A 42,656-nucleotide genomic window follows, 5' to 3' on the forward strand; every position below is an offset into this window, starting at 1 on the left:
TCAATCACAATGACCGAGCCATTGCTCAAGGTCACGGTCATCGCGGTGCCGGCTGGATTGGTCAGGGTCGCGGTGTAAGTGATCTGGCCGCCTTCGGTAATGCCGCTGGTAGCGGTCAACGTCAGACCGGTCGAATCAGGTGAATCAGTGATGGTAGTAACGGCTGGCGTGGTGCCAGGCACCAGATTTTCAAAGTTACCGCCGATGGCACCAGTAATGGTGGTACTGACAGTACTGCCATTGTTGTAAACATCATTAGCCGGCGTATCTACAACGACGGTGCCAGTGGTTTTACCCGGCTCGATGGTAATGACCGAGCCATTGCTCAAGGTCACGGTCACCGGTGTCTGCGCCGGATTAGTCAGCGTGGCGGTGTAGGTAATCTGACCGCCCTCGGTGATCGTCGGCTGCGCGGTCAGGGTGACGGTGGTGGTGTCGATGGTGTCCGTGATCTGGGTGACAGCGGGTGCCGGGTCGACGGTTACTACCTGGTTACCGCCGCCTGTGGTGCCGGTGACGGTGACAGTGATTTGCGATGGGTCGACGTAGACGCTGTCATTGGGCGCCAGCGGCACGTTGACGCTGCCGGTGACCTGGCCGGCCGGGATGACGATGGTCGCGCCGTTGGACAGGGTGATGGTCAGATCGGTCAGTGGCGCGCGGGTGACGTTGGCGGTGTAGACCAATATGCCGCCGGCTTCGGTGATGGTCGGCGTGGCGCTCAGCGTGAGGACCGAGCCTGGTGCGGCGGTGTTGTCATTGCCGTTGTTGTTGACCTGTGGGCCGTTGGTTTCTTCAACGGCGGTGAAGGCCGAGTTGATGCCTGCGGTCGGAAAGCCAATGGTGGGATCAACCCGTCCGGCAGTGGCTTCAAGCATCACAAAACTGTGGCCGCCACCGGCATCGCCGCCGCTGCCTGACGCGGACTGGCCCGCTGCCGTGGCTTCCAGCTCGGTGGTCGGGTCGGCGCCGGCGACGATCGCTTGTTGCAGTTCCTCAACCGACGGCGCGGATTGCGCAGTGGCTTGTGCCAGGTCAGTGCTGGAGTCCGGGGCGCTGGCGCTCCATTGCGTGTCACGGCCCAAATCGAGCAGACGACCGTCCGCCAATTCCAGAGTGACGGCTCCCGCCAGGCCAGTGTCCAACTGGTCGCCTACGAACAGTCGATCGCCTTCAATCAAAACGCGTCGAGTGCCCTCTGGGGACACCGCGAAAACTTGACCAACAATGCTTTTGACGATGGCAACAACACTGCTCATTGAAGACTCTCCGATGTTCCGTTCAGTAGGCTTCCATTGATCTGAAGGGCCTCTTGCCCATTCAGCCTGGATGTACTTGGAAAATAATAGACGTACAAATGACGCTCTTTTTCGTCAATAATTTGGCTATAACTTTTCGCAATTAACTCAATGCCAAACTATTGACCTTATTGGAGGCATCCTAAACAATCGCCCAAGTAATGTCACATTGATATTTACGCGGCGACCTGACCTACAGCATGTATTTCAGTTAATAGTTTTGAGCGTTACGACATACGGTTATTCCGGTTGCCATTTTCCGCCGCAGCCCGCCTTTTTTGCTGTGATTCGAGACATGAAGTCCTGGGAAATTCTTTTATGCTTTCGCACTTGTTCAAAGCTCTACCTTTCGCACTCGCCGCCAGTTTCGTACAAGCTCAAACCCTCCCCCAAGCCATGCAACAGGCACTGGATGTCCATCCGGAAATCCAGGCAGGCGTGAACAGTCGTTTGGCCGCGGATTATCAATTAAGAGCGGCTGAAGGGGGATACCTGCCGAAGGTCGATCTGCTCGGCGGTTATGGCCGTGAAGGTACTGACAGTCCTTCTACCCGGTCGGGAACGGGGCGTAATGATTGGGAAACTCTGAACCGGGGTGAGTCAAGTTTACGTCTGCAGCAGATGGTTTTTGACGGTTTTGCGACGTCCAGCGAAGTTGGGCGTCAACAAGCCACCGTTAATTCCCGTGCCTATTCGTTGTTGGGCACCTCCGAGCGCACCGCGCTGACCGTTGCCCAGGTTTATCTCGACGTGCTGAGCCGCCGGGAGTTCGTGCAACTGGCTGAAGACAATCTGCGCAACCACGAGCGGATCTTTGACCAGATCCGCCTGCGCACCGAGCGCGGCGTCGGTCGTACCGCCGACCGCGACCAGGCGGAAGCCCGTCTGGCCCAGGCCCGCAACAACCTGATCACCGAACAGACCAACCTCGCGGATGCCCAGACCAACTTCCTCAGCGCCGTCGGCCAGATGCCCGACCAGTTGGAGCGTCCTGCGCCGTTCCTGGCGATGCTGCCGGCCGACCTGAATGAAGCGCGCCAGCAGATGCTGGATAACAGCCCGATCCTGCGCTCCGCGGAGTCGGACATCGTCGCGGCGGAAAAGCAGTACGACACCGCCAAGTCGACTTTTTACCCGCGCTTTGACGCCGAGTTGGGACGTTCCGCCGATAACGACATCGATGGCTCGGACGGTCACAGCAATGAGTGGCAGGCCATGTTGCGCATGCGATTCAACCTGTATGCCGGCGGCAGCAACAAGGCCGACCTGGAATCCAAGGCCTATCTGTCCAACCAGGCATTGGATGTGCGCAACAACGCCTTGCGCGTATTGAATGAAGAGTTAGGTCTGGCCTGGAACGCCTTGAACAACGCCAACGCCCAGGTGCCAATCGCGCAGAAATACGTCGACTACAGCACCAGCGTGCGCAGCGCCTACCAGCAGCAGTTCAGCCTTGGCGAACGAACCCTGCTTGACTTGCTCGACAGTGAAAACGAGTTGTTCAACGCTTCCCGCCGCCTGGTGGAAATCAAGAACATTCAGTTATTTACTCAATATCGAATCAAGGCGACCATGGGCGAGTTGCTCAAGAGCCAGGGAGTGGTCGCACCGATGGCCTCCGTCGTACAGAACGACGTGAAGCCAAAAGTTCAGCTACCTGGCATGAATTGAGCTTTATTTAATCTTCAATTGATAGCCAAGAGTATCGAGCGTGGAATCAGAAGCCAGTCGAGTTCATCTCAGTCATGATCCACGCGCCTCGCACGATGATCCGTTACTCGACGGATTGTTGGCGCTGTGCATGCTGCACCAGAAACCTGCCAGCGCGGCGATGCTGACCACCGGTCTGCCATTGCCCAAGCAGCGCCTGAGCGTCGAGCTGCTGCCACGCGCCGCCGCGCGTGCCGGCCTGCAAGGGCGGGTGCTGCAACGCAAGCTGGATAAGATTCCATCGATCGCCATGCCGGCACTGCTGTTGCTCAAGGATGACCGTAGTGCGGTCCTGTTGGGTTGGCACGGCGACGATCAGGCGCGATTGCTGCTCAGCGAAAGCGACGGCGGCGAAGTCCTGGTCAGCCGCGAGCTGCTGGCCGACGATTACACCGGCCAGGCGTTCTTCGCCCAGCCACAGCATAAATTTGACGTTAACCACGGCACCCTGATCCCGCGTGCGCGCTCGTGGTTCCGCGACACCCTCAAGCGCTCGCGCTGGCTTTACGCCGATGCGATTGCCGCGAGTTTCCTGATCAACATCATCGCCATGGCCGCGCCCCTGTTCGTGATGAACGTCTATGACCGTGTAGTGCCCAACCAGGCCGAGGCGACCCTGTGGGTGCTGGTGGTCGGGATAACCGGCGCCTATATGTTCGACCTGATCCTCAAGAGCTTGCGCAGTTTGTGCCTGGACCTGGCCGGCAAGAAAACCGATCTGATCATTTCAGCCACGCTGTTTGAGCGGATTGTCGGCATGTCGATGAAATACCGTCCCGCCCGGGTCGGCAGCTTTGCGCAGAACATCCATGAGTTTCAGAGCCTGCGCGACTTCCTCGCGTCGCTGACACTCACCAGCCTGATCGACCTGCCGTTTACCCTGCTGATCTTCCTGGTGATCGCCCTGTTGGGTGGGCACCTGGTATGGATCCCGGTGCTGGCATTTCCGATCGCCCTGCTCATTGGCTATATGTTGCAGAAGCCGTTGCAGGCGACCATGGAGCGCACCATGGCGCTCGGCGCCGAGCGCCAGTCGAGCCTGATCGAGACCCTCTCCGGCCTCGACGCGGTCAAGGTCAACAACGCCGAGAGCGAGCGCCAGTACCAGTGGGAGCAGACCATCGGCACCCTCAGCCGTCTGGAGCTGCGGGTCAAAATGCTCTCCGGGCTGTCGATCAACATCACTCTGCTGATCCAGCAATTGGCCGGGGTGATCATGATCGCCTTCGGGGTCTACCAGATCATCGCCGGCAACCTCAGCATGGGTGGCCTGATCGCCTGCTACATGCTCAGTGGCCGCGCCCTCAGCCCCCTGGCTTCGCTGTCCGGCTTGCTGACCCGCTATCAACAGGCCAAGGTCACCATGAGCTCGGTCGACCATATGATGGAGTTGCCGCAAGAGCGCAACTTTGACGAGCGCCCACTGAGCCGCCAGGTGGTGCAGGGCGCCATCGAGTGCCGACAATTGAACTTCACCTACCCGGGCCAGCAAACCCCGGCGTTGAAAAACATCAACCTGGTGATCAAGCCCGGCGAGAAAATCGGCATCATCGGCCGCAGTGGTTCGGGCAAGAGCTCCCTGGCCAAACTGCTGGTCGGCCTTTACCAGCCGGACGAAGGTGCCTTGCTGGTGGACGGCGTGGACATTCGGCAGATCGACGTCAGCGAATTGCGCCACAACATCGGCTACGTTCCGCAAGATATCCAGCTGCTGGCCGGCACCCTGCGTGACAACCTGGTGTCCGGTGCGCGCTACATGGAAGACGAACTAGTGCTGCAGGCCGCTGAGTTGGCAGGTGTGCACGAATTTGCCCGCCTGCACCCGCAAGGCTATGAGCTGCAAGTCGGTGAGCGTGGGCAAAATCTCTCCGGCGGTCAGCGCCAGAACGTGGCCATGGCCCGGGCGTTGCTGCTCAACCCGCCGATCCTGCTGCTCGACGAGCCGACCAGCGCGATGGACAACACCGGTGAAGAGCGCTTGAAACAACGCCTGCAGTCGGTGATCGAGAGCAAAACCGTGCTACTGGTCACACACCGGGCCTCACTGCTGTCGCTGGTTGACCGGTTGCTGGTGATCGACCGCGGGCAGATTCTCGCCGATGGCCCAAAAGCCGTGGTTATGGAAGCTTTGAAGAAGGGGCAGATCAGTGTTGCTTAAGTCCGGCGTGCGCGACTCGATCCGCAGTTACTTCAAAGGCTCCGACTCACTCGATGGCCAGCCTTTGCCCGAGGTAAAGAAAGCCCTGATCGAAGACGCCCCACGGGTGGTCCGCTTGACCATCTGGGGCATCATCGCCTTCTTCCTGTTCATGTTGTTGTGGGCCAACTTCGCTGTGATCGACGAAGTCACCCGTGGCGATGGCAAGGCCATTCCATCCTCCAAGCTGCAGAAAATCCAGAACCTGGAAGGCGGTATCGTCTCCGAGCTGTTCGTCCGCGAAGGGCAAATCGTCGAGGCCGGTGCGCCGCTGATTCGCCTGGATGACACGCGGTTTGTCTCCAACGCCGGCGAAACCGAGGCTGATCGTCTGTCCATGTTGCTGCGTGTGGAGCGTTTGAGCGCGGAGGTCGATGATCGCCCGCTGGCGTTTGCCGCCGATGTAATGAAGGCGGTGCCGGTGCAGGCCGCCAGCGAAGAGTCGTTGTACATCAGCCGCCGCCAGCAACTGCACGATGAAATCGGCGGCTTGCAAGAGCAGTTGATCCAGCGTCAGCAAGAGCTGCGCGAGTTCATTTCCAAACAAGCGCAATACCGTCAGGCCCTGAGTCTGCAGCGCCAGGAAATCAACATGTCCGAGCCGCTGGTGGCGCAAGGTGCGGTATCGCCTGTGGAAGTGCTGCGCCTCAAGCGCGCCGAAGTCGAGACCCGCGGCCAACTGGACGCGACCACCCTGGCGATTCCCCGCGCCGAGTCGGCGATCAAGGAAGTACAACGCAAGATCGACGAAACCCGTGGCAAGTTCCGCAGTGAGGCGCTGACCCAACTGAACGAGGCGCGCACCGAACTGAACAAGGCGCAAGCCACTGGCAAGGCCCTGGAAGACCGGGTCAGCCGGACGCTGGTGACCTCGCCGGTACGGGGCATCGTCAAGCAGTTGCTGGTCAATACCATTGGCGGGGTGATCCAGCCCGGCAGCGATATGGTGGAAATCGTGCCGCTGGACGACACCCTGTTGGTGGAGGCGAAGATCCGTCCGCAGGACATCGCGTTCCTGCACCCGGGCCAGGAAGCCGTGGTCAAGTTCACCGCCTATGACTACACCATCTATGGCGGCCTCAAGGCCAAGCTGGAAAAGATCGGCGCCGACACCATCACCGACGAAGACAAGAAAACCACCTACTACATGATCACCCTGCGCACCGAACGCAGCCATCTGGGCACCGATGAGAAACCGCTGCTGATCATCCCCGGCATGGTTGCCTCGGTGGACATCATCACCGGCAAGAAAACCATCCTCAGTTATTTGCTCAAGCCGATCATCAAGGCAAGGGCGGAGGCGTTGCATGAGCGCTAAGCGCTAAGCCTCAAGCTTGGAGCTTGGCAGATGAGAATGGTTGTCCTTTGGTGTTGAGGTGCGCGACAATCGCCGCCTTTGTTTCGGCGCCTCAAAAAGGATTTCCATGCGTCTTCTCCTCCTCGGTGCAGCGCTGCTGTGCTCGCTGAATGCATCTGCTGCATTCCCGCCCTCCGCCGACACCGCCTACCTGCCCAAGCCGGCTTATCCGGCGGCGATGGGCACGGTGTCGGGTAATGTGCGGGTCAGCCTGAATATCCATAACGACGGCTCGGTCACGGACGTAAAAGTCCTCAGTGCGACTCATGAGGCGTTCGGCCTGGCAGCGAAAGCGGCGGTCGAGCAGTGGCGATTCCAGCCCTGGAAGGTCGGCAAGGATGCCCCGGCGGTCGTCGATGCGCAGAACACGCTGATTTTTGAACCGGGGCTCAGCACTCAGTCGCCGGACAATCCGTACACCGCCATTCACAGCATGCTGTTCCAGACCTGCGAGATGCTCAATGACGAGCTGGCAACCTACCGCAGTCGCTATCCTGGCCAGCCTCTGAGCACTGCCCCGACATTCTCCCGGACCACCGCCGCGTTGTTGTACCCGGTGTTTGCCAATGCGCGCAAAGCCGAGGAGGGCACGACCCTGAACCTGGAATTGCTCGGCGCCTTGCCCCAGGTGGTGCAGCGTTGTCATGACCATCCGAAGGCGCTGTACGGCACCTTGTTGCCAAAAAATGTGCAAAAGGCCTTCGACATTTCCGGCTAGCCAACACGGCCAGGAGTGCGCTTGAATCAGTCTCCACCCGCCATGAGTGCTTACCATGCAACTCCCGGACATGAACCTGTTGGTCGCCCTCGATGCGCTGCTTGATGAAGGCAGCGTCGTCGGTGCCGCGCGGCGGATGAACCTGAGCCCGGCGGCCATGAGCCGGACCCTGACCCGGGTGCGCGAAGCCCTCGGCGACCCGATCCTGGTGCGCGCCGGGCGGGGCTTGGTGCCGACGCCCAAGGCCCTGGAATTGCGCGCCCAGGTGCGCGACCTGGTAGAGCAGGCGGCGCTGCTGTTTCGTTCCGCTGATGACGTCGACCTGAGCACCTTGCGTCGGCGCTTCAGTGTGCGTGCCAACGACTTTTTCGTCGGCGTCTACGGCGGTCACCTCATCGATACCCTGGACCGTCAGGCGCCTCATTGCGAACTGCGCTTTGTCCCGGAAGGCGATGGCGACGACGAAGCGCTGCGCGAAGGGCGCATCGACCTGATGATCAGCAACACGCGCCCGCGTACTCCGGAAGTGAAGGTGCAGAACCTGTTCACGACGCACTTCGTCGGCCTGGTGCGCGAAGGGCATCCCCTGCTGGACGGCGAAATCACCGCCGAGCGCTACGCCAGTTTTTCCCATATCAGCATGTCCCGCCGCGGCATCGCTCGCGGGCCGATCGACACCGCGCTGCAAGCCTTGGGCCTGGAGCGGCGGGTGGCGTTGATTGCCCCAAGCTTCCACGCGGCGATGTTTGTCCTGCCCGATTCCGACCTGATTCTACCGGTGCCCAAGGAGGCCCTGCGCAGCGTCGCGCGCCTGGGGCTGCGCCTGCGCTCGTTCACCCTGCCGATCCCCTTGCCGACGATGATGCTGACCCAGGCCTGGCATCCGCGTTACGACAAGGACCCGGCCCATCGCTGGTTGCGCGAAACGATCAAAAGCAGCTGCGATGCGACCTGGCTGGCGACGCAACCGGACTGACCAGCAATGCGTGCGTCTGACGCACTTATAAGCTGTCAATAAGTCAGTTTTCGTCAGCTGTCGCACTTCTTAAACTGCTCCGGTATTTCTGTAATCCGGAGCGGTTCTTCCCATGACTTCCCTCGCTGTTCCCGCCACGCTCGAAGCGGCCAGCGCACCCAAGGCGGTTGCCCCGCCGAGCTTCGGCCCACGGATCATCCTCGGTCTGGTGGGCGTGCTGCTGGCGGTACTGGTGTCGGGCCTGAACGAAATGGTGACCAAGGTCGCCCTGGCCGACATTCGTGGTGCCATGGCCATCGGCTACGACGAGGGCACCTGGCTGGTCGCCAGCTACGCCGCGACTTCGGTGGCGGCCATGGCGTTCGCACCCTGGTGTGCGGTGACCTTCTCCCTGCGTCGTTTCACCCTGTGTGCGATTGGCCTGTTCACTCTGCTGGGCCTGTTGATCCCGTTCGCCCCGACTTACGAAAGTCTGCTGCTGTTGCGCACGGTGCAGGGCCTGGCCGGTGGCGCCTTGCCGCCGATGCTGATGACCGTCGCCCTGCGCTTTCTGCCGGCCAACGTCAAACTCTACGGCCTGGCCGGCTACGCCTTGACCGCCACCTTCGGCCCGGGCCTGGGCACGCCTTTGGCCGGGCTGTGGACCGAGTACGTCAGCTGGCACTGGACCTTCTGGCAGATCATCGTGCCGAGTCTGCTGGCGATGGCCGCAGTGGCCTACGGCTTGCCCCAGGATCCGCTGCGCCTGGAGCGCCTCAAGCATTTCAACTGGCGCGGGCTGCTGCTGGGCTTTCCGGCGATCTGCATGCTGGTGATCGGCATCCTGCAAGGCAATCGCCTGGACTGGTTCGAGTCGAGCCTGATTTGCTGGCTGCTGGGCGGCGGCCTGCTGTTACTGGTGCTGTTCCTGTGCAACGAATGGTCGCAGCCGGTGCCGTTCTTCAAGCTGCAGATGCTCGGTATCCGCAACCTCAGCTTCGCCTTGATGACCCTGGCCGGGGTGCTGGTGGTGTTACTGGCGGTGATCATTATTCCTTCCAGCTATCTGGCGCAGGTGCAGGGTTATCGGCCGATCCAGACCGCACCGATCATGCTGCTGATGGCGGCGCCGCAGCTCATTGCGCTGCCATTGGTCGCGGCCCTGTGCAACCTGCGTTGGGTCGATTGCCGCTGGGTGCTGGGGATCGGCCTGAGCATGTTGGCACTGTCGTGCATCGGCGGCTCGCACCTGACCTCGGTGTGGATTCGCGACGACTTCTATGTGCTGCAACTGCTGCAGATCTTCGGCCAGCCGATGTCGGTGCTGCCATTGCTGATGCTCTCCACCGGCAGCATCAGTCCGCTGGAAGGGCCGTTCGCCTCGGCCTGGTTCAACACGGTCAAGGGCCTGGCGGCGGTGATTGCCACCGGCGTGCTGGAGGCGCTGACCACGGCGCGCCTGCATTTCCACTCGACGATGCTGGTCGACAGTCTGGGCAATTCGCCGCTGGTCGATGGCGACAGCGCCACGCTTGCCCGGCGTCTGCACCAGCAAGCCGTGGTCCTGACTTCTTCCGACTTGTACCTGTGCATGGCCGGGGTCGCGCTGGCGCTGATCCTGCTGATTTTCTGGCTGCCGACGCGGATCTATCCACCGCGCGCGCCGACCTGACTAAAACAGAAGGTTTGTTTATGACGATTTCATCCAGGCAAAAACTCACCGGTGCTACGGCCGCAGTGCTTGCCGTAGGCGCCTTGGTTTACCTGCTGGCGCCCGGCGTCTTTGGCCGCACACCCCAGCAAAGTACCAATGATGCGTTTGTCAGCGCCGACTTCACCCTGGTCGCGCCGCGCGTGGCCGGGTTCATTAAAGAGGTGCTGGTGGAGGATAACCAGCAGGTCAAGGCCGGGCAGTTGCTCGCGCTGATCGACGACCGCGACCTGCGCGCCGCCGCCGAGGCTGCCGACGCCGACACGCTGGTGGCCGCAGCCCAATTGCAGAACGCCCGGGCAACTCTCGAACGTCAGGCATCAGTCATTGCCCAGGCGCAGGCCACGGTGGTTGCCGCCAAGGCGGAAATGGCCTTCGCCGATCACGAATTGAACCGCTACAACCATCTGGCAGGCGTCGGTGCCGGCACGGTGCAGAATGCCCAGCAAGCCCGCACTCGCATCGACCAGGCCGCCGCGCGTCTGGCCAACGCCACAGCAGTGCTGGCGGCGGAGCGCAAGCAGGTGGAAATCCTCAGCGCCCAGCGCGACGCGGCCGAAGGCGGGCTCAAGCGCGCCCACGCCGCCCTGGAAATAGCCAGCTATGAGCTGTCCTATACGCGCATCGTCGCGCCGGTGGATGGCATGGTCGGTGAGCGCGCCGTGCGGGTTGGCGCCTATGTCACGCCGGGCAGCAAGATCCTCGCCGTGGTGCCGTTGGCGCAGGCCTATGTGATCGGTAACTTTCAGGAAACCCAACTGACTGACGTGCAGCCGGGACAGGGGGTAGTCGTGCGTGTCGACAGCCTGGGCGGTGAGGCGCTGACCGGGCGGGTCGAGAGCATCGCGCCGGCCACTGGGGTGACCTTTGCCGCCGTTAAACCGGACAACGCCACGGGTAACTTCACCAAGGTCGTGCAGCGTATTCCGGTGAAAATCATGCTCGACCCGGGTCAGCCGATGGCCCAGCGCCTGCGGGTGGGGATGTCGGTGGAGGCGAGCATTGATACGGTGGCTGTCAAGGCGAATGAGGTTGTTCAGCGATGAAGATATCCGTTGATTGTGCCGACGCCTTCGCGAGCAGGCTCGCTCCCGCAGTTGATCTCGGCAGTTCGCACATTCTTTGTTCAGACGCAGATCCAGTGTGGGAGCGAGCCTGCTCGCGATGGGGCCTGAAGCCGCGCCTCACACTGTGTGCCTTGCTCATGTTGAGTGTGTCAGCCTGCACCGTCGGCCCGGACTTCCAGAAACCCGAGACGCAGCCACAAACCGAATGGTCCAAACCATCACCAGCCGCCGCCAGTCAGGTAACGGCTGAGGCAATGGACGAGCGCTGGTGGGAGGTATTCCAGGATGCGCAACTCTCAGCCCTCAGCCGTCGCGCGTTGACCGACAACCTCGACCTGCAGTTGGCCAGCGCCCGCTTGCAACAGAGCCGCGCCGTGCGCCAGGTGATCACCGCCGAGCAATACCCCAACAGCAGCGTCAGCGGCAACTACGGGCGCAAACGCAACAGCGGCGAGGGCTTGAGCGATCCGTCCGGGCACAACGGCGATTCTGCCTTCAACCTGTGGGAGGCGGGTTTCTCGGCCTCCTGGGAACTGGATTTCTGGGGCCGGGTGCGGCGCCAGACCGAAGCCGCCGACGCCAGCCTCGAAGTGGCGGAGAACGATCGCCGCGGGGTGCTGCTATCAGTGCTGGCGGAAACTGCCCAGGACTACATTCAGCTGCGCGGTGTGCAGAGCACCCGCGCCGTCACCGAGCAGAACCTCGAGGTCGCCCGGCATAGCCTGAAGTTGTCGCAACTGCGCCTGGCGGATGGCGTGGCGACCGATCTGGACGTCGCCGAAGCGGCAGCCCAGGTAGCGGCCATTGAAGCGCGGTTGCCGGCGCTGCAACAGCGTCAGGCGCAACTGATCAATGCCTTGAGCCTGTTAATGGGCGAGCGCCCGCAGGCGTTGCAGGCCCAGTTGGCGCAAGACGGTCCGGTGCCGCAGACGCCGCGTCAGGTCGCCATCGGCTTGCCGTCGCAACTGGCCGAGCGACGTCCGGACATCCGCCAGGCCGAAGCCCGCCTGCATGCCGCCACCGCCAACATTGGCGTAGCCAAGGGCGATTTTTACCCGCGCATCACCTTGTCCGGCAGCCTCGGCTCCCAGGCGATGCAACTGAGTGATTTCGGCTCCTGGGGCTCGCGCCAGTTCGCCATCGGCCCACAGCTCAGCCTACCGCTGTTTGACGGCGGACGCCTGCGCGGCATGCTGCAACTGCGTGAGGCACAACAGCAGGAAGCGGCGCTCGCCTATCAACAAACCGTGCTGCGGGCCTGGCATGAAATCGACGACCAGTTGACCCGCTACAACGCCAGCCAACTGCGCCGCGACAGCCTGGCCGAAGCCGTGCGGCAGAACCAGATCGCGCTGCGCACTGCACAGCAGCAATACGTCGAAGGCGTGGTGGATTTCGTCAACGTCCTGACCGTGCAGGGTGAGTTGCTGGCGACTCAGGAGCAATGGGTGGAAAGCGCGACCGGTGTGTCGCTGGCGATGGTCGATCTGTACAAAGCGCTGGGCGGCGGTTGGCAGTCGGTCTACCCAACCGGCATGGGTAGGAGCGAGCCTGCTCGCGAAAAAGGTTAACGATAACGCGTACATCACGGTTGTACGCGGCGTCTTTTCTCCTCATTCCCGACCCGACAAATCCGCCATGCCCTTGAGCAACTCGATCGGCAGCGGAAAGACAATGGTCGAGCTTTTGTCGCCGGCAATCGAACTCAAGGTCTGCATGTAGCGCAGTTGCATCGCACCCGGCTGGCGCCCGAGCATTTCGGCGGCCTGCATGAGTTTTTCCGAGGCCTGCAGTTCGCCCTCGGCATGGATCACCTTGGCCCGCCGCTCGCGCTCGGCCTCGGCCTGTTTGGCGATGGCGCGGATCATCGATTCGTTGAGATCGACGTGCTTGATCTCGACATTGGCGACCTTGATCCCCCAGGCATCGGTTTGGGTGTCGAGGGCTTGCTGGATATCGACATTCAAGCGCTCGCGCTCGGCCAGTAACTCGTCCAGCTCGTGCTTGCCGAGCACCGCACGCAAGGTGGTCTGGGCCAGTTGGCTGGTAGCGGCGAGAAAGTCCTCGACCTGGATGATTGCTTTCTGCGGATCGAGCACGCGAAAGTACAGCACCGCGTTGACCTTCACCGAGACGTTATCGCGGGTGATTACATCCTGTGGCGGCACATCCAGCACGATGGTGCGCAAATCGACCCGGACCATTTGCTGGACCACCGGAATCAACAGGATCAACCCCGGTCCCTTGACCTGCCAGAAACGCCCGAGCTGGAACACCACGGCCCGTTCGTACTCGCGCAGGATGCGGAAGGTCGAGCCCGCCAGTGCAATCAGCAGCACCAGCAGCGCGGCAAAACCCAATTGTAGGCCCATGATCATTCTCCCAGCGCCGGCGCGTCAGTGGCGGCCACTTCGAGCACCAGCCCCTTACGTGCGATCACCTGTACCCGTTGGCCCGGTAGCAGCGGTGTGGTACTGCGCACTTGCCAGCGTTCGCCCTGCAGGTGCACCCAGCCGTGATAGGCACTGCCCGGCTGCAGGGCGAGCACCGGGGTGACGCTGCCGAACAGCTCGGTATCGCCGCTCACCGCGTGGCGCGGCCGGGTTCTAAAGGCATGGATCAGCAAGGCGATCAGCAACAGCGCGCTGACCACCGCCAGGCCGGTGATCAGCGGCGTGGGAATCTCGGCATTGCTCAGCATCACCGCACCGATCACGAACATCACAATCCCGGCCAGGCCGACCACGCCGTAATTAGGCAACAGGGCCTCGGCCACCAGAAATGCCACGCCGAACAGCATCAACCAGACGGCGAACGGATTGCCCGCCATCAGCGTCACTGCATCAGTAGCGAGCGCCGAGGTGCTCAAGCCCGATAACAGCGCAACCACACACCAGCCACGAATATTCACTTCGACCCTCCGGGAGAGTCATCCGTCAACGAGCCGGAAGAAGGCCCTCTTTACAGTCTAGTAGAGCCTTGGGTTGAACGAATTTTGATCAGCCGGGGTCGAGTCTTCCAGTGGGCGGATTTTCCGTCGTCGACGGCCATCCGACCTAGACTTCGAAAGGCGAGCCAAGGCCTCTCCCGTCAATCCCCAACGAAAGGAGCTCCCTCATGGAAAAACCAACTCACAGCCTGCCCAGCCTGTTCAAGCAACTCGGCCTGGCGGATGACGCCGAGAGCATCGACAAATTCATAGCCAGCCATTCCCCGCTCAAGCCGGAACTGCATCTGGCGGATGCGTTTTTCTGGTCCGAAGGTCAGAAACAGTTCCTGCGAGACGAAATTCGCGAAGATGCTGATTGGGCTGAGGTGGTGGACCAGTTGAATCTGTTGTTGCGTAAGGGGCGGGGGCAGTAGGGCGAAGAGCGCTATGCTCAAGCGGCTTTTATGACGATCGTCCTGAAACGGTCAGCAAGCCAGAATAGCGACTCGAACTGAGGAGTTGATTGTGCAAAGTGTTCTGGCTGATGTGGCGATAGGCTTCGACGAGCTAACAAATTTCCCGGTAATTTGTTTCAAAACTTGACTGAAATTCCCCGCCAATGTCATATTGATAGTTAGCAAACTAACAGTGTGCGAAGCCCCCCGTGCCTCAGACCCTCGACACCCTTCACATGAATATCAGCAGCGCCATGGTGGTCGCCTCGCGGCATTGGCGCAAAGTCTGCCAGACCACCCTGGTCAATTTCGGCATTTCCGAAGCCTGTGCCGTGCCGTTGTTGATGATCGGCCGGCTCGGTGAAGGAGTGCGACAGGTGACGGTGGCGCAGGCGGCCGGGATGGAGAGTCCGTCGCTGGTGCGCCTGCTCGATCAATTGTGCCAGGCCGGTTATGTCTGCCGCACTGAAGACCCCCATGATCGCCGCGCCAAGTGTCTGAGCCTGACCGACAGCGGGCGGGTGCTGGTGCAGGCGGTCGAGGTGGAACTGGTGCGCCTGCGCCGCGAGGTGCTGCAGGGCATCGATACCGCCGATCTGGAAGCGGCGTTGCGGGTGATTCGCGCATTTGAAAGCGCCGAACAGCCAGCGGTGACCCAGCCTTGAACGGATTTTTCAGCGGTCTACCACCTGCCCGTGACTGGTTCTACGGCGTGCGCACGTTCGCCGCGTCGATGATTGCCCTGTACATCGCCATGCTCATGCAAATGCCCCGCCCCTATTGGGCGATGGCCACGGTGTACATCGTTTCCAGCCCATTCGTCGGCCCCACCAGCTCGAAGGCGCTGTACCGGGCCATCGGTACGTTTACCGGTGCGGCGGCGGCTTTGCTGTTCGTCCCGATGTTTGTGCAGAGCCCCTATGTGTTGGTGGTGGTCATTGCGCTGTGGACCGGCATCCTGTTGTTCCTGTCCATGCATCTGCGCACCGCCAACAGTTACGCGCTGATGCTCGCCGGGTACACCTTGCCGCTGATCGCCCTGCCAGTGGTGGATAACCCGCTGGCGGTGTGGGACGTGGCCGAGGCGCGCACTGAAGAGATTTTCCTCGGCATCATCTGCGCGGCGGTGGTCGGCAGCCTGTTCTGGCCTCGGCGTCTGGCGCCAGTGCTCGATGATGCGGTCATCAAGTGGTTTGACGCGGCAGTGACCTACAGCCAACGCTTCCTCAGCCGTGACGTCCAGCCCGAGGAAGTCAGCGCGCTGCGCGCCTCGATGGTGGCGACCTTCAACACCCTGGAACTGATGATCGGCCAGTTGCCTCACGAAGGCGCACGCCCGCAAACCGTGCGCAACACCAAGGAACTGCGCGGGCGGATGATCCACCTGCTGCCCGTCGTCGACGCCTTGGACGATGCGCTCTACGCCTTGCAACGCCGCACGCCGGACCTGGTGGAAAAGATCCAGCCGATGCTCGCCGCCGCCGAGGAATGGCTTGAGCACCGCGACGCTTCGGTCGAGCGCTGGCAGGCGTTGCGCGACCAGTTGGCCGCCCTGCAGCCAAGCCCCGAGGCGCTGGATGAGCGCAAGCAATTGGTGTTTTCCAACGCACTCTATCGGCTCGGCGAATGGATCGACCTGTGGCAGGACTTGCGCAGCTTGCAGCAGGCGATTCACAACGACAGCCAGGACAACTGGCGCGCGGTCTATCGGCATTGGCGGCTGGGCCGGCTGACGCCGTTTCTTGATCGCGGGCTGATGCTCTATTCGGCCGCGTCGACGGTGCTGGCGATCATCGTTGCCTCGGTGTTGTGGATCCTGCTGGGCTGGACTGACGGCGGCAGCGCGGTGATTCTCGCGGCGGTGGCCTGCAGCTTTTTCGCCGCGATGGACGACCCGGCGCCGCAGATCTACCGGTTTTTCTTTTGGACCGCATTGTCGGTGGTGTTCGCCAGCCTTTATCTGTTTCTGATTCTGCCAAACCTGCACGACTTCCCGATGCTGGTCCTGGCGTTTGCCGTGCCCTACATCTGCGTCGGCACCCTGACGGTGCAGCCGGCGTTTTACCTCGGAATGCTGCTGACCATCGTCAACACGTCGTCCTTCATCAGTCTGCAGGGCGTCTACGATGCCGACTTCCTGAGCTTCATCAATTCCAACCTGGCCGGGCCTATCGGCTTGCTGTTTGCCTTTATCTGGACCCTGGTGGCTCGGCCCTTCGGTTCTGAACTGGCGGCCAAGCGCCTGACCCGCTTCAGCTGGCGCGACATCGTTGGCCTGAGCGAACCGGCCAATCTCAATGAGCATCGCTACCTCGGTGTGCAAATGCTCGACCGCCTGATGCAGCACCTGCCGCGCCTGGCGATGATCGGTCAGGACACCGGCGTGGCCCTGCGCGAAGTGCGTGTGGCGCTGAACCTGCTGGACTTGCTCGCCTACGCGCCACGAGTGAGCGGTCCGGCGAATGCCCTGGTACGCCAGGTGGTGGCCGAGGTCGGCGATTACTTCAAGGCTTGCCTGAAAGCCGGTGAACGCTTGCCGGCCCCGGCACCCCTGCAGATGACCATGGACCGCGCACGCCGCGCGCTCAACAGCCAGGCGCTGGCCGGTGACGACGACACCCGCCTGAATCTGCTGCACGCCCTCAGTGGCCTGCGTCTGGCGCTGTTGCCGGGCGTGGCTTTCATCGGCGCCGGCGAGACCGAGGAACTGCTTCCCCATGGAATCGACGGAGCGCCTTTATGATCGGTGACTTGGATGTCAGCGGGGTATTCCTGCCTACGCTACTGGTGCTGATGGGCATCACCTACCTGCTGTATTTGCTGGTGCACGGCCTGCTGACGCGCCTGCACTTTTATCGTCTGGTCTGGCACCGGGCTTTGTTCAACGTCGGTCTTTACGCCTTGCTGCTCGGCGCTGTGGACTCACTCAGTCGATACCTGATGACATGAAAAAACCTGTTTTGACCCTGGGTCGCGTGATAGTGACCCTGCTGGTGGTGACCCTGGCCAGCGTCGTGGTGTGGCGCATGATCATGTACTACATGTTCGCGCCCTGGACGCGGGACGGGCACATCCGTGCCGATATCGTGCAGATCGCCCCGGACGTGTCCGGTCTGATCCAGCAAGTGGACGTGCGCGACAACCAGTTGATCAAGCGCGGCCAAGTGCTGTTCACCATTGATCAGGACCGCTTCAAGCTGGCGCTGCGTCAGGCCAAGGCCGCCGTTGCCGACCGCCAGGAAACCCTGGCCCAGGCCCAGCGTGAAGCCAAGCGCAACCGTGGCCTGGGCAACCTGGTGCCGGGCGAGCAACTGGAAGAAAGCCAGTCACGCGTGGCCCGTGCCGAGGTGGCATTGATGGAAGCCCAGGTGGCGGTGGACAGCGCTCAGCTCAACCTCGATCGCTCAGTGATCCGCAGTCCGGTGGACGGCTACGTCAACGATCGCGCGCCGCGTCCCCAGGAATTTGTCAGCGCCGGGCGTCCGGTGTTGTCGGTGGTGGACAGCAACTCGTTCCATATCGACGGCTATTTCGAAGAGACCAAGCTCGATGGCATTCATGTCGGGCAGAGCGTCGACATTCGTGTGGTCGGTGACCGTGCGCGGTTGCGCGGACACGTCGAAAGTATCGTTGCCGGCATCGAGGACCGCGACCGCACCAGCGGTTCCAACCTGTTACCCAACGTCAACCCGGCGTTCAGCTGGGTGCGTCTGGCGCAACGGATTCCGGTGCGCATTGCGTTTGACGATGTACCGGCGGATTTCCGCATGATCGCCGGGCGCACCGCCACGGTGTCGATCATCGGCGATAAGCCGCTGCAGGAGCCGGCGCAATGAAAGCGCTCAGCGCCTTGGCGACACTCGGGCTGGGCTTGATGCTATCTGCCTGTCAGGTGGTCGGCCCGGATTACCAGGTGCCGGCCGATGCGGCGGTTCAGCGTAAAGATGCCCAGGGCGAGTTGGGTGCCGGTAACCGGGATGTGGTCTCGGCGCCGGTGCCGAGCGACTGGTGGCGTCTGTACCAGGACCCGCGCCTGGATGAGTTGGTGCGCCAGGCCATGTTCGCCAACACTGATCTGCGGGTGGCGGCGGCCAATCTGTCCCGTGCTCGGGCTCAGGTTGAGCAGGCCGAAGCGGCGGGTGGCTGGAGCGGTGGAGTGAAACTTGGTGCGCAGCGCCTGCAGGAGTCGGGCGAGGCGTTCCTGCTGCCGGAAAAAGTCCCCGTGGCCAACATCGGTGATGTGGCGATCAGCACTTCCTACCAATTCGACCTGTTCGGCACCTTGCAACGCGGGATCGAAGCGGCCAAAGCCAATGCCGATGCGACCCAGGCGGCAGCGGACACCGCGCGCATCACCCTGGTGGCCGATGTCGTGCGCGCTTACACCCAGGTCTGCGCGGCCAATGAAGAACGGGAAATCGCCGAGCATTCCTTGGCGCTACAAGACCAAAGCACCACCCTGATCCAGCGTCTGCGCGATGCCGGGCGCGGTGATGAAACCCAGGTCACCCGCTCGCAGACCCAACTCAAATCACTGCGCGCCGACTTGCCCCGTTACGAGGCCGCACGCCAGGCCGGGCTGTTCCGCCTGTCGATGTTGCTGGCCAAGCCCGTCGACCAGTTGCCAGCGGGCACCAACGCCTGCCACGAGTTGCCGAAAATCGCCCAGCTATTGCCGGTCGGCGACGGAGCCGCGCTGCTCAAGCGTCGTCCGGATGTACGTCAGGCCGAACGGCGGCTGGCGGCAGCGACCGCGGAAATTGGCGTGGCCACCGGTGAGCTGTACCCGGACATCAGCATCGGCGCGACCGTCGGTACTGTGGGCATTCTCGACCACTTGGGGCAGGCTCAAACCAATCGCTGGGGGTTTGGCCCCTTGCTGACCTGGACCGTGCCGACCAACGGTTCGCGCGCCCGGGTCAGGGAAGCCGAAGCCGCCACCCAGGGCGCGCTGGCGCATTTCGACGGGGTGGTGCTCAACGCCATACGCGAGACCCAGACCGGCCTGGCGCAGTATTCCGCTTTGCTGCAGCGCCGCGATGCCCTGGTCGACGCCGAACAGTCGGCGCAAGTGGCGGCGGACCAGACTCACCGCTTCTTCCAGGCCGGGCGCGCGTCTTTCCTTGCCGACCTGCAGGCGACCCGCACCTACACCGATGTACGGGCACAAGTGGCCACGGCCAACACTCAGGTTGCGATGAGCCAGATCGATCTGTTTCTGGCCCTGGGCGGTGGCTGGGAAAGCGGACGAACGCAAGCTGCAAAACCGACGCAACCCTGAGGCCGTTGCTATGCTTTGACATGTCGGGTCCGCGCGGGCGGATCCGCCGATCAAGGCTCGTGCAGGTCATGGGGATTCCAATAATGAAAAACCCTTATGCTCCCGGCTTCTGGTGCGCCATCGTCGCACTGGTGCTGCTCTCCGCTACGTATTTCTATGGCGTCATGCTGACGCATCAACTCGACAAGGCCCTGATTTTCCTGGACAGCGCCAGCGCCTTGATCGGTGTGTTGTCGATGGTGGTCGTCGCCTGGGCTTCAGTGCAAAGCCGGCGCATCAAGAAAAAACAACTCGAGCAGGGCAAGACCCTGGTGCAGATCTGGGACACCAAGGTCGCGCTGCGTCGGGTCGAAACAGTGTTCGATCGTTATTTCTGGGGCAGTTATTGGCAACCGGGGCGTACTTTTCAGGAAGTCATGGGCGAGCTGACCGGCACCCCACTGGAAAAAAGCCTGGAAGCGCTCAAGGTGCAGTGCCGGGCTCTCGACCAGCAGGTCACCGGTGAAGGCTGGCACTGGCTGAACAATGCTCGCGAACTGTCCAACGTCGCCACGGCCATGGCCCGTGAACGCTATCAACTCGATGTCTGCGATCCGCGCTGCGATTCACCCAACGGTGTGGTCATCAACCGCGATTTTGAAGTACTGGTGTACACCTGGACCGCGCGCCTGAAGAGCTTCGATCACCAACTCGATGAAATGGAGACGCAATACTCCGCTGCTTGATCCCCCTGTTGCCCCAAGACCAGAAATGGCTGATTGCGATCATTCCTACAGCAGTTCGGGAATGATCGCTGGACACTCTTTAACCCTTATTCATTGGGTTGCGCTATACAGCTAATGCTAATCTCCTCGCCACTTTGAGCGACGTCGAGCCACGGCCTGTCACAGGCTTCAGGGAAGACGACAGCACCTCCAGCAACGGACATTGATCAGGTTATTCATGAATAAATCAGCAGGCGTGCTTCTTGGAATTGTCGTGGCCATCGGTGCGATCAGCGTCGGCGGCGCCTGGTACACCGGGACCAAACTGGAAGGGGTATTGCAGAGCACCATCAGCGATGCCAACCAGCAGCTGCAGGCGGCCATGGTCGGCTCCAATGGCACCGCGTCACTGGAACTGGTGTCGCTGGAGCGCCACCTGTTCAGCAGCACCGCCCATTACCGGCTCAAGGGCCAGGGCGAGATGTTCGGCGAGCATGCCGATGGCGTCGAATTGCTGTTCACTGATCGCATCGAACACGGTCCGCTGCCTTTCTCGCGGCTGGTGACCCTGAAGTGGCTGCCGGTGATGGCCACCAGTCATTACACCCTGGAAAAAACGCCGTTCACCGAGAAGTGGTTCGCCGCCACCAAGGACGTGTCGCCGCTCAAAGGCGTGGTCAATCTCGGCTACGACCGTGCTACCAGCGGTACGCTCGAGCTGCTGCCGGTGGATACCGCGCTGGACGAACAGTCGACCCTGAAGTTTTCCGGTCTGAAAGTCGAGGTCTCGGCCAGCGCCGAGGCGCAGAAGGTCAAGGCCGACGGGTACATGGACAGCCTGGTGCTGACCAGCGTGGCCGAGGATGAGTCGCCGGTTAAGGTTGAACTCAATGGGCTGACCCTGGCCAGTAATCTCGCCAAGAGCAGCTTCGGTTACTACCTGGGTGATAACACCGTTGAGGTCGCCAACAGCAAGACCACCTTTGGTGACAAGCAGGAAGTGCTGAACTTCAAGAAGCTGGAAATGAAAACCGCCACCAGCGAATCCGGAACTAACGCAGCGGGGCGCGCCGATTACCGGATTGCCGAGATCAGCCTCAACGACAAGAACATCGGCTCGGCCAAGATGGCCTGGAGCATGAAGAACCTCGACATCCCGTCGACCCTGGCGCTGGTGCAGCTCTATCAGACCAAACTGCAGCCCTACGAGAAGGCTGCTGCCGAAGCAGCGGCTGCCGGTCAACCGGTGCCTGAGCTGAACCTCACGGAAGCCGAGGAAGCGCAGGTCAAGGCCAACCTGGAAAAACTCCTGGCCGCCCAGCCGCAAATCGCCTTGGAGAATCTCTCGTTCACCACCAGCAACGGTGAAAGCAAGGCCAGCCTGGTGGTTGACCTGGCCAAGCCGCAATCGCTGGATCTGCCGGTCGATCAATTAGTGCTGCAGTTGATTGCCCTGCTGGACCTCAACGTGCAAGTGTCCAAGCCGATGATCACCGACCTGGTGAGCCTGCAGGCACTCGCCGAAGGCCAGACCGATGCCAAGGCCATTGCCGAGCAGGCTTTGGCGACCAGTGACATGGTCAGCAGCATGGCGGTCGGTACTCAGCTGGCGACGCTTTCGGGCGATAACATCGTCTCCAAACTGCACTACGCCAACAATCAGGTGGACTTCAACGGCCAGAAAATGACCGTCGAAGAGTTTGTCGGCTTTGTCATGAGCAAACTGGGCAGCCAGGAAGTCGAGCAGTAAGTCTGTCTGCTTGAACACAACGCCCGGCCAGCAGCGCCGGGCGTTTTGTTTTCAGGGATTGGCGTCGCGCCGGGAAAACGCGCACTATCGAGGTAATTCCTGGCGAGTTGGAGGCCAGCCGTGACACAACGTATCGACCGCATTGCCCAATTGCTCAATTGCCCGGTCAAGGGCGAGGAAATGCGCCGGGCAATCACTGAAGCGCGCAAGGATTACCTGCTCGAAGACGACGAGGATGAGGACGACGAGTCATCCGCCGAGTCGGACCTCGCCGATGACGCCGCACCTGAAACCTGACCTCACCACCAACTGCGATTGCTCTCCAGTTCGGAGCGGCATTGCTTGAGCTGCCAGCCGTAGGTTTTCGCCTGTTGCTCGACTTTTCGCGCGACCTGGATCAGCCAGGGTTTTTGCAGATAGCTCTGCCGACTGAACCCGCCGCGACCCTCGTGGTAGGCCAGGTACTGGCTGTAAGTGTCCCACTTGGAAATACCCAGCTGGCGTTGCGTGCCAGCGGCGTACCAGCCGACGAACATCACCGCGTCGTCGAAATTGTCCCGCGAGCCGCCGTTGCCGGTCGCGCTTTTGTACTCACCCCACACCGGATCCTGCGCCTGGGCGTAGCCATACGCCGAGCTGACCCGGCCCCAGGGAATCACCCACAAAAAATAGTCGCGTGGCGGCAGGGCGTCTTCGACGAAGCTGCTTTCCTGCTTGATGATCGCCATCGCCACATGCGGCGGCAGGCCCCAGGCCTTCTCCATCTTCAGCGTGTCTTCATACCAGTCCGGGTACTGGCGGTAGATGCTGCAGATGTTGCCCTGGTCCCTTGGCGGCGTGGTCGAACAGCCGGCCAACAGGGCCAATGCCATGAGTAGCGCAAAAAAACGTCCGTGCAAAAATCACTCAATTGGCGGGGGCCAATCCTGGTGGGTGGAAGAGGGGGCCGATTGGGCAATCCCCATCATAACCGCTCGATAGACGCTATGATGAGCCCTCCAGACACGCAAACACTGTCGAAGAGCACTCAATGCCCACTCCGTTGAACGATCCATGCCAAGGTCGGCGGCAGTTCTTGCGCCTGGCAACCGGTGTCTCGCTGCTCGCCCTGTTCGGCCCGATGCTGGGTTGTTCGCCCAAGCCGCGGATGGATGCGAGCTTCCTGCAGATCTGGAAAAGTCACGCTCAACTCAGTCCCAAGGACTGGCACAACCGCATGAAGGCCATGGGCGATCTGGGCTGTGAAGAGTTGGTGCTGCAATGGGTGGGGCTGCTCGGCGGCGACGAGCCGGACTGGATGCTGCCCGACCCGGTGATGCAGGCGCTGATGGATGCGGCGGGCGAGCAGGGGATCAAGGTGCGTATCGGCCTGCCCTATGACAACGGCTGGTGGCAGGCGCTGTCGGCCACCGACGAGCAGGCCCAAAGCGAATTCTTCAGCAGCTCATTGCAGGCCGCGAGCCGCTACATGCGCGAGTCTCAGTGGTCGAAGCACGCGCAATTCGCCGGCTGGTACATCCCTTACGAAATCGAGCAGTACCACTGGACCGAGCCGGCCCGTCAGGAGCGTTTGGGCAAGTGGTTGATGGCGCTGTCGGGGGTATCGCAGAACGCCGGCCATGGTGTGCCGGCGATTTCCACCTATTTCAGCACCCTGCAAACCGACGGCAGCTTGGTGCAGTTGTGGCAAAGCCTGCTGGATCGGGCGCAGTTGCGGCCCATGGTGCAGGACGGCGTCGGGGTGGCCGGCTGGAAAAACCTCGAGGGCATCGAGCCGCTGCTGGCCTACCTGCGCCGGCGCGACGTGGCGTTCGATGTCATTGTCGAGCTGTTCGAGCAACTGCCGTCGGAGCGTGGCGACGGCACTGACTTCAAGGCGGTTTCCGCCGACTACCACCGCGTCGCCCGGCAACTCAAGTGGGCCCAGGGCACCGGTGCCGAGCGGGTTGTCGCTTTCGCCATCGACCCCTGGGCCACTGGCGACGATCCCCAGGCGCAAAGCCTGCGTCGGCAGTGGCTCAAGTCGCGCTCCTGAGGTTCAGAGCGAGCGGCCGATGATCTCACGCATGATTTCGCTGGTTCCGCCGAAAATCCGCAGCGCCCGGGCATCCGACCAGGCGCGACCGATGCCGTACTCGGCGCTGTAGCCATAACCGCCATGCAGTTGCAGTAGCTCGTCGAGAATCTGCCCCTGCATCTCGGTGGCGTTGAGCTTGGCCATGGCCGCGACAACCGGGTCGAGGTTGCCCTCCATCAGGTTCGCCACGCAGTCGTCGAGGAACACCCGCAGCATGGTCAGGCGCGCCTTGGCGTCGGCCAGGGCGAAGCGGCTGTTCTGATAGTCGATGACTCGCTTGCCGAACACCTTGCGGTCGCGGGTGTAGGCCTTGGTCTGCTCCAGCATGCCTTCGGTCGAGGCCGCCGCGCGCAGGGCAATCGCCAGGCGCTCGCGGGCCAGCTCGTGGCTCATGTAGGTAAAGGCCGAGTTCAGCTCGCCGAGCAGGCAATCGGCAGGCAGGCGTACTTCGTCGAAGAACAGCTCGCAGGTGTCCTGGGCATGTTGGCCGATCTTGCGCATCGCCGGGCCCTTACTGAAACCGGGCAGGCCTTCCTCGACACAGAACAGCGACAAACCGCGCGCGCCGAGGTCGGGGTCGGTGCAGGCGAGGACGATCACCAGCCCGGCGTTGACGCCGTTGGTGATGAAGGTCTTCTGCCCGCTGAGCACGAAGTCGTCGCCATCACGCACCGCTCGGGTACGCACGGCCTTGAGATCGCTGCCAGCGCCGGGCTCGGTCATGGCGATGGCACCGATCACTTCGCCACGGGCCATTGCCGGCAGCCAGCGATCTTTCTGTGCCTGGGTGCCCAGGTTCCACAGGTAGGGCGAGACCATGTCCGAGTGAATCGAGAAGCCGATCCCCAGGCAGTTGGCCCGCGCCAATTCCTCGATCACGACCACGGCATGCCCGAAGTCACCTTCGGCGCCATACGGCGAGGGCAGGGCCGAGTTGAGCAGGCCTTGCTCGCCGGCTTCACGCCACAGCTCACGCGGGGTCACCCCGGCGGCTTCCCACTCGTCATAGCGCGGCAGGATGCGCTCGGCGATGAAGCGCTGGACCTGCTCGCGAAACATCAAATGGTCTTCACGGAATATCTTGCGCATGACGGGGCCTATTTCGCGACGGGTTCGGTGCTGCTGAGCAAGCCCTTCAACACTGGTTTGGCGGCACTGCCGGTGAGGAACAGGCTGTAGTGATCGCCGGCGCGCAGCTGCGGTAACGCCAGTTTTTCTGTCGCAGCGCTGCCGCAACCGGCGGTCAGCGAGGCACTGACCGGGTTGATCGCGCGTGTGCTGGAGCTGTTTGGCGCAACGTCGGCAAACAGTTGCGGGCCACCGTCGGCCACCGACAAGCTTCCTTTGGCACAGTCGCTGGCCAGATTGTAGAAGCGCAATTCGGCTTTCATCGCGTCATCGCTGCCGGCGCTGTCATCCAGCACCTGGAATTTGCCGTCCTGTTGGACAAGGGTGTTGAAGCTGTCTTTTTTCACGGTCATTTGACCGACCGACTTACCGTTGATGGTCACGGTGAAGGGCTCGTCACCTTTGACAATTGCGTAGCTACTGGCCAGTTGCGCAGGGCCGATGGCTTGCTCGGTGCCGGTGCTGATTTTCACCTTGAGGGTGTCCGGCGTCGGGTTGACCACTCGCACGAATGCCGAACCCGGTGCCGGACGTGGTGCGTACAGTTGGGCCAGGACCCCTTCGGCCATAGACGGGCCGGCCAGGCAGGTGCCCAGTAGCAGGATGAGAGCGCGGGGTTTCATGGTTTCTCCTTGGTAGGTTTCATGCGCGTTTCCCGGTATTGAGCTTCCAGGCGCTTGCGGTCGACCTTGTCCGATACGTTGGTGAGGAAGCGTCCGCAGGCCACCAGTTCCGAGGGCACCATGTAGTGCGGCAGGCGTTCGCCCAGTGCTTCTTTCCAGTTGTGCAGTTGTTCCGGCAGCGGGCCGATGACTCCCGGTTCGAGGGTTTCCGGGGTCGAGACGAAGCCGATCATTCGCACCAGGCTGCCATCGGGGCGGCGCAGGGCAATGGTCGCGGCCGCGTGTACGCCCGGCAGGCCGGACAGGGCGGCATCGATTTCACCGAGCTCGATGCGGTAGCCGTTGAGCTTGATCTGATCGTCACGGCGGCCATGGAAGTACACCAGACCCTGGTCGTCGATCTCGCCGATATCGCCGGTGCGGTAGGCGCGCTTGCCTTTGTGCTGGAACAGGCTCTTCGCAGTCAGGTCCGGGCGGCCGAGGTAGCCGCGCATCACGTGATCGCCGGCGATGCAGATCTCCCCGTCATCGAGGAACACTTCGGCATAGGGCTTGGCCCGGCCAATCGACAGCGGGTTGCGCGCGCCGTCCAGCGGGCGCTTGATTTCCACCCAGGTGGTCGAGCAGGTCGCTTCGGTCGGCCCATAGGAATTGATGATGCGTGCATGGGGAAAGCGCGACCAGAGCTGCTCGGCCATGGCCGGGGACAGCGACTCGGCACCGAACACGAACACGCCCAACTGCGGCAGATGCGCGTGGTTGAAATCGTCGTTGAGAAACTGCTGGCGGACGAACGCCGGGGTCGAGGCCCAGACTTGCACGCCGGTGTCGGCCAGGTAGCGCACGAAGGCCACCGGGTCGGCGATGGTCTCCCGTGGGCAGAGCACGCAGGCGCCACCCAGGGCCAGCGCGCCGCACAGGTCGAACAGGGAAAAGTCGAAGCTGAACAGCATCTGGTTCATGAACGCCGGGTGCGGCTTCAGCTCCAGGCAGTCACGGATCCAGCTGGCGAACAGCGCCACGCTGTCGCGGCCGATCTGCACGCCCTTGGGCTCGCCGGTACTGCCGGAGGTGAACATGACGTAGGCGATACCCGGCTCCGCCAATGGTGTCGTCACCGCGGCGCCTTCGGCGAAGCTGTTCAGGGTGGCGTTGTAGACCTTGGCCGCCGCGACCCGCTCGGTGATCAGTTTCAGGCGCTCGGGCGGGTTGATGCTGTCGACCGGCACGTAGGTCACTCCCAGGCGCAGGCAGCCAAGCATGGCGACCACGAACTCGATCTCCTTGTGTCCGGTGATCACCAGTGCGTGGCCCGGCAGGACGCCTGCCGCGAGGGCGCGGGTCTGCCAGGTGTCGGTGGCTTCCAGCAGGGTGCCCCAACTGATCTGGCGTTGGGCATCGCTCAGGGCAAGCGCGTCGGTGGCCTGATCCTGCTCGACGAAATCACAGCGATCGAAATCAAAATGCATATAGCCCCCTGGGTGTGCAGAGAAGGATGTGGGCGTCAGGCTGTCTGGTTTTCCTCGACGAAGGCAGCAAGGGCGTTCAGGGACTCCAAGTGTTCTTCGATTTCCGTCGGGGGAATCTTGCACCCATAAGCCGCCTGCACGGCCAGCACAATATCCACGGCGGTCAGCGAGTCGACCAGTCCGGATTCGATCAGCAAATCATCAGGCGCGACATCCGTCAGGATGACGTCTTTGACGATGTTGCCCAGGGGCTCCAGGAGTTCTTCTTTGGTTTTGCTCACGATGTAATGCTCCACTAATCAGTCATCAGAATTGGAAATACAGGAAGCGCGCTTCCTTGTGCAGGTTCATTAGGCACAGGAACAGCAGCAGTGCCAGAATCACCAGCCATTTAACATTCGGCGCCCAGCGCAGGAAGGCCGGGCCGGTCGGCTGTGGCTTGGCCAGCGAGGGCGACCAGTTGCCCATGATCTGGTGCGAATTGGGCAGGAACCAGACCACGGCCAGCAGCGCCAGGATATGGAATATCTCAAGGTGGCGGCCCATGAACATCCGCCACGCGTCGCCCAGGGCAATACCTGCCGGATACACCACGTTCGGCAGGCTGTCGAACCCCCGCAATCCCAGCATCCCTTCCACCAGGCGCACCGCATCAGAGGTATCAGCGGCACGGAAGAACGCCTGGGCGATGATCACCACGGCAAAGGTCAGCAGCACATAGCCGGCTTCCTTGAGCCAGTTGTCCTTGCGTGCGGCGGCGGGTGTGCGACCGACCACAAAAATCCGCCAGGCATGGTTGATCGACAGGTAGCCGGCATGCAGCAGGCCGAAGATGAAGAACTGCAGACCGGCGCCGTGCCAGATGCCGGCCAGGCCCATGGTGAAGGCGGTTGGCAGGATGATGGTGGCGGCGAATCCACCGAGGGTCGACACGCCCTTGGTGCCCACCGGCATGTTGTGCCGGGTGCGGTAGTTGGAAACCGCCATCGCCACCGGATAGTAGAGATAGGCCGTCAAATAGCGCGTCAGGGTCATGTGCCAGCGTGCCCAGAACTCGATGATGCTGCTGGCCTTGTACGGCGAGTTGAAGTTCAGCGGGAAGCGGATGCCGAACATTTTCGCCAGGCCCAGGGCCATGTCCGAGTAGCCGGAGAAGTCGAAGTACAGTTGCAGCGCATAGGCCAGCCCGGTGCCCCAGGCCGTCCAGAATTGCAGCTCACCCGGCTGGGCGAAGCCGGCATCGGCGAAGGGAGCGATGGGGTCGGCCAGCAGCACTTTTTTAGCTAGGCCGATAACGAACAGCATGCCGCCGACGCTGAGGTTTTCGAAGTTGAAACGGTAGGTCTCGCGCTTGGCGAACTGCGGCATCATTTCCTTGTGATGCAGGATCGGGCCGGCGATCAGGTGCGGGAAGAAGGTCACGAACAGCACATAGCTGAGCAGGCTGCGCTCCTTGACGATGCCGGCGCGGCAGTCGAGGAGGAAGCCGATCTGGGTAAAGGTGAAGAACGAAATCCCCAGCGGCAGGATGATGTCGTCGAGTCGGCCGCTGCCAAAGCCCCAGTCATGGGCGAAATTCATCAGGGTGACAAAGTACTTGTAGTGGATCAGCAGGGCGATGTCCGCCGCCACCCCGAACGTCGCCACCGCCAGTTGCAGGCGCGGCCGATGGCTGGTGCTGAGGATCACCTGGCTGACGGCGTAGTTGAACGCAATCGAGCCGACCAGCAGCATCACGAATTGCGGGTTCCACCAGCCGTAGAACACCAGCGAGGTGATGCACAGCCATACAGCCGCCAGCCGCGGGCTGATCGAGGCGAACAGGTAGTGGGCCGCGAGTGTCACCGGCAAGAACAGGAAGAGGAACAGATAAGAATTAAAGAGCATGGTCGTCCTGCGCGGGCAAGGTGGCCAGTACGGCACGTTCGTCGGCTGTCAGCGGCAGGGACAGGGCCATCTCGGAGAACTCCCAAATCACCAACTTGAGGCTGGCGGGCCACTTGTCGCGTTTCTTCAGGGCGGCGAGCAAGGCGCCGGAGAACTGACCGCCGTCCATGCTCTGGTTCCATACCTGGCGACCCAGGGTGATTCCCAGGCGTTCGGCAAATTCACTGCGCCGGCCATTCGAGCTACCGGCCAGCAGCACTTCCACCGGCGGCGTTTCATCCAGCAGGCCGCCACTGCGCACTGGCTCGATGGTCACCGGTTGCACTACGTCCAGCGGCGGACGCCAGGCCGGCTCGGCTTTTTCCAGGCCGGCCAGGGTGATCAGGTCGCCCATGCGCGGCTCGGTTGCGCCGAGAGGCGAGACGGTGAAGGTCTGGTTGCCCTTACTGCCCAGCAGCGCCAAGGCGCGATTGCCGACCACCTCGGCAGCAGCTTGGGCGCCGGTGGCGGTCATGTGCACATCGGTATGGAAGAAACGCGGTTCGCTGCCTTGGGCCAGCGCCGGGTAGAGATCGGTGTAGGGCACGCCATCGCGCTCCAGGCGACTTTGCCAGAGCTGCAGGCGCGCTTGCATCAGTGCGCTCTGTTGCAAACCGCACAGGCCTTCAGTCTGGATTCGCGACTTGTCCGGCACGGTCACTACCAGCACCTGCAAGCCCTGCTTGCGCAGGTCGCCGACCCAGTGATTCATCAATCGCACCCGCCCGTCATAGGCGTCGTGCACCCCGGGTTGCGGGCGCAGGCCGTCGCGGTAGAACAGCCAGCTTGGGCAACCCTGGACGACTTGCGCGCCAAGGTCGCCGAAGAAGCGATAGCGCACCGCCGAGGTGATGGTGTCGGCCTCGTCCTGCAGCGGCAACTTCATCACATGCCCCAGCACCTGCCCGGCTGTTCCATCGACCCAGGCCGCCGGCTTTAGTTGCCCGGGCTCCAGCTTGGCCTGGGCGAGCATCCAGATGCCCACGGCCTGGCCGATCACCAGCAAAGCAATGATCGCGCTGGCGCTCATGCGGTGCGAGACCGGGGTTTGCTCAGTCGCCATCGATCAACGTCCCAGGGCTTTTTGCATACGCTGGCGCCAGGCGCTGTCGCTCATGATCGAAGCGTTGTCCCAGAAACCGGTGGCTTGCGGGCCATAGGAGTAGCTGGGCTCAAACATCTGCCAGACCAGCACCTGCGGCGGGTTTTTCTTGAAGTCGGCGGACTCCAGGTATTCCAGCAGCATCACCCAGTGGCCGATGTTGCCCGGCTTCCAGTTCACCGAAACCGGACGGTCGAGGACGTTGGACAATTTCTGCGGGAAGCCGAAGTACGGCTGCACCATGCTGTGGCCGGTCACGTGCACCGGTGCCGGGGCGGAGTCGAGCAGGCTGCCGCTGGTGTCCTGGCGGCGTACCACGAAGGTTTCGCGGCCGGTGGCCTTGCGTTGGTCTTCGGTCAGGAAGCGTTCGGCCAAGTCGCCGAAACGCCGCTCATTGAACTCTTTACCCAACTGCATGCCGGAGCCGGCGTTGCCCTTGAGGTTCGGCTCGACCTGCTTGATCAGCGCGGCGGTGGCCACGGCGGTAGCGTCGGCGGCCGGCTGCGCCCAGTGCTGGTCGGTACGGTAGAACACGTCCTTGCCAGCGCTTTTGACCTGAGCCAGCACGGCAGCGTCGTCGAAGGTCGGGATGCCGGCCTGCTTGAGCTTGCCGAGAATCGCCTGGTAGCGCTCCTTGACCTGCGGGCTGAGGGCTTTGTCGGCCGGCAGCTTGTCCTGATAGAACAGGGTCTTGTCCGGCAGCATCAGCACGATGAGTTTCACCCCGCGCGCTTGCAGGGCGTCGCGGGTGTCTTTGATCAAGGCGGTGTTGCTGTCGATGCTTTTGGTGTCGACGGTCGTCAGACTGCCCCAACCGGGGAATAGCCAGCCGTCCTTGCCGCGAATCACCATCGAGGAGTCATCAGCCTGCGCCGCGCCCATGCACAGCATCAGTGTGGCGCCGATTACAGGCGTGGTCAGTTGCTTGAAGTTGTGCGCGACCAATCGTGAAAAAGACATGGCAAAGATCCTTGTGACTACGGGTCTCAATAGGAAAAAATCAGGTTCATGAACAGGCCCTTGGCGCGCTCGGTGGCACCGCCGCCAATCGGGTAGCGGTACTGCATCGACCAACTGACGGACGAGCGCGGCGCGTGGTAATGGTCTTCGCGAAACCAGTAGCGCGCGGCGATACCAGGGCCGACCCCCAGCGACCAGGAGGTCGCATCGTTGGTCAGCGACCAGTCCTGGCTGACGTTGCTCAAGTCGATCAGCGGGTTATTGCCGAAATCCAGGCCGGTGGCCTTGTCTTTCTGCCAGATCCAGTCCGCCGCGGTGACCACGTGCGGAAAGATCACCACGTTCGGCCCCAGAGCATCGAATTTCAGGCTGCGGCCAACACGCAGTTCACTGCTGGCAAACACTTGCTGGCGCTTGAGCTGGCCGTCGGTCTTGGCCAGTTGCCGGGTGCGGCTGCCGTTGGTGTCGACGTCATACGCGGTGAAGGTCGCATCGTTGTCTTCCCAGCTGTAACCGAGCTGGGCGTAGCCATCCATGGTGAACCAGTTTGATTCATTCATGCGCAGCTCGGTGCCCTTGTAGAAACCGTAGGTGATGTACGACAGCCAGCCCCCCGCATCGCTGTCGAGTTGATAACGGGTGAGCATGCCGTTGATCGCCGGATTGTTGGTCCGGTTGGCGTCAAGGACTGCATTCTGGATCGCGCATTGATCGCCACGCTTGGATGGATAGACCGTTCCTTCACGGGTCGCCGAGCCGAGGAAGAAGCGTCGCTCCAGGCCAAACGTAAAGCCGGTGTCCGAGAGCATGTAGCGCACCCCCAGCGAGCCGATGGTGCTGGGGAAGCCGGTGGTGCTGCTGGTGCCGTTGCTGCGATCGTTGCTGTCGATGTTGTTGATGGTGTTGCCGCTGCAGGGGTCGACGAACTGGTTGGATTCGAATTGGCTGCCTTCGTCATACAGGGTGTTGGTCAGTCGCCCGTAGACCTCGAGGATGCCGTTCTGATCATTGAACTGGGTTGGCCGCCAGTACAGCTCGGCGGTACTGAACAGCGAGTCGCCCGCCGTGCTCAGGCCGGCGCCGCTGCTGTTAGTAGTCGGTTGCGCGCCGCGATAGCCGAGCGAAACGGTCGCGCCCCATTCGCGGTCCAGTCCGGAAATCGCGCTGCGGGTGTTGTAGCGCTGCTCGTCGTCCATCTCCAGCTTGTTGGCATCGGCCAGGTCGATGGCTTTCTTCAGTTGTTTGACCGCCCCCGGGTTGTCGCCCATGGCTGACTGGGCGTAGGCCTGATTGAGGATAACGCTCGGTGGCGCCTTGCCCGTCGCCTCGGCGGCGCGGTAGTCCTGCAACGCCAGGTCGGGCTGGCGATTGCGTTGGCGCACGTAGCCGCGCTGGATCAGCAGGTCGGCATCGTTGGGCGTGACCGCCAGTGCACGGGACAAGCGTTGGTCGGCTTCGGCGACCTGGGCAGGGTTGCCCGATGCCAGGGCGGTGGTCAGCAGGCGCTGGTAGTCCGGATTGTCCGGTGCCTGTTCAACGGCCAGGCGCGCCTGGGTGATCGCTTCCTGATAGTCCTGCCGACCATAGGCGGCATAGGCCGCAGTGGCGGGGCCGCCGGGACCGGTGACCTGGTCGGAGGGCAACAGCTCGCACTGGGTGCCGTAGGGCGTGTCCTGGCAGGATTGGGCCGGCGCCGGATAGAGCGCGGTGGTCAGTTTGGCCGGTGGCTTTTTTGCTTCATCCAGGGCTTTGCGGCGCTTGATGGTCGCTTCGTCGCTGGCGTCCAGTTGGCTGAGCAACTGATCGGCGCGGGCCGTGTCGCCCGAGGCCAGGGCGCCGTCGATGGCAATCAGGCGCACGTTGCGCCGTTGGTCATCGTCGAGCCAGTCCTGAGCCAGGGCCTCGTCGAAATCGCCTTTGGCTGCGTCGGCGTTGCCCTGCAACTGGCGCAGGTAGGCACGCATGACCAGCATGACGGTGTTTTCGTCGTTCTCCTGCAGGGCTTCAGTGGCGGCCTGTTCGGCGGCGGCCGGCTGTTTGTTCTGCAGCAGGGCGGTGACCAACAGCAAGCGTTGGCTGGCAACATCCGGGGCGAGGTCAACAGCCACCCGGGCCAGTCTGGCAGCTTCAGCCGGATTATGTTCGATCAGCGCCTTGTACGCCTGTTGGGTCGGCAGCACGGCCATGCGCCGTTGCAGCATGGCCCGACGCGCTTCAAGGTCGCTGAGGTTCGGTGGCTTCAAGGCGATGGCCTGGTTGGCCGCAGCGACCCCTTCCGACCATTTTTCCTGAGCCTCCAGGGCGTCGAGCCAAAGCAAGGCCCACGGCCCTTGAGTCGGGTCGGCGCGGAAGGCTTGCTCACCATAGCTGGCAGCGCCTGGCATGTCGCCGGCGTTGTAGGCGGCATAACCTTTGGTCGCCAGCGGGAAACCCTTTTGGTAGGCGGCGGAAGGGCCTTTACCTGGCGCAGCGGCGCCTTGCGGCTGGAGATTTTTCACCGTGGCGCGCAAGGCAGGATCATCCACCCCGCGTTTGATTGCCGCCTGGGCTGCCTGGCGTGCCTGGGTCGTGCGTCCAAGTTTTTGCAGGGTGTAGACCTGCAACAGATTCAGCCGTACCACATCCGGACGCAGCTTCAGCGCCGCGTTGACTTGCTCGAGCGCGTCGCGATAGCGGCCGGCCTGGTAACTCTTGTAAGCCAGATCGGCCTGCTGCCAGGCCTCGCCCTCCAAAGGCGCCTCATAGGCGGCAGCCGACGCTGGCAACGACAGGAAGGATGCGCCGCAAAACAGCGCTGCTGTGAGCACAAGTAAGCGCGAAGTCGGAATCATGGCAGCTCGGTTGATCGTGGTTCGTCGGGAGGCGCGGCGAGTGGTTCGCCCGTGTCGTTCTGGAAGGAGATCGCTTCGCTCAGGGTGGCCTGGTCGAGGTACCCGTGCTCCAGCAAAATCTGCCCCAGTGGCTTGTGTTCGGTGGCCTGGGCCTCCAGGGCCTTGGTCAGCGACTCCTGGTCGATCGCCCGCCACGACATCAGCAGGTCACCCAGGCGCAGGCGCTGTTGAACGAGCTGATCGGAGGACGGGAAGTCGTGCATGGTCTTGTCCCAGACCAGCGGCTTGCCGAGGAACAGGTGGCCCAGGTACAGGCGCCAAGCCCGTGCGGCGGCCATGGCGTTGATGAAGTTGCCGATGATCATCCGTGGCGCCGAGAGAATCGCGTGCTCCCAGCCGTACAGCCGGCCGACAAAGTAGCCACGCTGGAACACCCGCATGCTCAATAGGATGCCGTTCGCCCACATCAACTGCAGCAGGCCGCTGTGGGGGGTGAACACTGAAGGGAAATAAGTGGTCCACCAGCCCATCGAGGTCATCAGCATGAACAGCAGGTGCTGGGCCAGCAGGACATAGGCGACGATCGCCACGAACGAGGTGATCAAGCCCTTGCGGTCACGATACAGCAGGTACTTGGTGGCCAGCGAACCTTCCCAGCCCACCTGACTCCAGCCTTGCAGGCCAATGCCCAGGGTCCAGCGGGCTTTCTGCCGATAGGCGGTGCGGAAGGTGTCGGGGAAATACTCACGCACGCCCAACGGCATGTGCACCGCGACCATATCCACCGCACCATGGCCAAACCACTTGGTGCGCTTGGCGATGTAGTCCACCGGGAATTTGCCGAAAATCTGCTTCATGCCGCGCCGGGCGAGGCGCGCACCGATGTCGTAGTCCTCGGTGAGGGTGTCGGTGTTGAACGGCTGATTATCGGTTTCGGCCGAGAGCTGAAGCAGGGCTCGGCGCGAGAAACAGGTGCCGACACCGGCCGACGGCACCATCTTCGACATGCTTTCACGCACCACCAGGTCCTTGGTGTGCCACTCGGCAAACTCGTCCATGTAGGTGCCCGCCACCAGCTCGTACCACTCCCGTTCCAGGGACGTTACCGGCAGTTGGATGAAGTCGATACGTGGCAGCAGGTAATTGAAGTAGTGCAGTTCCAGGTGATGCAGGACGTCTTCGCTGTCATGCAGGATGACCCCGGCAAACGGCTCCGGCTGGCGCAGGTCCTGGGCGAAGATCGCCTGGATGATCCAGTTCAGGCAGTCGGCCTTGCAGGTCGGGCCGTCGTGGGGGACTTCGACGCGGATCAGCTGTTTATAGCGCCGACGCATGCGCTCCACCTCTTCGATGGTGCGCGCGTCGTTGCAGTAGGTGCCGACGAAGATGTAGTAGTTCTTGTACTCGAGCGAACCCACCATGTTCTCGAGCATCGGCGCGATCACGTCGTATTCGAGCCAGGCCGGGATCATGATCGCCAGCGGCTGCTCGCGCTTGGCGCGCAGTTGCTCGGCGGTCAGCTTCTTGTAGCGGTGCTTGACCGTGAGCGAGCGGTACGTCTGGCGCGCCCAGTACCAGCCATCGATGAACAGGTCATCGAGGCTGGAGAGCATGATCAGCACGCCGACTATCACGGTCACGATTTCGAGAACGTGATAGTAGTCCGCTAATAGGTACGGCAAATATAGCGACGACATGTGCTGTTCCCGTGGTCGTTACAAGCCTTGTTTCTTTTTCTGGCGGCGGGCCAGAACACCCAGCACCAGCAGTACCAGCAATGAAGCGGCAAACAGTGGCAACACCCACGCCAGGTACTTGCGCCATTGGTGGAACGGCGTCTCGCTCAGGCCCATCGACTGGCTCAGTTGCGGGTTGGAGCTGTCGACCCAGGTCAGCGGTCCTTCCTCACCCAACACCACGGCATTGCCCTGGTTGAACACGAACGGTGCGCGCGGAGTCAGCACCTGGTCACCCAGGGCGTACCAGATCACGCCGTGCTGGTTGTTCGAGTCGACCACCGAGGCGGCGCTCAACGGCTGCGGCCCGGTCAGGTCAAGCAGGCGCTTTTCATCACCACCGGCGCGCAGGCGTTGCAGGTCCTTGACGTCGATCAGCGGCTTGGCGCCGTCGACCGGCACATCCAGCGACAGGAACGGCTTGGTTGGTTTGAACACCTGGCTGCTGTCGGCCAGGGTCAGCTCGGCGTTGACCGGCGACACCGAGGCGGCGCTGGCGAGGCGAATGATCTGGCGCAGATTGGCCGCCGGGTTATCCAGGGCGGTTTTCGGCACAATCACCTGAGCATTGCCGGCGAGCAGTGGCAGCAGGCCGACAAAGGTCCCGTCCGGCTCGGCATCCGAAGAGCGCAGGTAGCTGGTGGGCAGCACGTTGACCGGATAACCCTGCGGAATCTCGGCGCAGTTCGGCGAGACCGGTTGGCGCTGGAAACGCACCTGCAGGTTGTTAGTCACGCCCAGTGCATAGCCAGGGACGCGGGCCGTCAGGCGTTCGGGTTGGCCGTCGGCGGACAATTGCTTGGCATTGAGCAGGATGCCGTTCCACAGCACCGAAGCGACTGGCAGGGTGCTGGAGGCGCCCGGTGCGGCGGCGACATCCAGTACCAGCTCGCCGGGCATGCGGCCCTGGACAGCGACAGCGCTCAGCGGGAATACCGCCGTCCACTCGCCACGCGTGACGACATCGAAAGCGGTGGTTGAACCACCGAGTGCGCTGACGCGCATTTCACGCTGACTGGCATCGCCGCTCTCGCCGGCCTGGCTGATGGTCGCTTCGGAGGAGACCAGCACATTGCGCCAGTGCGAATCAAACACCCCGGCGGCCTTGGCGCCCGCATCGGCGGCCACCGCAATCACGGCCTGGTGACCGAGACTGACCAGTTGGATCTGTTGGCTGCCCGGAACTTTCTGCGCGGCGCTGGCATGACGGCTGCGCCATTCCTGCACAGCCTTGACAGCATCTTCGTCGTTTTTCAGTTGATCTTGCAGAGCATCCAGCGCGGCGTTGATCTGGCCCACCAGCGCAGTGTCGGCAATGGCCAGATCGGCGCGGGTCGCGCTGGCGTCCAGCACCAGCAATGCGCCCAGCTCGGCGGCGTTGGCCACCTTGTGCTGGGTCTTGCCGGCGAGGGCCGAGAACGGTGCGACTGAGGTCAGCGCGGAGGGGATCTTCAGACCATCGACCGCAACGGTTTCGCCCACGGACGGAAACGCCCTGACCTGAGCGCGCTTGGCGTTGCGTTCCAGTGCCACGCCCAGGCGCCAGGCGCTATCAAAGCTTTGTTGTTCAAGCTTGCCGGCGGCAATCAGGATCACCGGTTTGCCGGGCAGGGTGCTCCAGGCATCGGCCAGGGTGTGCAGGCCCTGCATTGAATAGCGGTAAGTCAGTGCGGTGTCCGGGGAGAGCGTCAGGATGTTGCTGCTCTGGCGCGTCGGTTCGCACAGGGTCTGGCCGCTGGGGGAGCTCCAATCGACGGTGAAGTCGACAAAACCGGACTCATGGCGACGCGCCTCGACCGGGAGGACGCGGGCCAGGTCGCCTTCGCGCTCGGTGATGCGCTGGGCATACAGCGGCCGGCTATCAACGGACAGTCGCAACGCGGCAGCGGCTTCTTCACCCTTGATGAAATCGCCCTGAATGTTGATCGAGGCGGCATCCAGCGCGACGCCCTTGGGCACCGGCAGGAAGAAGGATTGATGGTTATCACTTTCTTGCAGCACCACCGGATTGGTGATGCCCATATCGGCCAGCGACACGCTGCGTTGTACCCAGTCGTCCTGCGCCAGGGTGCGGATCGCATCGCTGCCAGGCGAGGCCATGGCAAACAGCGGGGTCGCGAATGGTGCGACCAGCACAACCTGTTTGAGGAGGGTGAGGCACTGCTTACGATTCGAGAAAGTATTCATGCGTAGTATCGGCCGCATCTTGTAAGTGAGAGGTCTCGACTGCCCTGCGCGGATCCACGGCCAATGGCGTGGCCCCGCGCAGGCGACAGGCGATGTACACGGGCTCAGTGACGGTGCTCAGCCGGGATACGGGCTGGGGCACATACCTCTAATGGGCTGGCATGAGCTCGAACAATAAGTGGCAGTGCTGGAGGGAATGTGGCCATTGTTTTTCCATGTGGCTGCATTGGATCCATCCCCGCATTGGCAGCCACACTGTGTAGTGTTGCAGTGCCATGTGTCAATATTTTGATGTGTTTTCTTTTTTTTAACGCGCCTTTGGTTTGGCGCGACGTTATTTTGACTTGTTAGTTTAGACGAAGGTTGAGTGATTTGCCGGAAGAGGCGGCTCGAATTCGTCAAATGGGCGGCCTGTAAGGGCCGAAATAATGCGGCCGCTGGCGTGTCCATCGCCGTACGGGTTAACGCTGCGCGCGACCTGCTGGTAATGCTCGGTATCGTCGAGAAACCCATGGACGGCGCTGACGATGCGCTCGCTCCGGGTGCCCACCAGTGTCACTGTTCCGGCACTGACCGCTTCCGGGCGCTCAGTGGTATCGCGCATCACCAGCACCGGTTTGCCCAGGTGTGGCGCTTCTTCCTGGACGCCACCGGAGTCGGTGAGGATCAGGTAGGCGCGGCGCATGAACCAGACGAAGTCCAGGTAATCCAGTGGCTCGATCAGGTGGATATTCGGCAAGCCGGACAGGGTCGCCATGACCACATCGCGCACCTGCGGATTCAAATGCACCGGATAGACGACCTGCACATCGTCGCGCTGGGCGATTTTCGCCAGCGCCGTGCAGATCTGTTTGAAGCCATCGCCGAAGTTTTCGCGGCGGTGACCGGTCACTAGCACCAGTCGCTGTGACGGGTCGACCCAGTCGTAGCGTGCCGCCAGTTCGGCGTCCATCTGCGGATTGTGTTCGAACTTGCGCAGTGTCAGGTCCAGCGCATCGATGACCGTATTGCCCGTGACATAAATACGCCCTTCGAGGTTTTCCTTGAGCAGATTTTCACGGGAGGTGACGGTTGGGGCGAACAGCCATTTACCCATCACATCGACCACTCGCCGGTTCATTTCCTCGGGGAAGGGTTGGGTCAGGTCGCCGGTACGCAGGCCCGCCTCGACGTGACCGATCGGGATACGCCGATGAAATGCCGCCAAGCTGCAGGCGGTTGCTGTCGAGGTATCGCCATGCACCAGCACACAATCGGGGCGGACCTCTTCGAGCAGGGCATCGACCCGCGTCATCAGGCGCGCAAACAGGCCGTTGAGGGTTTGCCCGGGAACCATGACGTCAAGATCGTGGTGCGCCTGGATCTCGAACAACTGCAGCACCTGATCGAGCATGTGCCGGTGCTGCCCGGTGGTGCAGACGATGCTTTCAATGCCTTCAGCCCCGGCCAAACCGTGGACCAGCGGTGCCATCTTGATACCTTCCGGGCGAGTACCGAACAACGACAGTACCTTCATGGTTTTGCGACTCCTTGCAGGGGATGGCCCCGCGCGTTTTCCGTTTAAGCCCCGAGGATGGGGTCGCAAGATAGTAGACCTGTCGAAACAGGTCTGTCAGCGCTCCCTGAAGGCGTCGTACTGTTGTCTGGCGGCGAAGGGGTTTCGTTCCCGGGTGGCAGAAAATTTTTCGTGGGAGCGCAAAACCAGCGTCGTTGCTGCCCTTTTTACCGTGGCTCAAGAAAAAAGTATTACAGAATGTAACAAGGCCTAACTGCTTAATACTTTTGGCATGTTTTGATCATTAATCGAACATCCCCAAGCGCTGGGTTAGCATTTTATGATAATGAAATTACCATCCAGTTATTTTTGATTTAAATAGCGCAATCACCTGTGTTTAATCTGTTTTGCCGTGGCGGTAGTGTGGGTATTAACGGATTGAACTTTTTTCTTTGACGCCAACTTTATGCTCGCTAGTATCCCCTCAAGCGAGCCGTCATTAGTGGGGTAGAAATGTTCTGCCGCGACGGTCTGACGCTTACTTCTTGCCTCTTTTCCAGGCCTGTTCGACAGGTCCGGAGACAGGGTGCGAATCCCCAGTAAACGGGTCAAAAGACAGGGAGCGTCTACGGTGATCAAACCCCTCCGCAAGCGCTGGCAGCCAGGTTTGACACTGCAGGCTGACGTTACAGCGCTCCTGTTCAAGTTCAACTTATCGAGTGTTCGCCAGGTTCCATGCCCGGCCTGCAGTGAGCGCTCTGGCGTGGGTTGAATACAACTTCTGGATTAATCCTTTTATATAACTTTCGCTGATTCGAGCGTTCGGCCTCTTTTTAAGTGGCTGCGCACGCGTTCGACTCGCTTTTGTTATCGGGTTCGACTAGCTGATACAAAAACAGGTGTGCGATGAAGAATATTGTAATAGTCGACAAGGCGACGGGGGCGGCCACCGAACAAGCGTTCGGTAACGTCGCCCTGACCGGAACCAGTGTTGTAAAAGTGCCTATCAACCCCGGCAGCATCCAGTCGATGCAACAGTCGGGCAAAAACCTGGTTATCACGCTCAAAAATGGCGGCACGATCACTGTCCAGAACTTCTTTGTGGTCGACAGTGATGGTGCGGCCAACCAGCTGGTGCTGGAAGACAGCGACGGAACCCTGCTGCTGGGCAGTTATTCCAGCCCGTACTCAGGCTTCAGCTGGAGCGAAATCGGCTCCGTCGAAGACCTGATGGCCGCCACCGCAGCCGGCAATACCACGCCGGATTGGCTGGCGTGGGGGCTGACCCTGTTGGGTGTAGGCGGTGCGGCTGCGATCTTCTTCGGCGGGCATGGCGGTAGTGGCGGAGGCGGTGGCGGTGGTGCCGACACGACTCCACCGGACGCACCTACCGGTCTCGCGTTCAATCCAACCGGTACGGTTCTCAGTGGCCGGGGCGAGCCAGGCACTACTGTAACCGTCAAGGATGCCGGCGGCCGAGTGATCGGCGTCGGCACTGTGGGCTCGGACGGCAGTTTCCAGGTCGCGCTGACCACGGCGCAAACCAATGGTGAAACCGTCTCGGTCACCCTCACCGACCCATCGGGCAACGTGTCTGCACCAGGCGAGGTTACCGCCGGCGATACCACCGCCCCGGCTGCGCCGACCGATTTGGCGGTCAGTGCCGATGGCACCACCGTCAGCGGCAAAGGCGAACCCAACACCACGGTCACCATCAAGGACGCCAACGGCAACGTGATCGGCACCGGTACAGTGGGGGCCGACGGCACATTCCAAGTCACCCTGACCACCCCGCAAATCAACGGCGAAACCCTGACCGCCACCCTGACCGATGCCGCGGGCAACGTGTCGGCGCCGGCCAGCGTCGACGCCGGCGACACCACCGCCCCGGCCGCCCCGACTGATTTGAGTGTCAGTACCGATGGCAGCACGGCCAGCGGTAAAGGCGAGCCCAATACCACGGTCACCATCAAGGATGCCAACGGCAATGTGATTGGCACCGGCACGGTGGGCGCCGACGGCACTTTCCAGGTTGCCTTGACCACCCCGCAAACCAACGGCGAGCCCCTCACCGCCACCTTGGCCGATGCCGCGGGCAACGTGTCGCTGCCGGCTGACTTCAACGCCGGTGACACCACGGCGCCGGCCGCGCCGACCGACCTGGTCGTCAGCGCCGATGGCGCCACCGTCAGCGGTAAAGGTGAACCCAACACCACCGTCACTATCAAGAATGCCGGTGGTGATGTCGTGGGTACCGGTACGGTGGGTGCCGACGGCACCTTCCAGGTCACCCTGATTGCGCCACTGACTCGCGCCGAGGCCCTGACCACGACCCTGACCGACGCGGCAGGCAACATCTCCCCGCCTGGCAACGTCAATGCGCCGAACATCGTCGATGGCCGTGACCTCTCCCCTCCCGACGCCCCGACAGACCTGGTGGTCAGTGCCGATGGCACCACCGTCACCGGCAAGGGCGAACCCAACACCACCGTCACCATCAAGGATGCTGACGGTAACGTCATTGGTACCGGCACCGTCGGCACCGATGGCACCTTCGAAGTGGTCCTGACCACTCCCCAGGTCAACGGCGAAATCCTGACCGTCACCCTCACCGACACCGCCAACAACGTCTCCGCGCCAGGCGAAGTCACTGCGCCGGATATCGATGATACGGATGCGGATGCTGACGCGGATGCTGACGCTGACGCCGACGCCGACGCCGACGCCGATGCCGATGCCGATGCGGATGCGGATGCCGATGCCGATGCGGACGCCGACGCTGATGCCGACGCGGATGCTGACGCTGATGCCGATGCCGATGCCGATGCCGATGCCGATGCTGACGCTGACGCTGACGCTGACGCTGATGCCGATGCCGATGCCGATGCCGACGCTGATGCCGATGCCGATGCCGACGCCGATGCGGATGCGGATGCGGATGCTGACGCCGATGCCGATGCCGATGCCGATGCCGATGCCGATGCCGATGC

Annotated in this window: 33 protein-coding genes and 1 pseudogene; 19 read left to right on the top strand and 15 right to left on the bottom strand. The window is 62.1% G+C overall.

Annotated features, from left to right (window positions below):
- Positions 1–1,259: retention module-containing protein (locus NR126_RS27325; protein WP_256832401.1), on the bottom strand; the 1,259-nt coding region annotated here is incomplete at its 3' end.
- A gap of 357 nt (positions 1,260–1,616) precedes the next feature.
- Between NR126_RS27325 and NR126_RS27330 the strand changes: the two genes are divergently transcribed.
- The 8 genes from NR126_RS27330 (at position 1,617) to NR126_RS27365 (ending at position 12,584) form a co-directional block, all read left to right on the top strand.
- Positions 1,617–2,969, top strand: a complete 1,353-nt coding sequence (locus NR126_RS27330; RefSeq protein WP_027619383.1) for a TolC family outer membrane protein — start codon at positions 1,617–1,619, stop codon at positions 2,967–2,969.
- 40 nt (positions 2,970–3,009) lie between these two features.
- Positions 3,010–5,166 (top strand): type I secretion system permease/ATPase, encoded by a 2,157-nt coding sequence (locus NR126_RS27335; protein ID WP_027619384.1) that lies wholly within the window; start codon positions 3,010–3,012, stop codon positions 5,164–5,166.
- Positions 5,156–6,523: an HlyD family type I secretion periplasmic adaptor subunit gene (locus NR126_RS27340; protein WP_027619385.1), complete on the top strand. Its 1,368-nt coding sequence runs from the start codon at positions 5,156–5,158 to the stop codon at positions 6,521–6,523. The genes NR126_RS27335 and NR126_RS27340 overlap by 11 nt, the downstream gene beginning before the upstream one ends.
- 106 nt (positions 6,524–6,629) lie before the next feature.
- Positions 6,630–7,280 (top strand): energy transducer TonB, encoded by a 651-nt coding sequence (locus NR126_RS27345; protein WP_027619386.1) that lies wholly within the window; start codon positions 6,630–6,632, stop codon positions 7,278–7,280.
- A 55-nt stretch (positions 7,281–7,335) separates the two neighbouring features.
- Complete coding sequence (locus tag NR126_RS27350; protein ID WP_027619387.1) at positions 7,336–8,256, top strand: LysR family transcriptional regulator; 921 nt, start codon at positions 7,336–7,338, stop codon at positions 8,254–8,256.
- 112 nt (positions 8,257–8,368) lie between these two features.
- Complete coding sequence (locus NR126_RS27355; protein ID WP_256832402.1) at positions 8,369–9,907, top strand: MFS transporter; 1,539 nt, start codon at positions 8,369–8,371, stop codon at positions 9,905–9,907.
- A 20-nt stretch (positions 9,908–9,927) separates the two neighbouring features.
- Positions 9,928–10,992 carry an HlyD family secretion protein gene (locus NR126_RS27360; protein WP_027619389.1) on the top strand — a complete coding sequence of 355 codons (1,065 nt, stop codon included), beginning with the start codon at positions 9,928–9,930 and terminating at the stop codon, positions 10,990–10,992.
- A complete protein-coding gene (locus NR126_RS27365) occupies positions 10,989–12,584 on the top strand; it encodes an efflux transporter outer membrane subunit (RefSeq protein ID WP_256832403.1) in 1,596 nt (531 codons plus the stop codon). Before NR126_RS27360 ends, NR126_RS27365 begins: the two co-directional genes overlap by 4 nt.
- 42 nt (positions 12,585–12,626) lie before the next feature.
- Here NR126_RS27365 and NR126_RS27370 read toward each other — a convergent pair whose 3' ends face one another.
- Together NR126_RS27370 and NR126_RS27375 are read right to left on the bottom strand one after the other, a co-directional pair.
- Complete coding sequence (locus NR126_RS27370; protein ID WP_105755885.1) at positions 12,627–13,385, bottom strand: slipin family protein; 759 nt, start codon at positions 13,383–13,385, stop codon at positions 12,627–12,629.
- 2 nt (positions 13,386–13,387) lie between these two features.
- Positions 13,388–13,924, bottom strand: coding sequence for an NfeD family protein (locus NR126_RS27375; protein WP_027619392.1), 537 nt, complete (start codon positions 13,922–13,924; stop codon positions 13,388–13,390).
- Between the two features lie 206 nt (positions 13,925–14,130).
- Between NR126_RS27375 and NR126_RS27380 the strand changes: the two genes are divergently transcribed.
- The 9 genes from NR126_RS27380 (at position 14,131) to NR126_RS27420 (ending at position 22,429) form a co-directional block, all read left to right on the top strand.
- Entirely contained in the window at positions 14,131–14,376 is a 246-nt protein-coding gene (locus tag NR126_RS27380; protein WP_256832404.1) for a DUF2789 domain-containing protein, read from the top strand.
- A 257-nt stretch (positions 14,377–14,633) separates the two neighbouring features.
- Entirely contained in the window at positions 14,634–15,062 is a 429-nt protein-coding gene (locus NR126_RS27385; RefSeq protein ID WP_027619394.1) for a MarR family winged helix-turn-helix transcriptional regulator, read from the top strand.
- Positions 15,059–17,140: an FUSC family protein gene (locus NR126_RS27390; RefSeq protein WP_256832405.1), complete on the top strand. Its 2,082-nt coding sequence runs from the start codon at positions 15,059–15,061 to the stop codon at positions 17,138–17,140. The genes NR126_RS27385 and NR126_RS27390 overlap by 4 nt, the downstream gene beginning before the upstream one ends.
- Positions 17,137–17,346, top strand: coding sequence for a DUF1656 domain-containing protein (locus tag NR126_RS27395; RefSeq protein WP_027619396.1), 210 nt, complete (start codon positions 17,137–17,139; stop codon positions 17,344–17,346). Before NR126_RS27390 ends, NR126_RS27395 begins: the two co-directional genes overlap by 4 nt.
- Positions 17,343–18,233, top strand: a complete 891-nt coding sequence (locus NR126_RS27400) for an HlyD family secretion protein (RefSeq protein ID WP_256832406.1) — start codon at positions 17,343–17,345, stop codon at positions 18,231–18,233. Before NR126_RS27395 ends, NR126_RS27400 begins: the two co-directional genes overlap by 4 nt.
- Complete coding sequence (locus NR126_RS27405) at positions 18,230–19,678, top strand: efflux transporter outer membrane subunit (RefSeq protein ID WP_256832407.1); 1,449 nt, start codon at positions 18,230–18,232, stop codon at positions 19,676–19,678. Before NR126_RS27400 ends, NR126_RS27405 begins: the two co-directional genes overlap by 4 nt.
- Positions 19,679–19,761: 83 nt before the next feature.
- Positions 19,762–20,403, top strand: coding sequence for a hypothetical protein (locus tag NR126_RS27410; RefSeq protein ID WP_027619399.1), 642 nt, complete (start codon positions 19,762–19,764; stop codon positions 20,401–20,403).
- A gap of 217 nt (positions 20,404–20,620) precedes the next feature.
- The gene (locus tag NR126_RS27415; protein WP_105755880.1) at positions 20,621–22,132 is read left to right on the top strand and encodes a YdgA family protein; all 1,512 of its coding nucleotides are present in this window, start codon (positions 20,621–20,623) and stop codon (positions 22,130–22,132) included.
- A 120-nt stretch (positions 22,133–22,252) separates the two neighbouring features.
- Entirely contained in the window at positions 22,253–22,429 is a 177-nt protein-coding gene (locus tag NR126_RS27420) for a hypothetical protein (RefSeq protein WP_177433283.1), read from the top strand.
- A 2-nt stretch (positions 22,430–22,431) separates the two neighbouring features.
- On the opposite strand, the gene NR126_RS27425 is transcribed toward NR126_RS27420, so the two are convergent.
- The gene (locus tag NR126_RS27425; RefSeq protein WP_027619402.1) at positions 22,432–23,004 is read right to left on the bottom strand and encodes a hypothetical protein; all 573 of its coding nucleotides are present in this window, start codon (positions 23,002–23,004) and stop codon (positions 22,432–22,434) included.
- Positions 23,005–23,162: 158 nt separating this feature from the next.
- Between NR126_RS27425 and NR126_RS27430 the strand changes: the two genes are divergently transcribed.
- A complete protein-coding gene (locus tag NR126_RS27430) occupies positions 23,163–24,167 on the top strand; it encodes a DUF4434 domain-containing protein (protein ID WP_105755879.1) in 1,005 nt (334 codons plus the stop codon).
- Between the two features lie 3 nt (positions 24,168–24,170).
- On the opposite strand, the gene NR126_RS27435 is transcribed toward NR126_RS27430, so the two are convergent.
- The 11 genes and pseudogenes from NR126_RS27435 to wecB form a co-directional block, all read right to left on the bottom strand.
- The gene (locus NR126_RS27435; RefSeq protein ID WP_027619404.1) at positions 24,171–25,298 is read right to left on the bottom strand and encodes an acyl-CoA dehydrogenase family protein; all 1,128 of its coding nucleotides are present in this window, start codon (positions 25,296–25,298) and stop codon (positions 24,171–24,173) included.
- Between the two features lie 8 nt (positions 25,299–25,306).
- Positions 25,307–25,960: an alginate O-acetyltransferase AlgF gene (locus NR126_RS27440; RefSeq protein ID WP_027619405.1), complete on the bottom strand. Its 654-nt coding sequence runs from the start codon at positions 25,958–25,960 to the stop codon at positions 25,307–25,309.
- Positions 25,957–27,429 carry an AMP-binding protein gene (locus NR126_RS27445; protein WP_256832408.1) on the bottom strand — a complete coding sequence of 491 codons (1,473 nt, stop codon included), beginning with the start codon at positions 27,427–27,429 and terminating at the stop codon, positions 25,957–25,959. Before NR126_RS27445 ends, NR126_RS27440 begins: the two co-directional genes overlap by 4 nt.
- Positions 27,430–27,464: 35 nt before the next feature.
- Positions 27,465–27,710: an acyl carrier protein gene (locus tag NR126_RS27450; RefSeq protein WP_105755888.1), complete on the bottom strand. Its 246-nt coding sequence runs from the start codon at positions 27,708–27,710 to the stop codon at positions 27,465–27,467.
- 25 nt (positions 27,711–27,735) lie between these two features.
- Positions 27,736–29,316: an MBOAT family protein gene (locus tag NR126_RS27455; RefSeq protein WP_105755877.1), complete on the bottom strand. Its 1,581-nt coding sequence runs from the start codon at positions 29,314–29,316 to the stop codon at positions 27,736–27,738.
- Positions 29,306–30,418, bottom strand: coding sequence for a hypothetical protein (locus NR126_RS27460; protein ID WP_256832409.1), 1,113 nt, complete (start codon positions 30,416–30,418; stop codon positions 29,306–29,308). The genes NR126_RS27455 and NR126_RS27460 overlap by 11 nt, the downstream gene beginning before the upstream one ends.
- Positions 30,419–30,421: 3 nt before the next feature.
- Positions 30,422–31,417 carry a twin-arginine translocation pathway signal gene (locus NR126_RS27465; RefSeq protein ID WP_256832410.1) on the bottom strand — a complete coding sequence of 332 codons (996 nt, stop codon included), beginning with the start codon at positions 31,415–31,417 and terminating at the stop codon, positions 30,422–30,424.
- A 26-nt stretch (positions 31,418–31,443) separates the two neighbouring features.
- Complete coding sequence (locus tag NR126_RS27470) at positions 31,444–34,248, bottom strand: tetratricopeptide repeat protein (protein ID WP_256832411.1); 2,805 nt, start codon at positions 34,246–34,248, stop codon at positions 31,444–31,446.
- A 53-nt stretch (positions 34,249–34,301) separates the two neighbouring features.
- Positions 34,302–35,945 (bottom strand): annotated as a pseudogene (locus NR126_RS27475) (glycosyl transferase family protein); the annotation flags it as partial.
- Positions 35,946–35,963: 18 nt separating this feature from the next.
- Positions 35,964–38,171 carry a hypothetical protein gene (locus NR126_RS27480; protein WP_256832412.1) on the bottom strand — a complete coding sequence of 736 codons (2,208 nt, stop codon included), beginning with the start codon at positions 38,169–38,171 and terminating at the stop codon, positions 35,964–35,966.
- 352 nt (positions 38,172–38,523) lie between these two features.
- Positions 38,524–39,687 (bottom strand): non-hydrolyzing UDP-N-acetylglucosamine 2-epimerase, encoded by a 1,164-nt coding sequence (gene wecB, locus NR126_RS27485; RefSeq protein WP_027619414.1) that lies wholly within the window; start codon positions 39,685–39,687, stop codon positions 38,524–38,526.
- An 885-nt stretch (positions 39,688–40,572) separates the two neighbouring features.
- On the opposite strand from wecB, the gene NR126_RS27490 reads away from it, so the two are divergent.
- Positions 40,573–42,656: Ig-like domain-containing protein (locus NR126_RS27490; RefSeq protein WP_256832413.1), on the top strand; the 2,084-nt coding region annotated here is incomplete at its 3' end.

It is taken from the genome of Pseudomonas sp. Pse1 (genome assembly GCF_024519635.1).
In the GTDB taxonomy this organism is placed as follows: domain Bacteria; phylum Pseudomonadota; class Gammaproteobacteria; order Pseudomonadales; family Pseudomonadaceae; genus Aquipseudomonas.

What these genes read in the sequence shown, in the direction of transcription:
- NR126_RS27330 (WP_027619383.1), top strand. Translation starts at nt 1,617, where the DNA reads ATGCTTTCGCACTTGTTCAAAGCTCTACCTTTCGCACTCGCCGCCAGT.
- NR126_RS27345 (WP_027619386.1), top strand. Translation starts at nt 6,630, where the DNA reads ATGCGTCTTCTCCTCCTCGGTGCAGCGCTGCTGTGCTCGCTGAATGCA.
- NR126_RS27350 (WP_027619387.1), top strand. Translation starts at nt 7,336, where the DNA reads ATGCAACTCCCGGACATGAACCTGTTGGTCGCCCTCGATGCGCTGCTT.
- NR126_RS27355 (WP_256832402.1), top strand. Translation starts at nt 8,369, where the DNA reads ATGACTTCCCTCGCTGTTCCCGCCACGCTCGAAGCGGCCAGCGCACCC.
- NR126_RS27360 (WP_027619389.1), top strand. Translation starts at nt 9,928, where the DNA reads ATGACGATTTCATCCAGGCAAAAACTCACCGGTGCTACGGCCGCAGTG.
- NR126_RS27365 (WP_256832403.1), top strand. Translation starts at nt 10,989, where the DNA reads ATGAAGATATCCGTTGATTGTGCCGACGCCTTCGCGAGCAGGCTCGCT.
- NR126_RS27370 (WP_105755885.1), bottom strand. Translation starts at nt 13,385, where the DNA reads ATGGGCCTACAATTGGGTTTTGCCGCGCTGCTGGTGCTGCTGATTGCA.
- NR126_RS27380 (WP_256832404.1), top strand. Translation starts at nt 14,131, where the DNA reads ATGGAAAAACCAACTCACAGCCTGCCCAGCCTGTTCAAGCAACTCGGC.
- NR126_RS27385 (WP_027619394.1), top strand. Translation starts at nt 14,634, where the DNA reads ATGAATATCAGCAGCGCCATGGTGGTCGCCTCGCGGCATTGGCGCAAA.
- NR126_RS27395 (WP_027619396.1), top strand. Translation starts at nt 17,137, where the DNA reads ATGATCGGTGACTTGGATGTCAGCGGGGTATTCCTGCCTACGCTACTG.
- NR126_RS27400 (WP_256832406.1), top strand. Translation starts at nt 17,343, where the DNA reads ATGAAAAAACCTGTTTTGACCCTGGGTCGCGTGATAGTGACCCTGCTG.
- NR126_RS27405 (WP_256832407.1), top strand. Translation starts at nt 18,230, where the DNA reads ATGAAAGCGCTCAGCGCCTTGGCGACACTCGGGCTGGGCTTGATGCTA.
- NR126_RS27410 (WP_027619399.1), top strand. Translation starts at nt 19,762, where the DNA reads ATGAAAAACCCTTATGCTCCCGGCTTCTGGTGCGCCATCGTCGCACTG.
- NR126_RS27415 (WP_105755880.1), top strand. Translation starts at nt 20,621, where the DNA reads ATGAATAAATCAGCAGGCGTGCTTCTTGGAATTGTCGTGGCCATCGGT.
- NR126_RS27425 (WP_027619402.1), bottom strand. Translation starts at nt 23,004, where the DNA reads ATGGCATTGGCCCTGTTGGCCGGCTGTTCGACCACGCCGCCAAGGGAC.
- NR126_RS27430 (WP_105755879.1), top strand. Translation starts at nt 23,163, where the DNA reads ATGCCCACTCCGTTGAACGATCCATGCCAAGGTCGGCGGCAGTTCTTG.
- NR126_RS27435 (WP_027619404.1), bottom strand. Translation starts at nt 25,298, where the DNA reads ATGCGCAAGATATTCCGTGAAGACCATTTGATGTTTCGCGAGCAGGTC.
- NR126_RS27440 (WP_027619405.1), bottom strand. Translation starts at nt 25,960, where the DNA reads ATGAAACCCCGCGCTCTCATCCTGCTACTGGGCACCTGCCTGGCCGGC.
- NR126_RS27445 (WP_256832408.1), bottom strand. Translation starts at nt 27,429, where the DNA reads ATGCATTTTGATTTCGATCGCTGTGATTTCGTCGAGCAGGATCAGGCC.
- NR126_RS27455 (WP_105755877.1), bottom strand. Translation starts at nt 29,316, where the DNA reads ATGCTCTTTAATTCTTATCTGTTCCTCTTCCTGTTCTTGCCGGTGACA.
- NR126_RS27460 (WP_256832409.1), bottom strand. Translation starts at nt 30,418, where the DNA reads ATGGCGACTGAGCAAACCCCGGTCTCGCACCGCATGAGCGCCAGCGCG.
- NR126_RS27465 (WP_256832410.1), bottom strand. Translation starts at nt 31,417, where the DNA reads ATGTCTTTTTCACGATTGGTCGCGCACAACTTCAAGCAACTGACCACG.
- NR126_RS27470 (WP_256832411.1), bottom strand. Translation starts at nt 34,248, where the DNA reads ATGATTCCGACTTCGCGCTTACTTGTGCTCACAGCAGCGCTGTTTTGC.
- NR126_RS27480 (WP_256832412.1), bottom strand. Translation starts at nt 38,171, where the DNA reads ATGAATACTTTCTCGAATCGTAAGCAGTGCCTCACCCTCCTCAAACAG.
- wecB (WP_027619414.1), bottom strand. Translation starts at nt 39,687, where the DNA reads ATGAAGGTACTGTCGTTGTTCGGTACTCGCCCGGAAGGTATCAAGATG.